This window comes from Massilia sp. LXY-6, assembly GCF_051233485.1.
GTDB lineage: Bacteria > Pseudomonadota > Gammaproteobacteria > Burkholderiales > Burkholderiaceae_D > Telluria.
The window spans coordinates 1-56630 of record NZ_JBKFGF010000028.1; the positions used below are offsets into that span (position 1 = coordinate 1).

The window sequence follows — 56630 nt, forward strand, 5'->3', positions numbered from 1 at the left end:
GGCGAAGTGCGGCGCATCGGCGACCAGCACTTTCGAGACGCCGGCAATCTTCGCGGCCTGCTCGGCGACGGCGCCGCAGCCGCTGCCGGCGACCAGGATGTGGACTTCGCCACCGGATACCGCAGCGCACTGGCTTGCGGCGGTGACGGTGTTCAGGGTCACGCCCTTGAGCGTGGCGTTGTCGTGTTCTGCAATGATCAGGGAAGTCATACAATATCTTTCGTCTTTTGCGCCGGTGCACACTTGTCCGCCGGCGGGTGATTGTCCAGCGCCCAGCCCAGCTGTTCGCGCACCTCGCGTGGCGTCGGCAATGGTGCGCGTACGCGTTGCCGCTGCACGAGCCATTCGCGAACCTGCTCTTTGCTGGGTGCCCTCATGGTTTGCATGGCGAGCCCTTCAGATGACTTTGGCCTCAAGGCGCAGCTTGGCCACCAGGGTCGCCACGTCCGGTACCGTGATGCCGGCCGAACGCTTGGCCGGCTCCGACACTTTCAGGGTCTTCAGGCGCGGGGTCACGTCGACGCCCAGGTCCTCCGGCTTGATGGTCTCGAGCGGCTTCTTCTTGGCCTTCATGATGTTCGGCAGCGTCACGTAGCGCGGTTCGTTCAGGCGCAGGTCGGTGGTGACGATCGCCGGCAGGGTCAAGGAAACGGTTTCCAGGCCGCCGTCCACTTCGCGGGTCACGGTCACTTTGCCGTCTTCCAGCACGACCTTCGAGGCGAAGGTCGCCTGCGGCCAGCCCAGCAGCGACGCCAGCATCTGGCCGGTCTGGTTCGAATCATCGTCGATCGCCTGCTTGCCCAGGATGATCAGCTGCGGCTGCTCTTTATCCGCCAGGGCTTTCAGCACCTTGGCCACGCCCAGCGGCTCGATCTCAGCGCCAGTCTCGACCAGGATGCCGCGATCGGCGCCGATTGCCATGCCGGTACGCAGGGTTTCCTGGGCCTGGGTCACGCCGCAGGTCACCGCCACGACCTCGGTCACCTTGCCGGCTTCCTTCAGGCGCGTCGCTTCTTCGAGCGCGATCTCATCGAAAGGGTTCATCGACATTTTGACGTTGGCGATATCGACACCGCTGCCGTCGGATTTGACGCGGACCTTGACGTTGTAGTCGACCACGCGTTTGACGGGTACCAGGACTTTCATTGCTTTCTCCATTTCAGACGATTCCATTCTTGTGCAGCGCCGCGATCTCGGCCTCGGACAGGCCGCCCAGCGTGGACAGGATGTCCTGCGTGTGCTGGCCGAGCGTGGGCGGGGCGCTGCGGTATTCGATCGGCGTCGCCGAGAACTTGATCGGGTTGGCCACCGAGGGCACGCTGCCGGCCAGTGGATGGGGCAGGTCGACCTTCATCTTGCGATGCCTGACCTGTGGATGCTCGAAGGTTTGCCCGATGTCGTTGATCGGGCCGGCGGGCACGCCGGCGGCTTCGAGCGGCGCGACCCAATCGGCGGTCGTGCGCGCCAGCAGCACCTCCTCCAGCATCGGCACCAGTGTTTCGCGGTTGCGCACCCGGTTGTTGTTCGTCGCAAAGCGCTCGTCCGCGGCCAGTTCCGGACAGCCGGCGATCGCGCAGAATTTCGCGAACTGGCGGTCATTGCCGACCGCCAGCACCATGTGGCCGTCCGCCGTCTTGAACACCTGATAGGGCACGATGTTCGCATGCGCATTGCCCTGGCGCTTGGGCACCTTGCCGGATACCAGGTAATTCATGTTCATGTTCGCCATCGCCGCCACCTGCACGTCCAGCAGCGCCATGTCGATGTACTGGCCCTCGCCGGTCTTGTGGCGGTGCTCCAGCGCCGCGAGGATGGCGACGCTGGAGTACATGCCGGTCATCAGGTCCGAAAAGGCGACGCCGAGCTTTTGCGGACCGCCGCCGGGCAGGTCGTCGCGTTCGCCGGTAATGCTCATCAGCCCGCCCATGCCCTGCACGATGAAGTCGTAGCCGGCGAAGCCCGCCATCGGGCCGTCCTGGCCGAAGCCGGTGACCGAGCAGTAGATCAGGCGCGGATTGAGTGCCTTCAGGTCGTCGTAGGACAGGCCGTAGCGCGCCATGTCGCCGACCTTGTAGTTCTCGATGAAGACATCGCTTTCCAGGGCCAGTTTGCGCACGATCGCCTGGCCCTCCGGCGTCGAGATGTCGAGGGTGACCGACTTCTTGCCGCGGTTGGTGGACAGGAAGTAGGCGGACTCGCGGGTGTCCTGGCCTTCCTGGTCCTTCAGGTAGGGCGGGCCCCAGGCGCGGGTGTCGTCGCCGCTGCCGGGGCGTTCGATCTTGATCACCTCGGCGCCGAGGTCGGCCAGCATCTGGCAGGCCCAGGGGCCGGCGAGGACACGCGTCAGGTCGAGGACGCGGAGGTGTGACAGTGCTCCAGACATCTCAGGCTCCCGGTTCAGATGCGTTCGATGACGACGGCCAGGCCCTGGCCGACGCCGATGCACAGGCTGATGACGGCATAGCGGCCCTTACGGCGTTCCAGCTCGCGGGCGGTGCTCAGCGCCAGGCGGGCGCCGGACGCGCCGAGCGGGTGGCCGACCGCGATCGCGCCGCCGTTCGGATTCACGCGCGGGTCGTCGAAGGCGAGGTCCAGCAGCTTCAGGCAGCCGAGCACCTGCGCCGCGAAGGCCTCGTTGATCTCGATGACGTCCATCTCGGCAAGGGTGAGACCGGCGCGCTCCAGAGCCTTCGGAATCGCATACGCCGGGCCGAGGCCCATCACGCGCGGCTCGACGCCGGCCGCGGCGCCGGCCAGGATGCGCGCGATCGGCCTGGCGCCGGCTTGCTCGCCGGCCGCACGGCTGCCAATGAGGAGGGCGGCGGCGCCGTCGTTCAGGCTGGAGGCGTTGCCGGCGGTGACCACGCCGCCTTCCTGCAGTGCCTTCAGCTTCGCCAGCGATTCGAGCGTGGATGCGGGACGCGGCTGTTCGTCGTCGGCGACGATGCGGGGCGGCGTCTTTTTCCCGGTCGGGACCTCGACCGGCAGGATCTCGCCGGCGAAGAAACCGTCGGCCAGCGCGGCCGCATAGCGTGCCTGCGACAGCGCGGCGAAACGGTCGCTGTCTTCGCGGCTCAGGCCCTGGTCCTCGGCCACGTTGTCGGCGGTTTCCGGCATCGTGTCGCCGCCGTACTCTGCGGTGATGCGCGGGTTCGGGAAGCGCGCGCCGAGGGCGGAGTCGAACACCTTGAACTCGCGTCCGAACGCGGACTCGCTCTTGGCGACCACGAAGGGCGCGCGGCTCATGCTTTCGACGCCGCCGGCGACATACAGTTCGCCTTCGCCGCTGGTGATGGCGCGTGCGGCATCGAGCACGGCGGCCAGGCCGCTCGAGCAGAGGCGGTTGACGGTCTGGCCCGGCACCGTGTGCGGCAGGCCGGACAGCAGCACGGCATGGCGCGCGATGTTGCGGCTGTCCTCGCCGGCCTGGCCGGCGCAGCCGAGGATCACGTCCTCGACCTGCGAGGCGTCGAAAGGCGAGTCGGCGACCAGCTTGCGGATGACGGAGGCGACCAGGTCGTCCGGACGGACCGGGGCGAGGGCGCCGGCGAGGCGGCCGAACGGGGTGCGCAGGCCGGAGTAGATGTAAGCGTCGAGCATGGGTTTCCTCTGATTTTCAGTATTCTTCGATTAGTTTTCCGGGGTGAGCAGCGATACGCCCAACATGGCGCGGCGCTTCAGCCACGGACTCGGGCGATAGCGCGGGTCGCGATAGAAGTCGAACAGGCCGTCCAGGATGCGCAGCACGGTGGCGGCGCCGAGCGCATCGCCCAGCGCCAGCGGTCCCTTCGGGTAGCCGAGGCCGAGCGTCACCGCCTTGTCGATGTCTTCCGGGCTGGCGATGCCCTGCTGGGCGATGTCGGCGCCGATGTTGACGATGGTGGCGAGCACGCGCTGGCACACCAGGCCGGCGCTGTCGCGGATCACGGATACCGGTGTGCCGTCGGCGGCGAACAGCGCATGCGCGGCGTCGCGGAAGGCGGCGCTGGTCACGGGCGTGGTCATCAGGGTGCGGCGGCCTGCGGTGAATAGCGGGTCCAGCGCCACGGTGCGGGCCGGATCCAGGCGCGCGGCGACCGCCAGGCTGGTTGCGTCCTGGCCCAGCGGGAGGACCAGGCACAGCGAGCTTCCGGCGGGGCGCTCGCCGCGGTCGCGCTGGAAGCCCGATGCGGCCAGCGTGTCGAGCAGGCGGTCGACCGCGGGCCAGGCCGCGGCATCGGCCGCGCTCAGCCACACGGCAGCTTCGCCGCGGGGCGGCACCGGGATGCGCGTGGCTTCCTGCTTCCGGCCATCCTGGTAGACATAGAAACCGCGTCCGCTCTTGCGTCCCAGCAGGCCGGCCGCCAGGCGCTGGCGCGCGATCGGCGAGGGCCGGAAGCGCGGCTCCTGGTAATACTGGCCGTAGATCGACTCCATCACCGGCTGCGACACGTCCAGTCCGGTCAGGTCCAGCAACTCGAAGGGGCCCATGCGGAAGCCCGCGGCGTCGCGCAGGATGCGGTCCAGTTCCGGATGCGGGGCGATGTTCTCGCCGAGGATGCGCAGCGACTCGGTCAGGTAGCCGCGTCCGGCGTGGTTGACGATGAAGCCGGGCGTGTCGCTGGCGCGCACCGGGGCATGGCCCATGCGGCGCGCGGTCGCGGTCAGCCGTTCGGGCACGCCGGCATCGGTCAGCGGGCCGGCGATCACCTCGACGATCTTCATCAGCGGCACGGGGCTGAAGAAGTGGAAGCCGGCGACGCGGCCGGGCGCCTTGCAGACGGCGGCAATCGACGTCACCGACAGCGACGAGGTGTTGGTGGCGAGGATGCAGTCGGCGGAGACCACGTCTTCGAGTTGGCGGAACAGTGCCTGCTTGGCGTCCAGGTTCTCGACGATGGCCTCGACCACGGTGGAGCAGGGTGCCAGCTGGTCCAGCGATGCGGCAGCCGACAGGCGGGCACCGGCGTCGAGCGCGTCCTGGGCGCCGATCTTGCCCTTGTCGGCCAGCTTCTGGAGCGTCGCGATGATCGCGGCGCGCGCTTCTTCCGCCGCGCCCGGGCGGCTGTCGTGCAGGATCACGGGCAGGCCGCCCTGAATCGCGATCTGGGCGATGCCGCGGCCCATCAGGCCGCAGCCGACGATGCCGATCAGGTCGGCGGGTTGTTCATTCGTGCTCATGCTTATTGTCCCGTATAGCTGGGTTTGTGTTTCTCGACGATGAGGTCCGCATGCATCGCGAGTTCGCAGCCGCCGCCCCAGGGGTAGCCGTTGACCGCCGCGATCACCGGCTTCGGGCAGCCGGCGATCGCCTGCCACGGGCGCTGGACCTGGCGCAGGTGCATGTCGATGGCGTGGCCTCGGCGATGCCTGCTTCGGGGCGCGAAAGGATGACGTCGTTCATCGTGGTCTGGACGGTGAATCGCGGTTCGCACAGCGGACCAACGGTTCGAAAAATCAAGATGCAGGCCAGAATATTGAAAATCTCTCAGCTTGTAAAGCCTGTAGCGGCGCTCTGTATCAGAAAAATCTATCGCCGATATGCGTGGTTCGCATGGCGGACCAGTGGTTTGAAAATACTTGACATCACGAGAATTGATATGACAGGATGAATTAAGACTCAGCACCAGAAGCCGGCAAACCGGATCAGCGAAACACAGGGAGACAGACATGCATGCGCTAGACGACGGCAGCGACATCGAGCAATTCGATGACAGGGAAGAGGGCAAGGACCGGCAGTTCGTGACGGCCCTGGCGCGCGGCCTGGAACTGTTGCGCTGCTTCGGCGCACAGGAGCGCGAGCTCGGCCTGACCGAGATGGCGCGCCGCACCGGCATTCCGAAGCCGACCGTTTCGCGCCTGGCCGGCACCCTGGCCAAGCTCGGCTACCTCGAGCACATGGAGGCCGAGGGCCGCTACCGGCTCGGCGCCGGCGTGCTGGCGCTCGGCTACAGCATGCTGGCGCGGCTCGACGTGCGCGACGTCGCCCGGCCGCTGATGCGCGAACTGGCCGAGCGTGCGCAGTGCTCGGTGTCGATCGCCGTGCGCGACCGCCTGTCGATGGTGTACGTCGAGTCGATTCGCAGCAGCGCCTCGATCACCGTGCAGCGCGGTGTCGGCACGCGGCTGTCGCTGACCACCAGCGCGCTCGGACGCGGCTATCTGGTCGGCCTGCCGGAGTCCGAGCGCGCGGCGCTGCTGGAGCAGGTGCGCGAGCGCGCCGGCGAAGATTGGCCCCGCCAGCAGGCCGGGGTCGAACAGGCGCTGCGCGACTATGCGGAGTACGGCTTCTGCATGTCGCTCGGCGAGTGGGACAAGGATGTCTACGGCGTCGGCGTGCCGTTCGAGGCTCCGGACGGCACGACGATGGCCTTCAATTGCGGCAAACCCGCATTCAAGTGCAGCCGCGAATACCTGCAGCGCGAACTCGGCCCGGCGCTGGCCGAGCTGGTGCGCAAGGTCGGCGGCTCGATGGGAAGAATTACGAACTGAGTTGGAAGAAGATGATACGCGACCAAGAAACCATGACTGTGCTGCTCGACACCCTGTCCCGCTTCGTGCGGGAGCGGCTGGTGCCGGCGGAAAACGAAGTAGCGGAGACCGACCAGATCCCGGCCGATGTCGTCGACGACATGCGCGAGCTGGGCCTGTTCGGCCTGTGCATCCCCGAGGAGTATGGCGGCCTTGGCCTGACCATGGAAGAGGAGGTGCTGGCCGCCTTCGAGATCGCGAAGACCTCGCCGGCCTTCCGTTCGCTGGTCGGCACCAACAACGGCATCGGCTCGCAAGGCCTGATCGTCGACGGCACCGAAGAGCAAAAGCGCGATTACCTGCCGCGCCTGGCCTCGGGCGAGCTGATCGCCTCGTTCGCCCTCACCGAGCCCGGTTCCGGCTCGGACGCGGCCTCGCTGCGCACGAGCGCGGTGCGCGACGGCGACTTCTACGTCATCAACGGCACCAAGCGCTTCATCACGAATGCGCCGGAAGCCGGCATCTTTACCGTGATGGCACGCACCAACCCCGAGATCAAGGGCGCGGGCGGCATCTCGGCCTTCATCGTCGAAAAGGGCACGCCGGGCGTCTTCATCGGCAAGCTAGATAAGAAGATGGGACAGAAGGGCGCGCATACCGCCGACGTCATCTTCGAGAACTGCCGCGTGCCGGCCGCCAACCTGATCGGCGGCAAGGAAGGCGTCGGCTTCAAGACCGCGATGAAGGTGCTGGACAAGGGGCGCCTGCACATCGCCGCGATCTGCGTGGGCGTGGCCGAGCGCATGCTGGACGATGCGCTGCGCTATGCGGTCGAGCGCCAGCAGTTCGGCAAGCCGATCGCGGACTTCCAGCTGATCCAGGCCATGCTGGCCGACAGCAAGGCCGAGATCTATGCGGCGCGCTGCATGGTGCTCGACGCCGCGCGGCGCCGCGACAACAAGGAAGACATCTCGACCGAAGCGGCGTGCTGCAAGATGTTCGCGTCCGAGATGTGCGGCCGCGTGGCCGACCGCGCGGTGCAGATCCACGGCGGCGCCGGCTACGTGTCGGAATACGCGATCGAGCGCTTCTACCGCGACGTGCGCCTGTTCCGCATTTACGAGGGCACGACCCAGATCCAGCAACTGGTCATCGCGCGCAACATGATCCGCAGCGCGCAAGCATAAGAAATACTCTTGGAGGAGACATGGACGTAGCAGCAAACCGCGCGGTCATCACCGCGGCAAATCAAAACACGTGGAAGGTGGTGTTCGCCTTCGCCTTCCTGGCGCTGATGATCGACGGCGCCGACCTGATGTTCCTGTCGTACAGCCTGGGCAGCCTGACCAAGGAGTTCGGCCTGACCAAGCTGCAGGCCGGCACGCTCGGCACCGTCACGCTGGCCGGCATGGCCTTCGGCGGCATCTTCGGCGGCTGGGCCTCGGACCGTTACGGCCGGGTGCGCACGGTGGTCTGGACCATCATCCTGTTCTCGGTGGGCACCGCGCTGCTCGGCACCACCCAGAACTTCGAACAGTTCGCCCTGTTCCGCCTGATCGCTTCGATCGGCCTGGGCGCCGTGTACGTGGTGTCGAACACCTTGATGGCCGAATACGTCCCGACCGAACGCCGCACCACGGTGCTCGGCAGCCTGCAGGCCGGCTGGTCGGTTGGCTATGTCGTGGCAACCCTGCTGGCCGGCTGGATCCTGCCCACCTATGGCTGGCGCTGGCTGTTCTACATCGCCATCATCCCGGTCATCCTGGCCGTGCTGATGCAGCGCGCGGTGCCGGAACCGGCCGCATGGATCGCCGCGCGCCAGAAGCTGGCCGCGGACAAGGCGGCGGGCGTACGCAACGGGCAAAAGCAGACCGGCGCGATGAAGCTGATCTTCGCCAACCCGGCCCACCGCCGCATGTTCATCTTGTGGGCACTGGCCGCCGGCTTCCTGCAGTTCGGCTACTACGGCGTCAACAACTGGATGCCGACCTATCTCGAAAAAGAACTGCACATGAACTTCAAGGCGATGACCGGCTACATGGTCGGCACCTATGTCGCCATGATCCTCGGGAAGATCGTCGCCGGCTGGCTGGCCGACCGCGTCGGGCGCCGCGCCATCTTCGCCTTCGGTGCGCTCGGCACGGCGGTGTTCCTGCCGCTGATCGTGTTCCACCACACGCCGGACAACATCGTCTACCTGCTGACCATCTTCGGCTTCCTGTACGGGATTCCGTACGGCGTGAACGCTACCTACATGACCGAAAGCTTCGAGACCTCGATCCGCGGCTCGGCGGTGGGCGGCGCCTACAACGTCGGCCGGGCCGGCGCGGCGATCGCTCCAGCCTGCATCGGCTACCTGGCCACCAACGGCTCGATCGGACTCGGCTTCCTGGTGATGGGCGCGGCGTACTTCCTGTGCGGGATCGTGCCGGCGCTGTTCATCAAGGAAAAACTCTACGACCCGCAACAGTAACCAAGCAGCCAAACGCCACCATGACCATTTCGCTTTCCGCCGCCGACTTCCAGCCGACCGAGATGTATTTCCTGCTGCGCGACTCCGTCGTGCCGCGGCCGATCGCCTGGGTGTCGACGATTTCCGCCGAGGGCCTGCCGAACATCGCGCCCTTCAGCTTCTTCAACGTGGTGTCGCCGTCGCCGCCGATACTGGGCTTCAGCTGCGGCCCGCGCGGCGACAACCACGCCGGCCAGTGGATACCGAAGGACACGTATACGAACATCGTGGCCACCCGCGAGTTCGTGGTCAACATCGTACCGGAATACCTGATGGACGAAATGGTCAAGACGGCGGCCGACCTCGCGCCCGGCGACAGCGAATTCCGCTACGCCGGACTGGTGGAGGCGCCCGCCAGTACCGTCAGGGCGCCGCGCGTGGCCGGCGCGCCGGTCGCCTACGAATGCAAGCTCCATGACATCCTCGACATGGGGGCCAACAAATGGATCATGGGCAGCGTGCAGCACGTGCACATCGACGAGGCGGTGTACACCGGCCGCAAGGGCGAGCAGAACCATCGCATCGATTTGCTCGACCGGATCGAGACCCGCCCCGTCGGACGCCTGGGCCGGGCCAACTACGTGCGGCTGCGCGAGGTCGAAGCGCGCCTGCGCAGGGACGGACCGAACAACTGAGCGGGGATGCCGGTCAGACCGGCATCGCCCGGTTGTTGTTCAGGTCGAGGAAGCCGCGGATGATCCGGTAGGCCATCCAGACCCAGGCGCCGGCCCCGACCAGCCAGGCCAGCGGAATCCCGATGATGGTGATGGCCAGGAAGATCGCCACCGCCATCCACACCACGTACCACCAGAACGAGCGGATCATCCAGGTGTGGTGCGAGTAGACCATGGTCCCGGCGGTGTCCGGGCGCCTGATGTAGTTGACGATCAGGACCAGCACGTTCAGCATCCCGAGCGAAAAGAAGAAAGTGGCCGCATGCGCGATATACAGGATGCGGGCGAACTGCTTCGCATCCTCGAGTCCGCGTTCGTAGACGAGTTCCTGGGACATGTGGTCCTCCCTGTGGATGAGTTGTCGGTTTGGTTCAACGATAGACGAACCCGCGCCCGGGCGGCGCGCACCTGCAACTCCACGATGGACCGTGCCGGTCATCAAGGGCCGGACGCGCACGGATCGGCTTGGCGCAAGGCGGCGGCGCGGGACAGCAGCGCGACCTTGCTCTCGTGGGTGCGCACATCCTCGACGATCTTGCCGTGCTCCAGGACGATGACGCGGTCCGCGGACAAGATGGTTTCCGGTCTGTGCGCAACGATGATGCGGGTCATCCGGACCGCGCGGATGCCGTCGTTGACCGCCTTTTCGCGGCCAAGGTCCAGGTGGCTGGTGGCTTCGTCCATCAGCAGGATCGCCGGATCGTGATAGAGGGCACGGGCGATGAGCACGCGCTGCTTCTGCCCGCCCGACAGCACGGTTCCCATGTCGCCGATCAGGGTATGGTATCCCATCGGCATCGCGCAGATGTCATCGTCGATGGCCGCCATGCGCGCGCATTCGCGGATGCGCTGGTGCGATGGATTGTCGGAGAAAAAGCTGATGTTGTCGCCGATCGAGCCGGCGAACAGCTGGTCGTCCTGGAGGACTACCCCCAGCTTCGCGCGGTAGTCGGTCAGGACCGCCTTGGTGAGGGGACGGCCGTTGATCTGGATTTCTCCCTCGCTCGGGTCGAGCAGGCTGGCCAGGATGCGCAGCAGGGTCGTCTTGCCGCACCCGGACTCGCCGACGATGGCGACCGATTCGCCGGCCGCGATCTGGAAATCCACCCCGTCGAGCACCCAGGGGTCGGTGGTCCCATAGCGGAACCGCAGTTGGTGGACGGCAACGGCGACCGGCGCCCGGTCGGAGTCCGGTTCGGCCTGCCCGCCGCGCGCCTCGGGCGGGGCGAGGGCGATATCGGCGAGCCGGTCGGCATGCAGGCGGAGCATGGTCAGGTCGAGGCCCTTGTTGATCAATTCGCTGACCCGCGACAGGAACTGGTCCTTGTAGCTGATAAAGGCGAGCAACATCCCCACCGAGAACGTGTTTTGCAGCACCTTCTGGGCACCCAGCCACACCACCACGATCGCGATCACGCCCACCAGCAAGGCGTTGGCCGAGCGGAACAGGAGGCTGAGTTTCTGGGCCGTGATCTGCCGGTTGACGGTCTGCACCAACAGGTTCAGCCATTGGGAGCGCCGTGCGTCCTGGGCATTGAAGAGCTTGATCGTCTTCATGCCGCGCAGGGTTTCCAGGAAGTGGGTGTCGCGCCGCGCCCCCCAGACGATCGCTTCGAGGGAAGCCTGGCGCAGCGGCGTGTAGGCGGCCCAGCGCAGGACCCCGTATAGTAGCGCGCCGGCCAGCGCCACCGTCGCCAGCCCCGGTGCGTAGATGAACATCATGGTCAGCGTGACCAGGGATATCAGGCCGTCGAGCAGGATCTCGACCGCATCGGTGGTGATCGCGGCGAGGATGGTTTCCTGCGAGCCGAAGCGCGACATCACGTCGCCGAGGTGGCGGGTTTCGAAGTAGCTCGCCGGCAGGTTCACCAGGTGGGAGAACAGGTTGGCGCGGCCGGTGACCTTCAGCGACGTCGAGATGGCGATCAGCATCCAGCCCCGCATGCTGGTCACGGCGACCCGGATCAGCAGCAACAGGGTGAAGCCCAGCACCAGGGTGAGCAGCAGGTCCTCGTCGGCGCTGACCAGGGCTTCATCGACGACCCACTGCATGAACAGGGGACTGGCAATGGCGAACATTTCGATCGCCAGGGCCATCAGGGCCAGCAGGGCAAGCGAACGCTTCAGTCCGACCATCCTGCCGATCAGCGCGCTCAGGCGCAGGCGCGGCGGCCGCTGGCCTTCCTCGAAATTGCTGGTCGGCGTCAACTCGAGGGCAATACCGGTAAAGTGGCGCGCCAGCTCGGCGGGCTGCAGCCGGCGCACGCCGACGGCCGGATCGTGAATCACCGCCACGCCGCGCGGGCCGACCCGCTTGAGCACGACGAAATGGTTGAGGTCCCAGTGCAGCACGCACGGCGTTTCCAGCAGCGGCAATTCGTCCGCCTCCAGCCGCAAGGGGCGCGCGGCGAAGCCGAGCTGGTCGGCGATCGAGGTCATGTCCCTGAGCGTCGAGCCCTTGAGCGAGAGACCGAAGCGGCGCCGCAGCTGCGCCATGTCCGACATATTGCCGTGGTAGCCGGCCAGCATCGCGATGCAGGCGAGCCCGCACTCGGCCGCTTCGGTCTGCAGCAGCATCGGCAACTGCCGGCCGAGGCCGAGCTTGAGTTCATCAAGTAGGCTCATCAGTTCCACTTCCCGGTGAACGAATACAGTGGATCGAGGACCCAGTCGATCAGGCGGCGCCGCTCGATCAGCAGGTCGGCCTCGAGCTGCATGCCGGGCTGCAGCGGCACCGGCTTGCCGTAGGCCGTGACGTGCTGGCTGTCCAGCCGCACCGTGACCCGGTAGACCGGTTCGCCGTTGCGCTCGCCGCCGCCCGCCAGGCCCGACAGCTGCGCCGGCAGTTCGGCAGGGTTCAGGGCCGAGCGTGCAACGCTGGTGACCACGCCGCCATAGTGGCCGAACTTCTGGTAAGGGTAGGCCTGGTAGCGCAGCAGCACGCGTTGGCCGGGGCGCACGAATCCGATGGCGCGGCTCGGCGTGTACAGGTGCGCTTCGAGCATGCCGCCGGACGGTACGATACTCAACAGCGGCACGGAGGGCGTCACCCCGCCGCCGGGCTCCGCCTGGATGGCGGTGACGGTGCCGCTTTTCGGCGCCGGCACGATGATCTCGCGGCGCGCTTCGACTTCGGCAAGCTCCTGGGTGACGGCGGCGCTGTTGCGTTCGATGGCGGCGATCTGCGCCTGGAACTTCAGGGGCAGGTCGCGCAAATCGCCTTCCAGCGCCAGGCGATCGCGCTGCAGTTCGGTCAGGTTGCGCCTGAGGACGCGCAGCTTCGAGGCATTATCGAGCCTGGCTTCGGTGGCGGTCTGCACCTGCTGGTCCGAGATGAAGCCGCGCTTTCTCAGCTCGGCCTGGCGCTCCTCGGATTTGCGCGCCAGGTCCAGCCTGGATTGTTGCAGGCCGATCTCTTCCTTCAACTGTTCCTGTTCCGTGCGTATCGCATCCAGGCGGGCGCTCTGCGCGGCGCTCTGCTGGCGCAGCAGTTGCTGGTTCTGGCGCGCTTCGTCATCCAGGCTGTCGCGCCGCATGGCCAGGCTGCGTGCGATATTCGCCTGCGTATTGCCCAGCGCCATGCTCTGCTGTTCGGTGGACACCACCAGCAAGGGCTGGCCCTGGCGGACTTCCTGCCCCTCCCTGGCGAGGAACCTGGTCACCACGCCGCTTTGTGCCGCGAACACGCGCGCCACGCCCTGGTCGGGCACCAGCCAGCCGCTCACATGCGCCTTGCGCACGTAGCTCGCGCCGAACAGCAGGGCGAGCAGGCCGGCGCCGGCGGCGGCCGCGAACAGCGCGAACCAGCGGTGCGAGGCGCGCGGCTTGACGATCACCGGGCCCAGCCACTGGGTCTGGCGCTCGGCCAGCACTTCCGGCCTGAACAGGGGCACGTCGTCGGCGCCTGCCGGCTCGGTGGCGACCGCTGTCCGCTTGTTGCGCACGATATCCATGGCTAATCCGGGGCGAAGAATTCCCGGACCTCGACGTGCACTTCGATGACCCTCGATACCTTGCGAATCGGGAAGGTCTTGGCGATGCGCGGGTCCAGATAGTCCTTCAGCAGGGGCGGCCGCTTGCCGTTGAAGAAGTAACCCGGGTCCCTGGCGACGACCGCCTTGGCCGTGAGGTCCAGCTCGTCCCGCCGGGTGACGGTTTGCACGACACAGGGGGCATGCGTGATGCCAAGCTCGAGGAGGGCAACGGCGCGGTGGTAGCCGTTATTCAGCAGCAGGCGGCCGTTGTCGTCGTCACGGATCGCGTTCAGGCAGTTGGAGCTGAAGCCGACCATCACGCCCACCGCCCCCGACACGGTACCGGCCGTGTCATGGCCTTGCAGCTGGTCGGCTCGCAGCAGGGCCGATTCGTGCAAACGCAGGTCCGCCGAGTCGGACCGAAAACTGTAGTGACGGAAACCATGTTCGCGCATCTGCACCGCCGGCCAGCGATCCTCGGACGGCTGGCAAAAATCGAACAATGCGCTCGGGCCGGGGGATGGTCCCAAGCCTTCCTTCAGGCCGTCGACGAAGTCACGGTTGACGTGGTTCTGGCAAATGACGAGCCGGTCGAGCCTGACCATCTCGAGATGCGTGGGCAGGCTGTCGAACGTGTACCGGAAGCGCGGAGCGTCCATCAGCTTGCCGGCCTGCGCCCTCATCTGGCCTGGAAGGGGCAGGCATTCCAGGGCGTCCGCAATGCCGGCTTCGCGTTCCTCCAGCTCGTCGTAATAGTCGTTCGCGCCGCTCCATTCCCGCACCAGCCGGGCACGGTCGCACCCGGAACCGTCGACGCCGAAGCCTTTGACGAAGTCGAGGTACCTGGTCAACGGCGGCTGGCCGAGCAGCCACATTTCTCTCTGGATCGTGTTCGTGATCGTTGCTTGATTGCTGACAGGCTCATATTGCTTCATGGTAGGCTCACGCGCAGAAATAAGGGGAAGCGTCGCCGCAGGCCAGTTGCGGGCGCACGGCGACGCGCTCTACTTACACGCCGGTGTTAGCAAGGCGCCCGGCGAGCTAGCTGCCCGACGCCCGTTTGCAGCTCGTCGAACCGGAAGCGGGCGCACATTCCCGGGTACTGTTGCGGCTCGTGCTTCGGGTGGAATGATTGCTCGTGGGTTTGCACGGGGGCGGCTGATAATCGCCGCCACCGCCGTACACGTGCTGCAGCTCGGTGCTGGTGAGTTTACGCATGATCTCTCTCCTTCAATCAATCAATCAACCAACCGTATGGCAACTACGAATTGGCGGTTTTCCCTGAGCGTGATTGCTTTGCAGGGATTTGCCCATCGGGCAAATTCGATAGAAAGGTCCCGTTCCCGTTTTTTATCGGGCTCTGACTTCTCCGTCAGTGGAATCGGTAACCGGTAAGGATTAATGGGAGGCGATGGGCGGCGCTCGTCCACTCAACATCGGGTGACGAGAAATTCTTTCGCGAACGTGCTTTGTTCGCGAAATATTGCGGACCCAGGTTTCGGACCAACGGCTATTTGTCCAGGACATGATGACATTTCTGTTTCTCATATTTTTGAACAGCTTATTGCTACCAGCTTTTACAATTCTCTTTTTAAATGTCCTGTCGATGTTCAGGCATCTGGACTAAATGTTTTGCCGGCGCTAGGTCGGCGGCATTGCGGTAGTTACCAAGTCTTACAAATAGCATGTGGAAGACGTAAAGACAATTGCGTGCACTGTCCCCGTAGTTATTGCGACATTTGAGCAACTCGACCGAATTGCAGGGGTTTACTCGGAAAAGAAAATCGGATAGGGCGACCTGATTCGCGGACCATTATCCCGGCGGGTAATGAGAAACTGGAGAAGATAAACTCGAGGCCAACCGATCCGGCAGAACGGACGATACTTCATCATCCAGGCGATGACGATACAATATGGTGAGGCCACTAAAAGAGGAGTCCACGTATGTACCTCGTTTGCAATAACTGCCAAGCCACGAATCGCATTCCCGAGGAAAGATTGAAGGAGAAGCCGGATTGCGGTCGTTGCCACCATCCCTTATTTTCCGGCAAGCCCGTGGAGCTCGACACCCAGGCATTCGACAAGCATCTCGGCCGCGACGAGCTGCCCTTGCTGGTCGACTTCTGGGCGTCCTGGTGCGGCCCATGCAAGATGATGGCTCCGCACTACGAACAGGCCGCCGGCGAACTGGAACCCTATGTCCGGCTGGCCAAGGTGAACACCGAAACAGAGCAGGCGCTGGCCGCACGCTACGCCATCCGGAGCATCCCGACGATTGCGCTGTTTTATCAAGGACAGGAAGTCGCCCGGCAGGCGGGCGCAATGGGCAGCGCCGATATCGTGCGCTGGGCGCGAGCGAACATGCCGCGTCCGCACGGGACGTCCTGAGACCGTGCGCGGCCGGCCCGTGCGACGCGGCTCCGGGCTTCCGGCATAGAATCAAGGCAAGACAACGACTTAGGAAGCAGGCCTTGATCAGCGAGAGCAGCTCATTTTCCGACGGCGCACCCGCGCACCACGGCGGCGCGCGCCTGATCGGCTGCGCCGGCTGGAGCCTGCACAAGGACGTGGCGGCCGACTTCCCCGAGGAAGGCAGCCACCTGGAACGTTATGCCGCCGTGTTTCCCGCCGTCGAGATCAACTCCTCCTTCTACCGGCCGCACCAGCCCCAGACCTATGCGCGCTGGGCCGCCAGCGTACCGGACGATTTCCGTTTCTCCGTCAAGCTGCCGAAAGCGATTTCGCACGAGGCGCGCCTGCGCGACGCCGACGCGCTGCTCGACCGCTTCGCCGGCGAGGTCAACCACCTGGGCGCAAAGCTGGGCTGCGTGCTGGTGCAATTGCCGCCCAAGGGCGTGTTCGACGAAGAGGCGGCGCGCGACTTCCTGCCGAGGCTGAAACAGCGCCTCGGCTGCATGCTGGCGCTGGAGGGGCGCCATCCGACCTGGTTCTCGGAGGCCGCCACGGCGGTCTTGCGCGAGTACGGCGTGACGCGCGTGATCGCCGACCCGCCGGCCGGCCAGCCCGGCCCGCACGTGCCGACCACGGCCGCCAGCTACCTGCGCCTGCACGGCACGCCCAAGGTCTACTACTCGGCCTACCCGCCGGCCTTCCTGCGCGAAGTCGAGCAGCGCATCGAGGCCTCGACGCTCGGCGGCGCCGACTGCTGGTGCATCTTCGATAACACGGCGGCCTTCGCCGCGGTGCCGAACGCGCTCGAGGTACTGCGGGCGGTCGCCGTCGAGGCGTGAGCCGGCCATGGTCTGCGCCACCTTCCGCTTCTACGCCGAGCTGAACGACTTTTTGCCGCGCGAGCGGCGCGGGCGCGAGATCGCGACGCCGTGCGCGCGCATGGCCACCACCAAGCACATGATCGAGGCGCTCGGCGTGCCGCACACCGAGATCGAGCTGGTGCTGGTGAACGGCGAAGCCGCCGGCCTCGACCTGCTGCTGGAGGACGGCGACCGGGTCGCGGTCTATCCGCGCTTCACCTGCTTCGACGTGAGCGGCCTCGCGCCCGCGCCGGTCCTGCCGCCGGGCCGGATCCGCTTCGTCGCCGATGCCCACCTCGGCGGCCTGGCGCGGCTATTGCGAATGGCCGGATTCGACACCATCTACGACAACAGCCTGCGCGACGACCAGGTCGAGGCGCTGGCGGTGGAGGAGGACCGGATCGTGCTGACGCGCGACCGCGAATTCCTGAAGCGCCGCACCATCGACTATGGCTGCTACGTGCGCGCCCTGAAGGCCCGGGCGCAGCTGCGCGAAGTGTCCGAGCGCCTCGGCCTGGCCGAGCGCGCGCGCCCGTTCACGCGCTGCCTGCACGACAACGCACCGCTGCGCGCAGTCGCCAAGGCCGCCGTGCTCGACCGCCTGCCGCCGCAGATCGCCGCGACCCAGGACGAGTTCACTACCTGCGACATCTGCGGGCGCGTCTACTGGAAAGGATCGCACTGGCAGCGGATGAGTGAAGTTCTCCATGATGTACACTATATCGATCCCTTGCTTGACAGCGTGAGCCCATGTTGCAACAGGTAAGCTTCCCCCTTCGTAGCGAATGCCCGCCAGGCGCCTGCGTCTGCGACCGCGAGCGCCTGCTCGGCGAGCCCGATGCCGACCTGCGCCCCCTGCGCCTGACGCGCATGGAGGAGCAGAAGCTGATCGAGCGCATCGAAAGCATCGCTACTTACGACGAGCTGAAGCGACTGCAGGACAGGATCCGCAGCAACCTCGGCGTCGAGCTGAAGATCGCCCCCGGGCCGAACGAGGTGCGCACCCTGCGCGGCATCGTCATCCTGCTGGAAGACCGTCCTGGCCTGTGCAGGAAGGTGCGACAGTCGATCCCGGCCGCGGTGCGCAAGGCACTCGACCGCCATCCCGAGATCACCTGGGCCATCCTCGACGCGCACGACCTGTTCGGCATCGACGGCCGCGACTGACCGGCCAGCGGCCAAGCAGCCATGAACGACAAGAAGCACGGCGAGGATGTCGCCGTGTATATACTGTCGGGCGTGCCCTTGCCGGGCGCCGCGCTGGTCATGACGCTGCCGGCGCGGCTCATGAACCGCCAGGGTCTGAAACGATATACCAAGGAGAGTAGATGAAAGTCGTGATTGCGCCGGATTCGTTCAAGGAAAGCCTGTCGGCCCTGCAGGTGGCCGAGGCCATCGAGGCCGGCCTGCGCGAGGTATTTCCCGACGCCGACATCGTCAAGCTGCCGGTCGCCGACGGCGGCGAGGGCACGGTGCAGGCGATGATCGACGCCACCGGCGGGCGCCGCGTCGAGCTCGAGGCCACCGGCCCGCTGGGCGAAGCGGCCCAGGCCTTCTACGGACTGGCGACTGCGCCGGATGGCGGCGCGCCGCTGGCCGTGATCGAGATGGCCGCCGCGAGCGGCCTCGAAATGGTGCCCCCTGGGCGCCGTAATCCGCTGACGGCGACCAGCCGCGGCACCGGAGAACTGATCCTGCACGCGCTCGACGCCGGCGTGCGCCGCTTCGTGCTCGGGGTCGGCGGCAGCGCCACCAATGACGGCGGGGCCGGGATGCTGCAGGCGCTCGGCGTGCGCCTGCTGGACGATGCCGGCATGGAGCTCGGCCCGGGCGGCGCCCCGCTGGCGCGGCTGGCCCGCATCGACGTGGCCGGGCTCGACCCGCGCGTGCGCGACAGCGTCTTCGACATCGCCTGCGACGTCAGCAACCCGCTGGTCGGGCCGAACGGCGCCTCCGCCATCTTCGGGCCGCAGAAGGGGGCGACGCCGGACATGGTCGCCCAGCTCGACGCCTGCCTGGCGCACTACGGTCAGCTCATTGCGCGCGATCTCGGCAAGGACATCGCCGCCATGCCGGGCGCAGGGGCCGGCGGCGGCATCGCGGCGGCGATGGTCGTGTTCCTGGGCGGGCGCCTGCGGCCCGGCATCGAGATCATCGCCGAGGCGGTCGGGCTGGAGCGGGCGGTGCGCGACGCCGACCTGGTCATCACGGGGGAAGGGCGGATCGACGGCCAGAGTGTCAGCGGCAAGACGCCGGTGGGCGTGGCGCGGGTCGCCAAGCGCCACGGCAAGCCGGTGATCGGCATCGGCGGCGGCCTGGGGGTCGACGCCGGCGCGGTGCACGCGCATGGCATCGACGCCGTGTTCGCGGCGGTATGCCGGCCCTGCACGGTCGAGGAGGCGCTGGCGCAGGCGCATGACAACCTGCGGGCGGCGGCGCGGAATATCGCGCAGGCGCTGCGGCTGGGGGGCGAGCTGGCGCGACGCTAAGGATGGCCGTCCTCAGGCGGCGATAGATGCCTGGCCGCCGCCGCGCCCAGCAGCGCGCCGAGCAGATGCGCCTGCCAGGCCACGCCCACCCCCGCGGGCAGGTCGGTGAATGCCGCCGTGTGCGCGCAGGCTTCCCACAGCGTCTTTGCGGCCAGCGCCAGCGCGGCGCAGGCCAGCATCAGGTGGCTGGCGGGGTGGCGGCGCCAGGCCAGCACGCCGCCCAGCACGGCCGTCAGCACCGCCAGGCCGGAGGCGCCGCGATACTCATGGAGGCCTGGCGCCAGCACCAGCATGCCCGCTGAGAGCAGGGTGGCGGCGCCCGCCAGCATCAGGCCGAAGCGGCGCGGCCCGACCAGCGGCTCGGCGTACAGCCCCATCGCCAGCAGCACCAGCGCATCGGCGGCCGCGTGCGAGATCGAAAAGTGCACCAAGTGGCAGCTCCACAGGCGCCACAGCTCGCCGTGCAGGATCGCGCCACGTTCCCAGGCGAGTCCGGCGCTGGCGGGTTCCCCCGCACCCGCGAGCAGCAGGCAGAGACCGACGACCGCCACCGTCACCGGCGCGCGCCTAAGCACGGCGGCGCCCCATCCGCGAGCCCACCCCGGCCAGCAGCAGCGCCGCCGCCCAGCCGATCCCGCCGGCGCCGCGTTTGCCGTCGCGGCGCTCGACCTGGATGCCCGGATCGGATTGCGCGCGCTCCCTGAAGTTCGCCAGCTGCGCCTGCAGCGCCGGAATCATCTGGTCGACCGCCTGGACATAGCCGTCCGACTGCGCGCCGCGGACTTCCTTGCCGTAGCCGGCCAGCGTGGCGGAACCCTTCACCTGGCTCATGCCCGGCGCGCGGAACAGCAGCTTGCGGCTGCGGACGTCGAACACGGCGGCGTCGACCATGGTCTGGACGTCGTACTGGTCGCCCTTGACCAGGTAGGCACCCACCACGGTCCAGTACAGCACGGCGAGCCGGTTGGTGTCGTTGAAGCGGACCTGATCGTAGGAGACGAGTGCGATCACGTCGACGTTGAACATGCGCGCGACCTGGTCGAGGTTGTCGAAGCCGCCGCGCGGGCGCAGGTAGGCGGCCGGGATGACCTCGATGCCGCCGATGTAGTCGTATCGGGAGAAGGATGCCTTGACGCGCTCCAGCAACTGTATCTGCGCCGCCTCCTGCGGGCCGGCGCCGCGTCCGCCGCCCGGCACGAAGGCGATCCCGACGCGCACCGGCAGGCGTAGCCGGGTGACGGTCGGTTCCAGCTTCGGCGGCTCTTTCGCGTCCGGATACAGGTAGTCGACGATGCTGCCGGCCTGGCGCGCGCCGGCATACTGGAACATCGAAGCGCAGCCGCCCAGCGCGAGCAGGGCGAGCACGCAGAACAGGGTCTTCAAGCGTTTCATGCATGCCTTTCGGTGGAGGCCATCGCTGGCCGACCGGGGCATGATGACAGTCCTTGCGGACCAGTTACACGTAAGAATGCGGAGCGCAGGAATGCGCGACCGCCGGTATCGCCGCGCGCTACCTACTGTTCCGGGGAGGGCTGAGACGGGCGAGGCCGCCATCGACGATGCGGCGAACGACCGCGCCTGCCAGTTCGACCGTTCGCGGCGCGGCTTGAAGATGAAAGGCAGCTGGCACGACTGCATGCACGTCGAACGCCGTGCCGCGCCTTCGCTTCAGTGCGCCTGTCCCCCGCCCAGGTAAGCGGCCACCACCTTCGGATCGGTCTTCAGGCTCGCCGCCGGCCCGTGCACCGCGATGCTGCCGTTTTCCAGCACATAGCCGTAGTCGGCCACGTTCAGCGCGGCCTGGGCGAACTGTTCGACCAGCAGCATGGTCACGCCTTCCGACTTCAGGCGCGCGATGATGCGGAAGACCTCGTCGACCAGGATCGGCGCCAGGCCCATCGACGGCTCGTCGAGCAGGATCACCTCGGGATTGAGCATGACCGCGCGCGCCATCGCCAGCATCTGCTGCTCGCCGCCGGACAGGGTGCCGGCCAGCTGGATGCGGCGCTCCTTCAGGCGCGGGAACAGTTCCAGCGCGCGTTCGAGGTCGTGCTGGACGTCGCCTTTCGGGCGGGCGCGCGTGAAGCGCGGGAAGGCGCCCAGCAGCAGGTTGTCGGTGACGCTCATGGTGGCGAACACGCGCCGGCCCTCGGGCGAGTGGGCCAGTCCGGCGCGCGCGATGCGGTGCGAGTCGAGGCCGGTGATGTCGCGGCCGTCGAGCTGCACGCTGCCGCTCTTCGGCTTGATCATGCCGGAGATGGCGCGCATGGTGGTGGTCTTGCCGGCGCCATTGCTGCCGATGAGGGTCACCAGCTTGCCCTTCGGGACCTCGAGCGAGATCCCGTGCAGGACTTCGACCTTGCCGTAGGCGGCGTGCAGGTTCTGGATCGTTAGCATGCGTGGCTTTCCTCTCAATGTGCGGCCGCTTGCGGCGCCGTTTCGCTGGATCCGCCCAGGTAGGCGTCGATGACCTTCGGATCGGACTGCACGCTGGCCGGGTTGCCCTCGGCGATCTTCTGGCCGAAGTCGAGCACCGTCACGGTGTCGGAGATCGACATCACCACGTCCATGTGGTGCTCGATCAGCACGATGGTGATGCCGTGGTCGCGGATCTTGCGGATGATCGCCATCAGCTCGCGGATGTCCGGAGCGGTCAGGCCGGCGGCCGGTTCGTCCAGCAGCAGCAGGCGCGGGTCGAGCGCCAGCGCGCGGCCGATCTCCAGCAGGCGCTGCTTGCCGTAGGGGAGGTTGCGCGCCTCTTCCATCGCCAGGTCGGCCAGGCCGATGAACTCGAGGATGGCCGCCGCGCGCTCGCGCGCCGCCGCTTCCTCCCGCTTGTAGCGCGGGGTGGTGAGCATGGCGTCGAACACGGTCGAGCGGAAGCTGTGGTGCAGGCCGACCAGCACGTTCTCGGTCGCGGTCATCTCGCCGAACAGCTGTACGTTCTGGAAGGTGCGGGCGATGCCGCCCAGCGCGATCTGCGAGGGCGTGCGGCCGGCGATGGCCTGGCCGGCGAACACCACGCCGCCGGCGGTCGGCTTGTAGATGCCGGTCAGGACGTTCATCATCGTGCTCTTTCCCGAGCCGTTCGGGCCGATCAGCCCGTGCACCGAGCCGCGCGCCACGCTCAGGTCGACCAGGTTGAGCGCCTTCAGGCCGCCGAACTGCATCAGCACCTGCTCGACGCGCAGCAGCTCGCCGCCGGCCTTGCCGGCCGCCCGCATGCCCGCGAACGGATCGGCCTGGCCGGCGCGCGTGGCCGCCACGTGCAGGCGGCCGCGTCCCATCAGGCTCTTGAAGAAGCCGACGATGCCGTCCTGCAGGTAATACACCACGAACAGGGTCATCAGGCCGAAGATGGTCAGGCGCCAGTCCACCATGTTCTGCAGGCGGTAGGACAGGACCGCCATCGCCAGCGTGCCGACCACCGGCACCGCGACCTTGGCCGGGCTGGTGCGCCCGCGCGCCAGCGCGAAGCCGGCGCCCAGCACGGCCAGCACGGCCGCGCCGATGGCGATCTTGCGGAACAGCTCGATGTCCGACAGGAGGCTGGGCAGCATCACGACGATCGCCGCGCCGATCAGGGAACCGAGGCGGCTCTTGCGCCCGCCCATGATCACCGCCAGCAGGAACAGGATGGTCAGCTCGAAGTTGTAGGTGTTGGGCGAGATGTACTGTTCCGAATAGGCGTACAGGCTGCCGGCCAGGCCCGCGAAGCCGGCGCTGATCACGAAGGCATACACCTTGTAGCGGTACACCGACACGCCCATGCAGTCGGAAGCGATCGGGCTGTCGCGCAGCGCCTCGAAGGCGCGTCCGATGTGGGAACGCAGCAGGCGGTGCACCAGCAGCAGCGACAGGAACATCAGGCCCGCCACCGCGTAGTAGTACTGGACTTCGGTCAGGTCGTTGCCGCCGACCTTCGGCTTGGTGAGCATGATCCCCATCGGGCCTTCGGTCAGGAAGCTCATTTCGTTGATCAGGATTTGCACGATGGTGCCGAAGGCCAGGGTCACCATCGCCAGGTAGGGACCGGTCACGCGCAGTGCCGGCAAGGCCAGGATCGCGCCGAACAGGGCGGAGCCGAGCACGCTGGCCGGCAGCGTCACGTACCAGGGCATGGCCAGCTTCATCACCAGCACCCCGGTGATGTAGGAGCCGATCCCGAACAAGCCGGCGTGGCCCAGCGAGACCTGGCCGGTGTAGCCGACCACGATGTCCAGGCCGTACAGCAGGATGGCGTAGATCAGGATAGTCTCGGCCAGGTGCACGTAGTACGGATTCGTGAACAGCAGCGGATAGGCCGCGACCAGGACGATGCCCAGCGCGATGGCGGTAGCGGTTTTCTTGTTCATGCTTTATACCTTCTTGATCGCGGCCTTGCCGAACAGGCCGGAAGGCTTCACCGCCAGCACCAGCAGCAGGAGCACGAGGCCCGGCACTTCCTTGTAGCCGGTCGACAGGTAGAAGCCGGTGGCGGTTTCGGCGATGCCGAGGATGATGCCGCCGACGATTGCGCCCATGCCCGAGGTCAGGCCGCCGATGATCGCCACCGCGAAGGCCTTCAGCCCGAGCGAGGCGCCCATGTTGGCGCTGGTCAGCGTGAGCGGTGCGATCAGGGCGCCGGCGAAGGCAGCGGTGGCCGACGACAGCGCATACGAAAACGTGATCACCATGCGCGTGTTGATGCCCATGAGGCCGGCCGCATCGCGGTCGTTGGCGGTGGCGACCACCGCCTTGCCGTAGATCGACTTGCGGTTGAAGATCTCGACCGCCAGCATGATCGCGAGCGCGCCGACGATCACCAGCAGCTGCATCGGCTGGACGTTCGCGCCCATCACCGTGACCGGTTCGGACGACAGCGGTGAAGGGAAGGGCAGCACGTCCTTGCCCCAGATGTTCTCGGCCACGTTCTTGAAGATGATGGCCAGTGCGATGGTCGACATGATCCAGCCGAACTCCGACTTGATGCGGATCGCGGGGCGCACCCCGATCCATTCGACGAACATGCCCTGCAGCGCGCCGAACACGACCACGATCGGGATCATTGCCCAGTAGCCGAGATAGGGGCCGCCGTGGATCGTCCCGACCAGCGACAGTCCGACCAGGGCGCCGAGCATCAAGGCCTCGCCCTGGCCGAAGTTCAGGGTGCCGGAGGTGGCGAACGTAAGTTGATAACCGAAGGCGATGACGGCATAGATCATGCCGAGCGCGATGCCGGAAAACACCAGCTGCAGAAGGATTTCCATTATTTACCCGTGCGGCGCGATTAATTGAACGTCGTTCCCGCGCAGGCGGGAACCCAAGTTCTTCATGCGCAGGCGATCCGCAAGCAAACTTAGGTCCCCGCCTGCGCGGGGACGACGGGTGGGTAGCGAGGCGAGTGCGCTCGGTACGCGGTGTTACTTGGCCAACACCACGTGGCCGTTCTGCACTTCGCCGAACTTGGTGTTGTCGAAGTTGATGGCTTCGTGGTCGGTCTTGCTGTACGGCTTGTTGTAGGTGGTGACCACGCCTTCGACCGGGGTCTTCAGGTTCTCGAGCGCGGCGGCGATCTTCGGACCTTCGGTAGAGCCGGCCTGCTGGATCGCGGCGGCCAGCAGGTAGATCGAGTCGTAGCCCTGGGCCGCCGACACCGCCGACGGCATGCGGCCGCCCGGCGGGTTGTAGGCCTTCACGTAGGCGTCGATGAAGTTCTTGCGCTTCGGCGTGTCCGGGTTCTGGATGAAGGTCTGCGGCATGCGCGCGCCGTCGCCGTTCTTGCCGGCGTTGTCGACGAAGTTGGCCATCGCCAGGGTCCAGCTGCCGATGATCGGCACTTTCCAGCCCAGCTTCTGCATGCCGTTGGCGATCTGGGCCAGCTCGGGGCCGATGCCGTAGGTGAGCACAACGTCGGCGCCGGCCTGCTTGGCGCGCAGCAGCTGGGCGGTCATGTCGACGTCGCCGATGTTGTACTTCTCGACCACCACCGGCTTCAGGCTTTTCTTGTCGAGCACCTTCTCGAGGTCTTCGCGGCCGAGCTGGCCGTAGTTGGTGGAGTCGGCCAGGATCGCCGGCTTCTTGAAACCGCGGCGGGCGACTTCTTCGCCGATCATCGCCGACTGGATGGTGTCGTTCGCGGAGTTGCGGAAAATGTAGTTCTCGGGCTGGTTGGCGAACTGCTTGGTGACGATGGAACCGGTGGCGACGTTGTTCATGACCGGGATCTTGGCCTGCTGGTAGAAGCGTTGCGAAGCCAGGGCCACGCCGGTGTTGATGTAGCCGACCGTGGCGACCACGTGCTCCTTGTTGATCAGCTCCTGCGCCACCTGCACGCCGCGCTCGTTCTTGGCTTCGTCGTCGCGCTCGACCAGCTCGATCTTGCGGCCCAGCACGCCGCCCTTGGCGTTGATTTCACTGGCGGCCAGGCGCACCCCGTCGCGCATCGACACGCCCATCGGCGCCGAGCCGCCCGTGAACGGACCGGACACGCCGATCTTGATCGGGTCCGCGGCCATGGCCGTCATCGACAATCCCATTGCTACCCCTGCAACCAATGCCTTCAGTTTGAAATCCATTGCTGTCTCCGTAGTTGACTTCGTTTTTTGCCGCGCGCCGGGGGGCGCCGGTTCCGGGGCGGATCGGCTGGTACCGACCTCATCATCGGGCCATTCTAGGATAGCAATTGGGCAACAGCAAACGATTCATGTGACGCAATGCAGCATGCGTCTTTCATGCAAATACGTAAGAAAAATGTAAGGAAGGGGGTGTATGGCGGGGCGAAAAAAAAGAGGCCGCGCCTTCGCGCGACCTCCTCATTTCAGTGCAATTTTTTTAATTTAGCGATGTCCGCGCCAGTGTCCGCCGCCATGGTAACCACGGTGACCCCAGTTGCTCCAGCTGAAGCCGAGGCCGATCGTGACCGGCGGGTACCAGAACGGATCGTAGACCGGGGCTGGCGCATAGATCGGCGCCGGCACGTACACCGGAGCCGGTACGTACACCGGCTGGGTCACGTAGGTGGTGCTGCTCGGCGCCGGGCTGTAGGTGACGACGTCCGAGCGCGTGACGCGCCCGGCGTCGCCCGAAGCGGCGGCCTGGGCGGCGGTGCCTGGCGCCACCGGCGTGACCGACACCACCTGCCAGCCGTTCGCGTCGGGCGCCTGGGCATAGGCGCGGGTGCCGTAGTTGGCGGGACCCGGATACTGGGTCGCGCAGCCGCTCAGTGCGGCAACTGCAAGAATGATGGCGAGTGTTTTCATGGCGGTTCTCCTCACCTGCCTACTATACCGATCTTGACGGCGCTTGCTCCCAGGATTTACAGGCTGTTACACCTGTTCATTTTCGCCGCCGGCTCGACAGTGCCACCGCGGCCAGGATCATACCGAAGCCGGCCGCGTGGTACAGGTGCGGCGCTTCGCCCAGCAGCGGCCAGGCCGCCAGGGTCGCAAACAGCGGGATCAGGTACACCGACATGCTGGCGCGCGCCGGGCCGGCCACCGCCACCAGGCGGTCGAAGCAGAAGTAGGCGCCCAGGCTCGGGACGATCGCCAGGAAGACCAGCGCCACGTACAGCCTGCCGTCGCCGAAGGACGGGACGTCGCCCTGGAGCGCTTCGATGGCCGCGAACGGTGCCAGCACCAGCGCGCCGCCGCCGATCAGGGCGGCCAGCTTGACCGTGCCGGGCAGTGGCGGCAGCGGCAGGCGCTTGTTGAACACCGTGTACAGCGACCAGCCGATCGCGGCCAGCACCACCCACAAGTCGCCGCGGCCGAATTCCAGCTGGCCGAGTGCACCGATATTGCCCTTCGACAGCACTACCAGCACGCCGGCGATTGCGATCGCGAGCCCCGCGGCTTGGCGGCGGCCCAGCGGCGCTTTCCACACCAGGCGTTCGACCAGGGTCACCAGGGCCGGGCACGCGGCCAGGATGATGGCGACGTTGGCGGCGGCGGTGTGGCGCGCGCCGATGTATTGCGGCGCGACCGCCATGCCCATGCCCAGCGTCGCCAGCAGCAGGATGCGCGGCCAGCTGGCGAGCAGTGTGGCGCGCAGCGCCCACATGCGCGGCCCCACCGAGGGCATGAGGATCATGAAGGCCAGCGCCCAGCGGCCGAAGGCGAGGAACACGGGGGGAATACCGACGCCCTGCGCCCAGCGCGCAACCACCAGGTTGGCGGCGAACAGCGCAGGGGTGACCAGCATGAGCTGCAATTCTGCATTGAAGGCGGCGCCCGGGACTCCGAGTCCGCCGCGGGATACTGCTTCCGACACTAAAAACTCCTGAGGATTGATGCGGCAAAATCATACTGCAGTGCACAAAAAATGTGCTTCTGTTCGGCCCCCCTGACAATCGACATAAAGAAGATTCTCTTATGCTTCGGTTAAAATGGAGAAGAACTATCTTTAACCTAGCTTGTATAGACAAGGAAGTACTCGTATGAAGGACGGCCAGCTCGACGATATCGACCGCCACATCCTGCGCACCCTGAGCCGCGACGGCCGCATCAGCAACCAGAAACTGGCCGACACGGTGAACCTGTCGGCCACGCCGTGCTGGCACCGGGTCAAGGCGCTGGAGGATGCGGGTTTCATCACTGGCTACGCGGCGGTGTTCGACCAGCGCCGGTTGGGCGTGCCGGACACGGTGATCATCGAGGTCACCGTCGACCGCCACGACGACGAGATCTTCAAGGCCTTTGCCGACGCGCTGGCCGAGCTGCCGGAGGTGATCGAAGCCTACCTGCTGTCCGGCGAATACGATTACCTGATCAAGGTGGCGGTGGCCGGCACCGAGGGCTACGAAACCTTCCTGCGCAAGAAGCTGTACAAGCTGCCCGGCGTGCGCCACACCCGCTCGACCTTCGCGCTGCGCTGCCTGAAGCGCTCGCCCTCGGTCAATCCTTGAAGCGCACAGCCGCCCAGCTGCTGGCGATGCCGGACTTGCCCGGCTAGGCTGCCGCGAACACCTCCAGCGGCACCGCCTGCGCCATCGCCTGGTAGCCGGTGTCGTTCGGGTGCAGGTGGTCGCCGCTGTCGTAGGCCGGGTTCAGCCGCGTCGGGCGCGCCGGATCGCGCAGCGCGAGGTCGAAGTCGGCCAGCGCATCGTGGGCGCCGGCGCCGCGGATCCAGTCGTTGAAGCGCGTTCGCACGTTTTCCCGCGCCGCGTTGTAATAGGACAGGCCCTCGAAGGGCAGCAGGGTCGCGCCGATCACGGCCAGGCCGCGCGCGCGGGCCCGCGCGAGCAGCTGCAGGTGGCCGGCGATCAGGGTGTCGGCCGGAATCGGATTCGAGGCGGCGCTGTAGACGATGTCGTTGATCCCGATGAGCGCCAGCAGCCAGCGCGCGCCCGCGGTGGCCAGCACGTCGCGGTCGAAGCGTTCGAGGGCGTCGCGGCCGGCCAGCAGCGAGGTCGCGTAGTCCGTCAGCAGCGAATTGGCGGCGATGCCGCGGTTGGCCACGCCGATATTACCGGCAATGCCCAGCTGCAGCTGCAGGCGCCGCGCAAACTGGTCCGGCCAGCGGCGGTTCGCGTTCGCGGTGCTGGCCTGGCCGTCGGTGAGCGAGTCGCCCAGCGCGACCAGGGCCGCCGTCGCGCCTCCGCTCACGTCGACCTCGGTCAGGAATGGCCACGAAGCGAGGGTGCGCTGGACCGGCAGGCCGGGCGCGGCACTGTAGTCGCCGGCCGGCGACACATAACTGGTCTGCAGGGCGACATTGTGGATCGTGGTGGCCTGCGACGCGCCCGGCAGGTAGAGGCTGACGGCAAGGTCGGCGAAGGCCGGGATGGCCAGGTCGGCCGGGTCCGACAGCGCCGGGGCGCCGGGCGGGACCGCGATCGACGGCTGTCCGCCGAACAGCAGCTGGCGGTCGGTGCCGGCCACCGTGCCGGCGCCGCCCGAACGCAGGGCGATGCGGGCCGTGCCGATGTTCAGCGGCGCGCTGCCCATCTCGTTGGACACGCGGATCCGCACCCGGCTGCCGGCTGCGCTGGCATGCACCACCAGGCGCAGGGTCTGGTTCGACAGGCCCAGCGTGGACGCGGAAGGCGGCGGACCGGCCGGGGCCGTGCCCCAGGTCGCGGCCCAGCGTTCGGCCGCCAGGGTCTGGGCCAGCGGTGCGGTGACGGGGAGCGCGGGCAGGGCGAGCCCGGCGGCGACGGCCGGGCCGGTGCGCAGGAAACTGCGGCGGGGCGGGCGGGACGGGGCGTCGGCGTCGGGGCCTTCGCCGCGGGCAAGCTGGGTCGATGTCATGTTCGGCTCCTGGGAGGAATGAGCGTTGGACCGCCCATCCATTCTATGCTCGGCGCATGAATGGTCCGGTAAGCGGGACGGTGGTTCGTTTGCGGCAGCTCTAGGATCGTGCGGGTAACACGCTTGGTCCGCGGCTGCCGCGGTCGGTATTGCTATTTGGACAGCATCCTGCCTACACTATGCCTTGCGCTATTTCCTGAAACCGCATCCAGACCCCAATGCCAGCACGATCCGATCCATTGTTCAGGCTCGCCACGAGCGCCGATATCCCTGCCATGTCACGGATCCGGCTGTCGGTCACGGAAAACAGCTTGTCCGACCCCGCGCGTATTACCGAAGCGATGTACGAGGACTTCCTGGAGCGTTCAGGGCGCGGATGGGTTGCGGAAAACGATGGCGAGATTGTCGCTTTTTGCTACGCGGATAAAGTAAACACATCCATTTGGGCGCTCTTCGTTCGCCCGGACCACGAAGGACGGGGTCTCGGCACATTACTGCTCAGGCAGGCTGCAGACTGGTTGTTCGCGCTGGGCCATGACTGTATTCGCCTGACGACTTCCGCCAACACAAGAGCGGATCGTTTTTACGCGGCGCAAGGCTGGCTGCGCCGGCCTGTCAGCGCTTCGGAGCTCGCGTACTCGCTGACCAGGCCGGAAACAGTTGGCTAAGGCGGCCTGGCATGGCGCATTCACCACCCCAGAATCCGCGCCAGGCGGTCGAGCGTGACGACGTCGATTTCGCCGGCATCGACGCGGCGGCGCAAATGCGCGCACAGCCCCTCCAGATTGCCCACCGTCGGACCGCGCACGTCATGGTGGTACGAACAGCCGCAGGCGCCCTGCGTGATGGTGGCATCGACATAGTCCCTGATCTGGCCAAGCGAGGGCGTGGCCGCCGCATCGGTCTGCACGCAATCCGGCTGGGCCAGCCATCCGCCGGGCTGGTTGGCGATGTTCTGCAGGCCGCCGCCTGTCGGGCGTCCGGCGCTGAAGCTGTGGCCGTGCAGCGAGGCTCCGCGCACCCACTTCAGGCCGGCGCGTATGCAGGCCGAGCGTACGTAGCTGTCGGTGCTGCCCTGGGGCAGCGCGAAAAAGCGCGCGCCGGTGCGGATGCCGAGCCCTTCGAGGCCGCGGACGCCGGCAAGGATGTCCTCGTGGATCGCACGATCGTCGTTGGCCGAGCCCGCGTACCGGTAGTCGGCCAGGCCTTTCCAATCGGCTTTTGCCGTGACGGTGAGGCGCAGGCTGCCCTGGTCCGTCGCGAAGGTCGCGCTGTCGGCACTGGGCGTACTCTGCACGTAATAGACCGTGGACTGTGTGAAGCCCGGCGGCGCGGCGGAAGTGAACACGATCGGCATGTTGACCAGGAACTGGTGTGGATTCTCGAAGGTGATCGTCGCGCTGCCGGCCACCGCACGGTTCGCGCGGCGCCGGTGGGCCGCGCCCAGTCCCCAGGCGCGCACATACAGTTCGGGCAGGCGGTCGACGGAATTGCTGAGGAAGTAGCCGTACGGTCCCAGCAGCCGCAATCCGGCGTTGTCCCGGCTGGATGGATGGGTATTCGTGTGCGAGCCGATCGACCAGCCGGCGGCATGCAAGGCACCCACGTCGTCCGCCGACATGAAGCTGCTCGGGGCGCTGCCGTAACCGTGCACGCCGGTCGTCCCCAGCCAGGATGGCACGATGAACAGGTTGCCCTTGAAGCCTTTGCGTTCGACCAATTCGCGGCCACTTGGCGCGCCGGGCGCCGGCGGCCGCGCCTGCGACGCGAAGCCGTCGTCGAAGGTCACCAGGAACAGCGGCTTCGAGCCGATGTCGACATACACCGAACCGAACAGCAGCGATTCGCCCGGCTTCCACGGGCCTTCCTCCATCCGGTCCTGCTGCGTGATGCGGACCGCGGCCGGCACATCGGTGCCGAACTGCCAGCCCATCGCCAGCTGCTGGCTTGGCGACATCGTCAGGAATACCCAGTCGTGCGACGGATCGACCGCGCAGTTCCAACGAATCTCGTGGCCGCCTTTTGCGCTGATGATGGCGAACGTGAAGTTGAGGGTGCGCGCCTGCGGGTTGCGGGCCCAGATGCCAACCGAAAATCCTGGCACGCTTCCTTTCGGGACGAGCCCGGACGCGGACGACAGCACCGCCTGCTCGATGGATGAGGCCGGGGACGCTTGTGTCAGCCGGCACGAATGGAAGCGCGCGGCGCCGTTGGCGGCGGACGCCACGGCGAGCGCGGGCGCTGTTCCGGCCGCCGTCCGAGGAGCCGTCCAGTCGGCGATGGGGGTGCCGACCATGCCGTGTGCCGGCGGCCGCGGACCATGTGGAGGTGCGGGCGGCGCACCCGCGCCCCCTTGCGCCGCCATGTCGACGGCGGCATGGGAGGGAGTACCGCAGGCGGACAAGCAATATCCCGCCGCGCCGAGGATGAGGACGTCTCTGCGTGTGACCATGTTGAGCTCTGCAGCGCGCGGCCGCACGTGGTTTGTCGAGTTCGAATTATAGTGAGCCGCTCGACGCGCACAGCGAACATGACAGCCCTGTCATGTACACACAGAAATATACTGACCTTGGTGCGATTAGTGAGGGGGCCCTGGAAACTGGACATACGGACCGCTAGGTGTTTGGTTCGGCGGGACGAAGGCCGGGGCCGGTACGCCCCCAGGTCCCAGGTGGCGGACGTAACGATAGATTGCGCGCACATCTTCCTTGTCCATATCGCGCAATGCGAACCAGGGCATGGGAGGCCGCAGCTTCCTCGTTTGCGCGCTCTTTATCCACTCGCTTTCGCTCATGTTACTCATCGTCAGGCGCAGGTTGGCCGGGTAGGTAGTTCCCCATGGGCCACGAAATCCCAGGCGGTCACCGAGCAGCCACTCTTTTTCCGGGAGCTTGCCCTCGGCTTGCGCATACCCTGCCGTGTGACAGTCATTGCATCCGGCAACCTGTACGAGATAGCGTCCACGCTCGATGGTGCTTCCCTTCGCCTTGGCCCCGGACGCCGGTGTGCGCACGGTATTGTCCGCAGCGGACACCGTGACCGGTATGCAGACAGCCAACAGCATGATGCTATCGATAAGCTTGGCGGTACAGGTTTTATGGATGCGGTTTGACATGATTAGCCCCTCAGCCCGTTTCACCATCCATCATAGTTGGCCATTTAGGCGAGACAAGGGACAGGAATCCTGTTTTCCCAGGACAGTCGACGACATCCCCTGGACGCGTGTACCGGGGCAGCGCCGCTCGCAGCACAGCCGAGCCGGCGCTTATTCCGCCGGCCGGCCTGCCGCGGCGACGATCTGGCTGTGGCGTGCCGCCAGTACCTGCTCGAGCTTTACGTCGCGGCCGTAGATATCCGGGGCAAAGCGCGGACTGCCATTGGTGTCGACCATGGCGGTGGCATAGAAAATCACGACGGGAATCGCCTTGGCCAGGTCGACGTGCCGGGTCGGTCCCGGCTGCAGGGCATCCTGGATGGCGTCGGCGTTCCACTGGCGCTGCCGGCCGAGCACGTACTGGGCCAGCGCGGCCGGATGCTCGACCCGGATGCAGCCGTGCGACAGGTCGCGCCGGCTGCGCTGGAACACCTCGCGCCTCGGGGTCGAGTGCAGGTAGATGTCCATCGGGTTGGGCATCGCGAACTTGATCGGTCCCAGCGAATTGTTCGGCCCCGGGCGCTGGCGCACGCGCGCCCGGCCGGCCTGGAGCTCGGCCACGCTCGCGCCCGGCGGCACCGTTTCCATCTCGTTCTGCGCGAGGTAGGCAGGGTTACGCGCCAGCTTGGGCAGGATTTCCTTGTCGAGAATGCTGCGCGGGACGTTCCAGTAGGGGTTGAACTCGAGGTAGCGCATCTGGCCGACGAACAGCGGGGTCTCGGTCTTGATCGCGGTGCCGACCACGACCCGCATCTCGAGCGGATCCTCATCGCCGTCCTTGTTCAGTGCCCACAAGCGGTAAGCCGGCAGGTCGACCACGATCAGCGGGCCGGGGCCGAAATCCGGCAGCCAGCGCAGGCGCTCGAGCGTCAGTTCGAGCTGGCGCACGCGCTTCGCCAGAGGCACATTGAGCGCGTCGATGGTGCCGCGGCCCAGCACGCCGTCATCAAGCAGGCCATGACGGGCCTGGAAATGCCGGACGCCTTCCGCCATGCGTTCGCTGTAGATGCCCTCGGTCGGGGGCGGCGCATCGGCCGGCAGGTCGCCCAGCAGCACCAGGCGCTTGAACAGCGCCTCGGCGTCCGGGTAGGCGTCGCCGGAGGCGACCTTGCCGGGCGGTTTCGACAGGGCCGGATACGCTTGCCTGGACAGCTCGCGGTAATTTGCCAGCGCAGCCTTGACCGGCGCGTATTGCCGGAATTGCGGCTCGGCGGCCTGCACCGCGGCCTGTAGCTTGCCGGCGGCGAGCCCGGCACGCAGGCGCTCGACCGGATCGTACTGCTTCAGGCGCGCATCGGGCAGGCGGCTGTGGTATTCGGAGCGCACGCGGCCGACGCGCAGGTCGGCCAGGTAGCGCAGCATCGCCGCGGTGAGCGCGACGTCGAAACGGGCGCTATCGCTGATGCCTGCACGCAGCTGCCGCTGCAGCGCCTCGGTGCCGTAGTCGAGCGGGTCCAGGCCCTGCAGCGTGGCCCGGCGCAGCACCCATAAGGCCGCCGCGGCGGTCGACGGGTTCCAGGCGGGCGCATACTTGCGCGGCGCGTAGAACCGGTCGAGCCAGCCGCGTTCGTCATAGGGACCCGAGGGTGACGCGGGCGACTGCGAGGCCTGGACGGCCAGCGTACGGATGGCGGCGGGGACGGGCTGCGCGAGTGTGGAACAAGGGATAAGGGCCGCAGCTGCACAAAACACGAGTGCGGCGCGGATTTTCAGGCTGAGCTTCATTGATACTCTCGAACTTCGGCAACCGTGCGTTACCGGTCCGTATCTTATCCTGTGGGCATGGCGATGCCCAGCGGCGTGAAGATTTCTTACACTCGGCACTGACCAGGCAGAGACGGTTCCGCCGTCCGAGCACTTGCGCGTGTTTGGCATGAGTCCGCGATAACCGAAAGTAGAAGCCGCTGTCTTGATCGCGTTGACAGGCTATGGTATGGATGGGATCGAGCGCAGACCAGTGCCGCCGGCCTCGATCGTCACTTGGTCAAACCAGTCAATGCGCAAACGCTGTGCGGGCTTCTCGGCAAGGTTCAGCCCGCTCAATCCTGGATTCCAGATCCGGACACCGGCCCTGTCGGTTCGGTCGCCGCTCCGGTATCATTCGGGGATGAATGAGATTTCCTTCCTTCCCTTTGTCATCGGCGTCGCTGGCGGCAGCGGCAGCGGCAAGTCAACGGTGACCCAGCAAGTGCTGGCTTCGTTCGGCGCCGACATGGTCTCGGTCGTGATGCAGGACGATTACTATCGCGACCAATCCGATCTCGCCCCTGAAGTCCGCCGCAGGCAGAATTACGACCATCCGCAGGCCTTCGACTGGCCACTGCTGATACAGCAGGTCCAGGCCTTGCGCAATGGCGAAACGATCGAGATGCCGGAGTACGACTTCACGGTCGACAATCGCTCCAACAAGACCATTCCAGTCAAACCGGCCCCGGTCATCGTGATCGAAGGCCTGTTTGCCTTGTATGACGCGGACTTGCGCAACATGATGTCGCTGAAGATCTTTGTCGACACCGCCGCCGATGTTCGTTTCATCCGCCGCATGCAAAGGGATATTGCCGAACGCGGCCGCTCGCTGGAGAGCATCGTCGGCCAGTACCTGGAAACAGTACGCCCGATGCACAAGCAATTCATCGAGCCGACCAAGCGCCACGCCGATGTCATCCTGCCCCACGGCGCGAATGGCCCGGCGGTCGATATCATTACCACCAAGGTCGCGAGCGTCATCGGCGGGTTGAAACGGCCCTGACCGGCGCCGCGCGCTAGGCGGGCATGCTGCTCCCGATCGCCTGTCGCCGGCCTGTTATTGCAGGATCGCCAGCAAACCGTCCAGGCCCGTGACATTCAGCGCCACGTCGGCCTGCGCCCGCACCACCGGCTTCGCGCGGAAGGCCAGCGACAGGCCGGCGATGCCCATCATTTTCAGGTCGTTGGCACCGTCGCCCATCACGATGGCCTGGCACGGGTCGATGCCGAGCTCGGCACACACGCGCTGCACGGTGCGCATCTTTTCCTCGGCGTCGACGATGCCGCCGACCACGCGCCCGGTCAGCACGCCACCTTCGGCCTCGAGCACGTTGGCGTGCACATAATCCAGCTTCAACCGGGTCTGCAGGCGCTCAGTGAAGAAGGTGAAGCCGCCCGACACCAGCAGGGTCTTCAGGCCGGCGGCCTGGACTCCCTCCAGCATCGCCTCGCCGCCCGGCGAGATGCGCAGGCGCTCCTCGTAGACGCGCTGGAGGGCCTCGACCGGCAGGCCCTCCAGCAGGGACACGCGGCGTTTCAGGCTTTCCGAAAAATCCAGTTCGCCGCGCATCGCGGCTTCGGTGATGGCGGACACCTGCGGCTTCAGGCCCTGCATGTCGGCGATCTCGTCGATGCACTCGATGGTGATCAGGGTCGAGTCCATGTCCATCGCGACCAGCTTGAAGTCGGCCAGGGTGAGCCTGGCGTCGATGAAGCTGGCGTCGATGCCGGCCGCGTGCGCGGCAGCTTCGATCTCGGCCTTCAGCGAAGGCGTGAGGTCGATGCCGTCGCAGCGCAGCGCGTGCGCGTGGATGGCGGTGGTGCTGCGCGGGTTCGCCAGTGCGGCGACCTGCGCGAGCACGGCCTGGTCGGCCCCGGGGGCCTGGAGGATCAGTTTCTTGGACATGGCGAATCTACGCTAATAGTTGTTTGATGGTTTGCTTGACCTGGTTCACGCGCGCCGGCAGGTCCGGCATCGCGGCCGTGATGCGCAGCTTGTCCTGGCCGGCCAGCTTGACGTGGCGGTTCTTCTGGATCAGCGTGATGATCTTGATCGGATCGATCGGCGGCTTTTCCATGAACTGCAGGCTGGCGGCTTCGGCGTGGGCGTCGATCTTGACGATGCCGACCTGCTTCGCGGCGATACGCAGGCGGTGGGTCTCGATCAGGGCCTTTACCGCATCCGGCAGCTTGCCGAAGCGGTCGATCAGCTCTTCCTGCATGTCGTCGATGCGCTCCTGGGTCTCGCAGTTCGCCAGGCGCTTGTAGATCGACAGGCGTTCGTGGACGTCGCCGCAGAAGTCGGCCGGCAGCAGGGCCGGCACGTGCAGGTTGATCTCGGTGGTCGAGGACAGCGGCGCGGCCAGGTCCGGCTCGCGGCCGGCCTTCAGCGCCTTCACGGCCTCGTTCAGCATGTCGGAATAGAGCTGGAACCCGATCTCCAGCATCTCGCCGGACTGGTTCTCGCCCAGCACTTCGCCGGCGCCGCGGATCTCGAGGTCGTGCATCGCCAGGTAGAAGCCGCTGCCCAGTTCCTCCATCGCCTGGATCGCGTCCAGGCGGCGCTGCGCCTGCTTGGTCAGGTTCAGGGCGTCGTTCACCAGCAGGTAGGCATAAGCCTGGTGGTGCGAACGGCCGACGCGGCCGCGCAGCTGGTGCAGCTGGGCCAGGCCGAACTTGTCGGCGCGGTGCATGATGATGGTGTTCGCGGTCGGCACGTCGATGCCGGTCTCGATGATGGTCGTGCACAGCAGGATGTTGAAACGCTGGGCAACGAAGTCGCGCATCACCTTTTCCAGGTCGCGCTCGTGCATCTGGCCGTGCGCCACGCCGATGCGCGCCTCGGGCAGCAGTTCGCGCAGCATTGCCAGGCGGTTCTCGATAGTCTCGACTTCGTTGTGCAGGAAGTAGACCTGGCCGCCGCGCTTCAGTTCGCGCAGGCAGGCTTCGCGGACGACCGAGCCGTCCTCGCTGCGGACAAACGTCTTGATGGCCAGGCGCTTCTGCGGCGCGGTGGCGATCACGGAGAAGTCGCGCAGGCCTTCGAGCGCCATGCCCAGCGTGCGCGGGATCGGCGTCGCGGTGAGGGTGAGCACGTCGACCTCGGCGCGCAGGGCCTTCAGCGCTTCCTTCTGGCGCACGCCGAAGCGGTGCTCCTCGTCGATGATGACCAGCCCCAGGCGCGTGAATTTCACGTCCGGCGACAGCAGCTTATGGGTGCCGATCACGATGTCGACGGTGCCGTCGGCCATGCCCTTGATCGCGTTGTTGATCTCCTTGCCGGTGCGGAAGCGCGACAGCTCGGCGATGCGTACCGGCCAGTCGGCGAAGCGGTTGGCGAAGGTCTGCGCGTGCTGCTCGGCCAGCAGGGTGGTCGGGGCCAGGATCGCCACCTGCTTGCCGCCCATGACGGCGATGAAGGCGGCGCGCAGCGCGACCTCGGTCTTGCCGAAGCCGACGTCGCCGCACACCAGGCGGTCCATCGGGCGGCCCGAGGTCATGTCCTTGATGACGTTGGCGATCGCTTCGGCCTGGTCGGGCGTCTCGTCGAAGCCGAAGCTCTGGGCGAAGTTCTCGTAGTCGATGCTCGAATATTCGAAGGAATGTCCCTGGCGCGCGGCGCGGCGGGCATACAGGTTCAGCAGCTCGGCGGCGGTGTCGCGCACCTGCTCGGCGGCCTTGCGCTTGGCCTTGTCCCACTGGCCGGAACCCAGGGTGTGCAGCGGCGCGTCCTCGGGCGAGGCGCCGGAGTAGCGCGAAATCACGTGCAGCTGCGACACCGGCACATACAGCTTGGTCTCCTTGGCGTATTCCAGGTGCAGGAACTCGGTGTCGCCTTCGCCCAGGTCCATGCTGATCAGGCCCATGTAGCGGCCGATGCCGTGGTTGATGTGCACCACCGGGTCGCCGATCTTCAGCTCGGACAGGTCGCGCACCATCGACTCGACCTGCGAACTGGCTTCCTGCTTCTTCTTGCCGGCGCGGCGGCCGGTGCCGGCGTACAGCTCGGTCTCGGTGATGAAGACCAGGCGGCCGACCGCTTCCTCGGACAGCTCGAAGCCGGCCTGCAGCGGGGCCACGCCCAGCACCACTTCCGCATCCGTCGCGCGCAGGCCCTCGAAGCCCTCGACCGGGGCCAGCTCCAGCTTGTACTCGTTGAAGTACTGCTGCAGGGTCTCGCGGCGGCCGTTCGACTCGGCGCAGATCATCACGCGCGTGTCGACGCGCATGAGGTAGGAGCGCAGGTTCGCAAGCGGATCGTCGAGGCGGCGGTTGACCGCGATGTCGGGGATCGGCGCCGACAGTTCGGATGCAGCCGGCGAAGCGTCGCGCGCGATGGCCCAGCGTCCGTGCGGCTTGGCGCACACGAAGAAATCCTCGGCCCCGAGGAAGATCTCCTTCGGTTCCAGGATCGGGCGTTCGCGGTCGGCCTTCAGGAATTTGTAGCGCGATTCGGTGTCGGCCCAGAAGCGCTGGATCGCGGCTTCGATGTCGCCGACCAGGGCCAGCGGCGATTCCTCGGGCAGGTAGTCGAACAGGGTCGCGGTCTGGTCGAAGAACAGCGGCAGGTAGTATTCGATGCCGGCCGAGGCGATGCCGCTGCCGATGTCCTTGTAGACGGGCGAGCGGGTCGGGTCGCCTTCGAAGCGTTCCCGCCAGCGGCCGCGGAAGGCGGTCCGGGCCTGCTCGTCCATCGGGAATTCGCGGCCCGGCAGCAGGCGCACTTCCTTCACCGGGTACAGCGAGCGCTGGGTGTCGGCGTCGAAGGTGCGGATGGTCTCGATCTCATCGCCGAACAGGTCGAGGCGGTAGGGCAGCGCGGAGCCCATCGGAAACAGGTCGATCAGGCCCCCGCGCACCGAGTATTCGCCGGGCGACATCACCTGGGTCACGTGGGTATAGCCGGCCAGGGTCAGCTGGGCCTTCAGCTTCGCTTCGTCCAGGCTCTCGCCCTGGCGGAAGAAGAAGGTGTAGGCGGCCAGGAAGGATGGCGGGGCCAGGCGCACCAGGGCCGTGGTGGCGGGCACCACCAGCACGTCGCACTGGCCGTTGCGGATTTCGTGCAGGGTCGCCAGGCGTTCCGACACCAGGTCCTGGTGCGGCGAGAACGCATCGTAGGGCAGGGTTTCCCAATCGGGTAACAAGTGGCACGCCAGCTTGCCGTCCGCAAACCACGGAATCTCGTCGAGCAGGCGCTGGCCATCGCTGGCGTTGGCCACGATCACGGTCAGCATCTGTTTATTTGCCTTCAGCGCCAGCGCGGCGAGCGCCAGCGCATAGGCGTCCGAGGAACCGTGCAGGGTCGGCAGGGCAAAACGTTGTCCGGGTTTGGGGAGGTGTTTTTTCAGGTCGAAAGGCATGGTGGAATTATATGTCAGCTGATGCGATCAGCCGGGGCGAGGCGTTCGAACACCCGCGCCGAAGCCGCGTCGAGGCCGGCCACGGCCGGATCCTCCGCATCCAGCATGCCGGCGTCGAGCAGCAGGCGCAGGAGGACGAGGCGTTCGGCGCGGCCCAGCGCTGCCGCCAGCGGCTGGCCGGCGGACGGCCCCTGGCCCCGCGCGCCCAGGATCGCCGCGGCGATCGGCGGCGGCAGCTCCCATTGCAGGGCGATGCGCGCGGCCAGCGTGCGGCTGCGCGCGAACAGGGCGGCGACCAAGGCGGGGTCCTGGGGCAGGGCGTCGGCTTCCAGCATGCCGTCGAACAGGCGCAGCGCCACGATCAGGCCGAGGTCGTCCATCAGGCCGGCCAGGTAGGCTTCGAAGGGATCGGCGCGCAGAGCGGGCGCGAGCAGGCTGGCGGCGAGCGCGCATTGTTCGGTGTGGCGCCAGATGCGCGGCGCCGCCTGCCTGCTGTGGCGCCCGCCCTGTGCGCCGATCAGGGGACGGAAGGCGGCGCGTGCGAGCAGCATGCGCAGGCCGTTCCGGCCCAGCACCAGCAGGGCGGCGTCGATGGTGCGCACCTGGCTGGAGGAGCGGTAGAAGGGACTGTTGGCTTCGCGGATCAGCTCCGCGACCAGGGCCGGGTCGCGCGCCACCTGGCGCGCCAGGTCGACGCTCGACGCGCTTTCGTCGCGCAGGCTGCGCAGCAGTTGTGGAATGACTTCGGGAACACGGGGGATCAGGCCGGCGGCATCGAGGGGAGCGTCGACCAGGCGATCGAGTTCGCCCAGCACCAACTGGGCATGCGGCAGGGCATGCGCGGTCGGCGCGGCGGCGGCGGCACCGGCCGTCAGCCAGCGCCAGAAGTCGTGGTCGCGGTCCGGTTCGGGTTTCGATGGGTCCGGCCCGGCGGGGTGCGCCGCGGGTGCGCCCGCGGCAGGCGCATGCTCCTCCGGCGCGGCACCCTCGCCGCCGCCGAACAGCCGCGCAATCCAGTTTTTCATCGCAGAGCGCCCATGAATCGTCCAGGCGCCATTCTACCCGAGGGCCAGTCGTGAGCCGGACCGGCGGCGCTGCCGCGTGCGCGGCGCATTGGCCGCGTAGGCGACTTATTTGCCGCTTATTGACCGTTGGTGCCGCTGGTGCCGCCGGTGCTGGAACCGTTGCGGGGAGTGCCCGTGGTATCGTCGATGACGCCGCCGCTTGTACCGGTCGAGCCGGCCGTGCCGCTGGTGCCGCTGGACGCGCCGCCGCCCGGCTGCCCGGTGCCGGTGGCGTTCGAGTTGCCCTGGGCCGCCGGGGTGCCGGTGGCCGTTGCCGTGCCGGTGGACGAGCCGCCGCTTGCGCTGTCGCCAGAATAGGAGCCGGTGGAACTGCAGGCCGCCAGGCCGAATGCCAGCGTGGCGCCGATGAGTGCGGTGTAAATGGTCTTCATGGTGTGTTCCTTATCGTGGAGAACAAAAAGCGGCAAGCTGGCGCGATGCCGGCTTGCCGCACATCAGTTAGAGGCTCGGAGCGGGGCGGCTCAATGCGTGCCGGTACCTGAGGTGCCCGTGCCCGAGGTACCCGTGCCCGAGGTGCCGGAACCCGAGGTGCCGGAACCAGAGGTGCCCGAGCCCGAGATGCCGGAACCCGAAGTGCCCGAACCCGAAGTGCCCGAACCCGAAGTGCCCCAGTCGCCGCGGCCCGAAGTGCCGGTGGTGCCCGAGGTGCCCGAGCTCGAGGTACCCGAGGCGCCGTTGCCCGAGGTGCCCATGGTGCCGGAGTCCGAGGTGCCGGTGGAGCTGCTGCCGCTCGAGCTGCCCATCGAACCACTCGAGGTCGCGCCCGAGGACGAGCTGCCGCTCATGTCGCTGGTGCTGCCGTTCGACTTGCAAGCTGCCAGGCTCAGGGCCATCAGGGCACCGATCAAAAGTCCTTGGTATCTTTTCATGATCTCTCCTTTGGTGGTGAATGCCGACATCATGGGGTTGGGGTGGGGCGTCCAAAATAGGATGAGTTCGTCCGCCTGCGTAGGACAAGGATGACGATCTTCGGTCAATCTTCCGTTAAAAGAAGTGTATTTGTGGCGAAGTGTTCGTTAAAAGAAAAAGCCCCGCACCGGGCGAGGCGTTCGCGGCCGTCGGCCGCGGCTGGTCGAGATCGATGCACAAAAGGCCGGGCTTTCGGCGAACCCGGCGATGGCGTGGCTTAGTACGGCGGAGTGCCGTGACGGCCGCCCGTGCCGCCAGCGCCGCTGGAGCCGCCGGAACCGGCGGTGCCGCCCGAGCCCGCGCCGCCGCCGGCGCCGGTCGTGCCGCTTGAGCCGCTGGAGCCGCTTGAGCCGCTTGAGCCAGTCGAGCCGCTGGAGCCGCTGGAGCCACTGGCGCTGCTGTTGGCCGACGAGCCCGGCGAAGTGCTGCCGCTATCGCCGCTGTGCCGGCCGCAGGCCGTCAGGGATGTCGCCAGGAAAGCGCCGATCAATACAATCTGATGAGTTTTCATGCTCTTGTCCTTCCTTGTATGGTGGATAAGGCCATCATGAAGTCAGGGTCGTGCGTCCAGAATAGGCGTCGCCCGTCAGGATTGGTAGGACGAGGATGACGGAAGCTGGCAAGTTTTCCATGCATAAACCGCGTTTGCCGAGATGTAGTCGCGCAAAAAAAGGCCCCGCATGTGGCGGGGCCTGTGTCGGTTCCAAGCAGGCTGGCGTCAGAACAGGCTGTTCTGGAGCTGGTTGGCCTGCTGGCGCTGCTGCTGCTGCTGCGGGGGCGGCGCAGGTGGCGCGTTCGGGTCGGCCGGGGCGTTCGGGTCCGGCGCCGCCGGCGGCTGCTGGTCGAGGTCGATGCCGCTGAAGGTCGGGGTTTCGGCAAACTCGGCGTAGACCCAGTCGTCGTTCTCGCGCACGATGCCTTCCGGCTGCGCACGCTCTTCCTGCGGGCGCTTGGCCAGGGCCACGCGCATGTAGTCGATCCAGATCGGCAGCGCCAGGGTCGAGCCGAACTCGCGGCCGCCCAGCGATTTCGGATCGTCGTAGCCCATCCAGGCCACCGCCACCACGCTGCCGCCGTAGCCCGAGAACCAGCCGTCGACCGCGTCGCTGGTGGTGCCGGTCTTGCCGGCGATGTCGGTGCGGCCGAGTGCCTTGGTGGCCGCGGCGCCGGTGCCGTAGCGGGTCACGTCGCGCAGCATGGTGTCGGTGATGAAGGCGTTGCGCGCGTCGAGCACGCGCCGGTCTTCCTGGCGCGCGGCGGGTGGCCTGGCCTCGGCCAGCACCTTGCCGTCGGCATCCTCGACCTTGGCGATCAGGTAGGGCTGGACCTGGTAGCCGCCGTTCGCGAACACCCCATAGGCGGCGGCCATCTGCAGCGGCGTGACGGCGCCGGTGCCGAGGGCCATCGTGTAGTTGGCCGGCTGGCGCGCGACGTCGAAGCCGAACTTGCCGAGGAATTCGTGGGCATAGGGCACCGTGATGGCGCGCAGCAGGCGCACCGAGACCACGTTCTTCGATTCCGCCAGCGCGCGGCGCATGGTGATCGGGCCGTCCCACTTGCCGTCGTCGTTCTGCGGCGACCAGGTCTTGCCGGCGTCCTCGCCCGCCATGTCGAGCGGGGCGTCGAGGATGCGGGTGGCCGGCGAGTAGCCCTTCTCGATCGAGGCCGAGTAGATGAAGGGCTTGATGCCGGAGCCGGGCTGGCGCCAGGCCTGGGTCACGTGGTTGAACTTCTGCAGGTTGTAGTCGAAGCCGCCCACCAGCGCGTGGTAGGCGCCGGTGTCGGCATCGAGCGCGACGAAGGCGGCGGCGACCTGCGGCACCTGGGTGATCGACCAGCCGCCCTTGGGCTCTTTTGCCACGCGCACGATCGCGCCCGGCGCGATGCGGCGCTCTTCCTTGGCGGACGGCGACAGCGCGCCCGCCGCGAATTTCAGGCCGGCGCCGCTGATGGTCACGTCGTCGCCGTCGATGGTCTCGACCCGCACCGCCTTCGGCGAGGCGGACAGCACCACGGCCGGCAGCAGGCCGTCGCTGACCGGGCGCTTGCCGAGGGCCTCGGCGATCGCGTCCTCGCGCTCGACCGGATCGTCCGGCAGCTCGATGCGGCCTTCCGGACCGCGGTAGCCGTGGCGCTGGTCGTAGGCCAGCACGTTGCGGCGCACCGAGTTGTAGGCCGCGTCCTGCTCGGCCTTCAGGATCGTGGTGGTGACCTTGATGCCGCGGGTATAGGCTTCTTCCTTGAACTGGTTGTAGACCGCCTGGCGCGCCGCCTCGGCCACGTACTCGGCGTGGGTGTCGAATTCCTGGCCGCGGGTATTCACGCGCAGCGGCTCGGTGAGCGCCTGCTGGTATTGGGACTCACTGATGTAGTTCAGCTCGCGCATGCGCTTCAGGACCGCGTGCTGGCGTTCGCGCGCGCGCTTCGGATTCGCCACCGGGTTGTGGCGCGAGGGGTTTTGCGGCAGGCCGGCCAGCATCGCCATCTCGGCCACGCTGAGCTTGTCGAGCGGCTTGTTGAAATAGGTGCGCGCGGCGCTCGAGAAGCCGTAGGCGCGCTGGCCCAGGTAGATCTGGTTCATGTACAGCTCGAGGATCTCGTCCTTGGACAGGGCCGCCTCGATCTTGTAGGCCAGCGCGATCTCGTTGATCTTGCGGCCGAGGTGCTTCTCGCGCGACAGGAAGAAATTCCTTGCGACCTGCATCGTGATGGTCGAGCCGCCGCCGGCGCCGAAGCCGTGGCGCAGGTTCGAGTAGACCGCGCCGACGCCGCGCTGGAAGTCGATCGCGCCGTGCTCGTAGAAGCGCGCATCCTCGATCGCCAGCAGGGATTTCTTCATCAGGTCGGGGATTTTCTGGATCGGGACGAAGTCGCGGTGCTCCTCGCCGAACTCGCCGATCAGGACATGGTCGGCCGTGTAGATCCGCAGCGGGATCTTGGGCCGGTAGTCGGTGACGGCGTCGAGCGCTGGCACGTTGGGCATGATGCGGAACACGACGTAGCCGACCACGCCGGCAACGCACAAAAGGATGAGGGCCAGGGCCAGGAAAATGAAACCGCGCAGGCGGTTGGGGCGGCGCGGGGCCGTCTTGCTGGTAGTTGCCAAAACTAAACTCTCTGATGACGGTCAGATGACCGGCAGGTCGCCGTGCCGACAGGGCGTAAACACGGTCTACCCTAAAATTATAATCCGCTTTTCTTCCATTACGGCATGTGCCATAGTTCGAGCTGAATGCCAATGTAAGGGGGCGCTAAGTAGTCCCTGCAGTCCAGCAACACGATACCCGCGCGCCCGCGCGCCTATCCGCACCCAGGAACCCCATGCCGTACGACCCGCATCCACCCGCCGTCAAGCCCTATATTCCAGCGTCGAGCCAACTGCCCGAGCTGACCCTGCGTGCCCTGATCATGGGCACGGTGCTGGGCATGGTGTTCGGCGCTTCCTCGCTCTACCTGGTGCTGAAGGTCGGCCTGACGGTCAGCGCCTCGATCCCGGTGGCGGTGATCGCGATCACCCTGTTCGGCATGGCCAAGAAGGCGGGCGGGCGCGAATCGACCATCCTCGAGAACTCGATCACCCAGACCGCCGGTTCGGCCGGCGAGTCGCTCGCCTTCGGCCTGGGCGTGACCATGCCCGCCATCATGATCCTCGGTTTCGACCTCGAGATCTCGCGCGTCATGCTGGTGGGGATCCTGGGCGGCCTGCTCGGCATCCTGATGATGATCCCGATGCGCCGCACCATGATCGTCGACCAGCACCGCGAGCTGAAATACCCGGAAGGCACGGCCTGCGCCGAAGTGCTGAAGGCCGCCGCCACGCCCTCGTCGCGCGAAGCGGCCGGCGAGGTGCGCCTGGACGGTTCGGACGAAGCGAAGGCCGCGCGCCAGCGCGCCTTCATCATCTTCGGCGGCTTCGGCATCGGGCTGCTGTACAAGGTCCTGAACATCTCGCTGAAGCTGTGGAAGGACACCGTCAACTTCGTGTTCGGCGCGCCGCTGAAGGCCGGTTCGGCCGGCGCCGAGATCTCGCCGGAACTGCTGGGCGTCGGCTACATCATCGGACCGCGCATCGCGATGACGATGGCGGCCGGCGGCGTACTGTCCTATCTGCTGCTGATCCCGATGATCAAGTTTTTCGGCGACCTGCTCACCGTGCCGCTGGCGCCCGGAACCACATTGATCCGCGACATGGGCCCGGACGACATCCGCAGCGCCTATGTGCTCTACATCGGCGCCGGCGCGGTCGCGGCGGGCGGCCTGATCAGTCTGGCGCGCTCGCTGCCGACCATCTGGAACGGCCTGAAGGGCGGCCTGACCGGCTTGCGTTCGGGGCCGGCCGGCGCCGCTTCGACAGCCGATCCTAGCCTGCGCACCGACCAGGACATCCCGCTGAAATGGGTGCTGATCGGCTGCCTGGGCATCATCGCCGTGATCACCTTCGCCACGCCGCTGCACATGAACCTGCTGGGCGCGCTGCTGATCCTGGTGTTCGGCTTCCTGTTCTCGACGGTGTCGTCGCGCCTGACCGGCGAAGTCGGCTCGTCCTCGAACCCGATCTCGGGCATGGCGGTGGCGACCCTGCTGTTCACCTGCCTGATCTTCCTGGCGATGGGCTGGACCGGCGGGCGCTACTACGTGACCGCGCTGTCGGTCGGCGCCATCGTCTGCATCGCCGCCAGCAATGCCGGCACCACCTCGCAGGACCTGAAGACCGGCTTCCTGGTCGGCTCGACCCCGCGCCTGCAGCAGTACGCGATCCTGGCCGGCGCCTTCGCTTCGGCGCTGATCCTCGGCCCGATCCTGCTGAAGCTGAACGATGCCGGCACCGTCTACGTGCCGGCGGCCCAGGTGGCGCCGCACGTGAGCACCGACGCCTCGAGGCTGACCCAGACCGCCCAGTTGCAGGGCCCGCAGGCGGCAAGCGACCACGCCACCTATAAAGTCTGGCAGAAAACCGACACTACGGGCGGCCCGGCCGGCAAATACCTGGTGCGCGACGACGGCAGCCTGGCCTACCTGGTCGACCCGGGCATCAACGGCCAGTTCCACACCCGCCCGGACGGCTCCGAAGTCAAGAAATACGACGCGCCGAAGGCCGTGCTGATGTCCTACATCATCAAGGGCATCCTCGACCAGCAGCTGCCCTGGACCCTGGTGCTGTTCGGCGTGATGATCGCGGTGGTGCTGGAGATGGCGGGCGTCCAGGCGCTGGCCTTCTCGGTCGGCGTCTACCTGCCGCTGGTGTCGACGCTGCCGATCGCGGTCGGCGGCCTGATCCGCTGGATGGTCGACCGCCGCAACAACAAGCTGCCGCAGTACGCCAGCCTGAACGAGGAAGAACTGCAGGCGGCGGGCGACCGCAGCTCGGGCACGCTGCTGGCGTCGGGCTATATCGCCGGCGGCGCGCTGGCCGGCATCATCATCGCCATCACGGCGGGTGTGCTGACCGGTTTCGACAATGCCATGAACAAATGGGCGGAAGCGGCGAACCCCTTCTTCGCGGGGGCGAGTGCGGATGCGCTGTCGATCCTGCCGTATGCGGCCTTGATCGTGCTGTTGTACTGGGTGGGTCGGGAGAAGGCGAGCAAGCCGTAAATCGTCGTGCCGGGCATTGCCCGACCCGACTCCCCGCGCAGGCGGGGACGACGTTCCAGGTTATACAAACGCCAGGTCGTGCTGCCTGATCGTGTGATCCAGCCACTCGTCGGTATGCCCGAAGCGATACCCCAGCGCCTTCGCGCGCGAGGTATCCAGCACCATCTTCCCCGGCACGTCGAATGGCGACAAGCGGCCCGGCTCCGGCGGCGGCACCGCGCGCCGCATCCTGACCGGCGTGTCGAGCACTTCGCCGACCCGCTGGTACAGCTGGTACGCCGACAACGCACCGTCGCAGGCCGCGTTCACCGGCCCGGTGAAATCCTGCAGCGCGGTCCACGACAGGAATTCGGCCGCGCCGTAGCCCGTCATGAAGGACACTTGCGCATCTTCGCCGGCGTAGGACAGCGTGGCGCCGGCGCGCGCCAGCTCGACGTAATGGGCCAGGCGCCCGGTAAAGTCTTCCGGGCCGCCCAGCACGTGGGCCAGGCGCGGCGTCACCAGGGGCAGCGAGCCGTCGCGCACCAGGTAGGCCTCGGCCTGCACCTTGCCCGCCACATAGCATTCGACCGCACGGCGCGGATCGTGCCATGGATAGTGGGTGTCGATCGGCTGGGCCTCGACGGCCAGCGCGGCTTCCGCCAGCGGCCCGGCGGCATCGAAGCCGAGTACGCGGTAGGCGTCGATGGTCGAGGTCATCACATAGCGCCCGACCTGGCCGGCGAAGGTCCGCACGGCGATCGCCGCGTCGAGCGGGCTGTAGCACATCTGGTCGACCACGACGTCGAAGGGACCGGCCTTGGCAAGGGCGCGCATCGCAAGCTCGTTGCGGCGGTCGGCGCGGATGCGCCGGATGCGCTCGCCGAACGGATCGGGCGCGTAGCCCCGGGTGGCGATGGTGACGCGGTGGCCGGCGTGCAGGAGCCGCTGTACGAGCAGCCTGCCGATGAAACGGGTGCCGCCGATCACCAGGATGTTCTTGGACATGGTTTTCCTTACGCTGCGCGCGAGAAGAGCTAGCGGGTTCGTGATGAATCCGCTATATTTTGTATGCAGTGCAGCAATTGTTCAAACAAGAAAAAAACATTGCAATGAATAAGAAAAACTTATGCATGGTGGGTGCGTGAAGCCTTTGCGCAGCCTGTCCGGACTCATCGATTTCGAATGTGCCGCCCGCTGGGGCAGCTTCAAGCTCGCGGCCCAGGAGCTGCACAAGACGCCGGCCGCGGTCAGCCTGCAGGTCAAGCAGCTGGAGGAGGCGCTCGGCTTCCCCTTGTTCGTGCGCCATCCGCGCCACATCGCGCTGACCGCGAAAGGCCAGGAGCTGGCGATCGCGGTCGGGCGTTCGCTCGGCGACCTGCGCGCGAAAGTCGCGGCCCTGCAGCGTGGCGACGAGGAAGCCATCCTGCGCATCTCGACCACGCACTCGTTCGCGATCAAGTGGCTGGTGCCGAGGATGCCGCGGTTTACCAAGCTGCATCCGGAACTCGACATCCGCATCGATTCGAACGACATCCCGGTCGACCTGCTGGACGACGGCGTCGACGTGGCGATCCGCTTCGGCCCGGTCAAGGATGGCGATCCGGCCATGCTGTTCCGCGAGCGCCTGGTGCCGGTCTACAGCCCCGAGCTCTTATCCGATGGCCGGCAGGAGTTGCTGCTGGCCGACTTGACGCGCTTTCCCTTGCTGTGCGAGCGCACGCCTGAAGCCTGGCTGCAGCTGCTCAACGAAAACCGCGCACTGAAGGGAAAGTATGATTTTTCCCGCACCTTCAGCCATTGGGGCGTGCTGGCCCAGGCCGCGGTGGCCGGGCAGGGGATCGCGCTGGTGCCTTACGGGATCGCGTTCCAGGACATCGTCTCCGGCGCGCTGCGCGTGCTGAACTGCCGCAGCGCGCCCTACGGGAACGGTTACCGCTTCCTGGTCAATCCGCACAAGGAGACGATGGCCAAGGTGCAGCAGTTCCGCGCGTGGATCGTGGACGAGATGGAGGCAATGCGGCGGACGCTGGATGGGGGACCTCCAGCTTAAAGAACGCCTCCAAGAGCCCCTAACGCGCTAACTGCGAAGCAGCTTGAGGATGGTCTCGATCCTGTAGGGTTTTTCGGCAAACAGGTAAGGCCGTTCGCGATTCTTGAGCAGTTCAGGGACGACGTATCCTGACATCAGGACGATTTTGACCGCTGGGTACATTTCCCTCACGGCTTCTGCAAGCTGAAGCCCGGTCATGCCGGGCATCATGACATCCGTCAGGATCGCGCCGATGTCCTTGTCGCGTTGAAGCAGCTCGAGCGCTTCATGGGCGGAGTGGACAACCAGCACCTCCAGGCCGTGCGCACCCAGCAAGGCCGCCGCCAGTTCCGCGCCGTCGGCTTCATCGTCCACCAGAAGAACTTTTCGCAATAGCGCATCGACACCGTTCGACTTATTGTCGGACAGGACCGATCGATCCTTCGGTGATTCGCCGGCAGTGTCTGATGTACTGTGCATGATGAGTCTCTCTAGTGAGCCTATTCCGTATTTTACTGTTTCTTTTGAAGTTCAATAGCGCGATTGTTGCGACGGGAGATAACAGCTTATGTTGTGCCAAGATAATCCAAAAGTCGAATACGGGCAATCATCCTTTTGACATAAATTAATACCGCATTACAAGTGTATTTATGCATAAATCATGCAGCAGAAAAAAATCGCCAGGAATATCTCTCAAAATTGGCGGATAGTACGCAAGCGACTTCTCATGTGTTAGCGGTGGATCTATAATTAACCCATAATTTCTTGAAGATTATCCAAGCCACACAAAAGCAGTCGGGAGATGCGGGTATGAAGTATGCATTGGTTTTGGAAAAAGATTCGTCATCCTGCAAGAATACCCTGGACGTGCTCTCATCGATGGGTTACCTGATAACACCGGTATTCAATCCCAAGAAAGCATTACACGCAGTCCACATGATCCAGTTCGACCTGATCGTCACTTACACGGCAGTCAATCCCGGCGACAGGCGTTCCCTTACCGGCGAGCTGAAACGTTGCTCACCAGATTCAGTCGTCGTGTTATTGGCCGACCCGGAATCCCAGCGGCATTTTGGTGGGAATGATGAGGGGGCCAACGCTATTCTATACAGGCCCCTGACGGCCGAAGCGCTGGGAAACGTCGTCGACTTCGATCTCGATGCTTATGGAATGCAAGCTCCGCCCTCGAGGATGGAGTCCGAAAGGCGACGGAGAACAATCGATTAAGTGATCCAATGCTCGGCGTCGGCAGCAATCCTTATCCGGCCCTATGTTCAGCCGGTACCGCATCGATCACATCCTCCAATTCCACCGGGCCGGCAACAGGTTTTCATACGGCCGGGGCTGGTGTGTCAGTACAAAAGATGATACTTTCCCATGGTTAATCTTTTTACTTTCACACCATTCATATACATATGTCGAGTCATCCTGCGGCCCCATTCCCCTCCGCGTGCAAGGCCATTTCCGCCGCCATTGCCCTGCTGCTCCTGAGCGTCCAAGCCGAAGCGCAAACCGGGCCGGCAAGCGGCCAGGCACAGCCGGCCACCAGCGCCGAGCCGGCCGCCAGGGCGGACGCCAAGGCTGCGGCCAGGCCGGCAGGGGAGGCGCCGCAGCCGTCGGGCCAGATCGCGACAGTGAACGTGGTCAGCGAGCGCCAGACCAACCGCGTCGACCGCCAGGTATATGACATCAAGAACGACGCCAGCACGGCCGGCGCCTCGATCGGCGACGTGCTCAACAACGTGCCTTCGGTGAACGTCGATCCCAACGGCACCGTGCGCCTGCGCGGCAGCGAGCGCGTGACGGTGCTGGTGGACGGCAAGCCGACCGCCCAGCTGCAGGGCGAGAACCGCGCCGCCGCCATCAATGCGCTGCCGGCCGAGAACTATGAATCGGTCCAGGTGATCAATAACCCGGGCGCAGAGTTCGGCAACGAGGCGGGCGGGGGCCCGATCCTGAACCTGATCTCGCGCCGCTATACCAAGCCGGGCGGCAACGGCAGCGTGGCCGGCAACCTCGGTCCGGGCGGGCGCCGCAACGCCTTTGCCAACGGCAGCTACAGCGCCGGCTACGCCTCGGTGAACGGCACCCTGAACGTACGGCGCGACGGCAACCAGACCGACACCGAAGAGGTGCGTGAGCGCATCGATCCGGCGACGGGCGCGGTCAGCCGCCTGCGCCAGACCGCCAGGCGCGAGGGCATCAACAGCTTCGTGCAGGGCGGGGTGGGCGGGCGCTACAACTATAACGAGCGCGACACCGTCACCGCCTCGGTCTCGGTCAACAAGCGCGGCAACGACAGCAGCGCCAGCGAGCATTTCACGGACTTCCGCACCACAGAGTCGCCGGTCGTCGATTACACCACGCGCCGCAAGACCGATGGCGACGCGCTGAATCACGAGATCGTGACCGGCTTCGAGCGCCGCTTCAATACCGATGGCGAGACGTTGAAGGTCGACCTGCGCCACTCGTCCAACAACAATACGGCCGACACGAACACGCTGTACCAGAGCCTGGCGATGCCCGCCACCGGCGCCCCGGTGCTGCGCGACTATGCCCAGGACGTCGAGACGCGGGTGCGCATGACCGACCTGAGCGTGGATTACTCGGGCAAGGCCGGAGCGGGCTTCCTGAACACGGGCGGGCGCTGGCAGCGCCTGCGGCAGTCGGCCGACAACCGCTACCTGTTCCTGGCCGGCGGCGGCCTGGACACGCGGCGCAGCAATCTGTTCGAACTGGACCAGGACGTGCTGGCGGCCTACGGCAGCTACGAGATGCCGCTGAACAAACTGTGGTCCTTCAAGGGTGGCCTGCGGGTCGAGCACACCGACCAGGACCTGGACCAGGTCACGTCCGATATCCAGGCGAGCAATAAGTACACCAGCTATCTGCCGAGTTTGTTCCTGACCTACAAGCTGGACCAGTTTTCGAACCTGCGCCTGTCCTATGCCGACCGTATCTCGCGGCCCACCTCGGGCGACCTGAACCCCTTCGTCAATTACGCCAACGACTACTACGTCAGCTCGGGCAATCCGCACCTGCATGCGGTCAAGCTGCATTCGTTGGAGCTGGGCTACGAAACGAAGATCATGGGACTAGCGCCGTTCAGCGTGCGCGGCTACCTGCGCAAGGAAGGTGACGTGATTACCGATCGCCGCGTCTTCCTCAACGAGAACACCCTGCTGACCACGCGCGAGAACCTGGGCGACCGCCGCTCGGGCGGCATCGAGTTTTCGGTGATGGGCATGGTCCCGCCGAACCTGCGCATCAAGGGTATTGCGTTGCCGAACATCCGCTTCATGTTCAACGGGAACTGGGGCTTCATCGAACAGGACCGCACCGATGCGCTGGGCCTGGCGGGCGGGAAGCGCTCGTCGCCCTCGCTGCAGTTGCAGGGCGGCGGACAATGGCAGATCGGCCCCGACGACGTGCTGACGCTGATGAGCTTCCGCCAGGGGAAGCTGCTGTCCGGCGAGGGCTATCGCGAGCCCTTCGGCATGATGAACCTGGCCTACGAGCACAAGTTCGACAAGCGCCTGTCGCTGAACATCCGCGCCAACGACGTGCTGCGCTCGACCGACCAGAAGTTCCGCGTCGAGACCGAGCTGCTGCGCGACCGCACCGACACCACCGTGCACCAGCGCCGCCTGTACGTGGGCCTGCGCTACACCTTCGGCGGCACCACCGGCAACGATGCGGTGCGCAATGCGCTGCAGGCGGCCGGCGTCAACCCGGACAGTCCGGCGGCGCGCGAAGCGATGCGCATGGCGCAGGGGATGCAGCAGGGGCAGGGCAGTACGGCTGAAGCGCCGAAAGCCGCGCCGGCACAGCCGCAGCCGCAGCCGACTACGCAAAAGTAAGCCCCCGGATGAAGGGCGGTCCGGCGGCGGCGGCCGCCGGACCTAGCCGCCGGCGCGTTTCGGGTGATGGCCGTGCTTTGTCAGTGTTTCCATGACCAGGTCGCAGTGCTCGCCCTGGATTTCGATCACGCCGTCCTTCACGGTGCCGCCGGAACCGCATGCGGTGCGCAACTGCTTGCCCAGCAAGGCCAGCGCAGCCGCATCGAGTGCCAGGCCTTTCACGACCGTCACGCTCTTGCCGCCCCGGCCCTTGGTCTGGCGCGACACGCGCACCACGCCGTCGCCGGCGATGACGGCCTTGGCCTTGCACGCGCACGCCGAAACGGGTTGGCGGCATGCGGGACACATGCGTCCGCCCTCGGTGGAATAGACTAGACCGCTGTTTGAACTGCTTCGCATGCCGTATCCGGGAATTTTCAAAGTGTGAATCGCAAGAGTTTAGCAGCTCCGTGTCAGCACCAGTCCTTGTCCGGCCGCATATTCAGCCGGTGCGCCGCATCGATCACATCCTGCAGTTCCACCGGGTCGCTGTACGGGTCCTCGTCCAGCCGCGTGACCCGGTTCAGCTCCTTCTGCCAGCGCCGCAGTTCGTCGATGTATTCCTGGTCCGGCACCCGCTTCAGGTCGCCGTTGTCCTCGACCAGGTCGCAGATGCCGTTGTGCAGCCACGCGCCGGTATGCCAGTCCGGCATGTCGACCGCGGGGAACAGGCAGATGCCTTGCAGGTCCATGCCGCGATGGACCGCCGCCAGCGATTCGCACATCACATCCTTGAGCCAGCTGGCGCGCCCGTTGCCCATGCCGCTGGTTTCGCCGATGATCATCGGGCGGCGATAGCGTTCCCACACGGTCTGCAGCATGTCGCACAGCGGCGCGATGCGGTCGTCGCCGGGCGCCAGCGCGGCGTGCGGTCCATGTTCGCGGTATTCCATCTGGCCGAAGGAATAATTGTTCGCGCCGACGATATCCAGGATCTCGGGTGAGCCGCCGAGTTCGGGATGTTCGCGCCCGCCGATGATGTCCCAGGCCAGGAAGGTGTCGACTTCGGTTTCGTGGCGCGCGGCCTCGATCTGGTCGGGGCGGTCGCGCGGCGCCACGACCCGCACCAGCGGATCGATGTGGACCATGCGCGCGCCGGGCTCGACTTCGCGGATCGCCTTCACGCCGGCGATCGCGGCACGGCACAGCGCCAGCCGCAGCCTCATCCGGTCTTCGCGGCTGCAGCGGTAGGGCGCGGCCCATCCCCATTCGCCGGCGCAGAAGGAAAAGAAGGTGATCTCGTTGATCGGCGTGAAGAAATGCGGGCCGCGGACCTTCGGCACGACATACTCGGCGGCGGCGCGGCAATAGGCCGCGAAGCGGTCGGTAAACGCGTCGGAATAGGGGTCGAGGTCGTCCGGGTAGCCGTAGTGGCAGAGGTCCCAGATCGGGGTGATCTTCGACGTGTTGATGGCCTCGATGAAAGGATCGATCATCGAGAAATCGTACCGGCCGCCGCGGTCGACCAGGGGCCAGGGGATGCCTTCGCGGGACACGGCGATCCCCAATTCGCTCAGGATACGGTAATCCTCGGCGGCGTGGCGGTCATGCGCGGTTTCCGCAACCAGGTTGCGCCGCATGCCGGGGCGATCGCCCCAGAGGAAATTCGAGCATTCAAAACCGGATAGAAAAAACGTGGGAAAGATCCCCGGACGTCGTGCCATGCGATTCTCCCTTCTCGGATCGAGACCCTAGCATGCCATGAGTTCGCCATCCGGCGTGTCCGGGACGGCGTGGCCGGCCGCTGCGCGCTTTTCCGGTAGAATACTTTCCCCCGATCCGAATGTGTCCGATGCACCAAGTTGCCCTTTCTTCCGCCGTGGTCTGGCCTGTTGCAGCCTTGTCGACCGCGGGCATCCTCGTCAAGCCGTTCAAGGTGGCGGAAGCCTGGTGGGCGGTGGCGGGCGCGCTGATCTTGCTCCTGACGGGACAGCTGACATTCGCCGAGGTCGGGCACGCGGTCGGACGAGGCACGGACGTGTACCTGTTCCTGATCGGGATGATGCTGGTCGCCGAATTGGCGCGTACCACCGGCCTGTTCGACTGGGTGGCGGCGCAGACGGTGCGCAGCGCGAAAGGCTCGGCGACACGGCTGTTCTGCATCGTGTACATGGTCGGCATCCTGGTCACGACCTTCATGTCGAACGACGCCACGGTCGTCGTGCTGACGCCGGCAGTGCTGGCCGCCGCGAGGGCGGCGAAGCTCGAACGGCCGCTTCCCCACTTGCTGGCCTGCGCGCTGATCGCGAATGCGGCGAGCTTCGTCCTGCCGGTGTCGAATCCCGCCAACCTGGTCGTCTTCGCGGGGCGGATGCCGACGCTCCCGGCCTGGTTCGCGCTGTTCCTGTGGCCGTCCGCGATTGCCATCGTGGTCACGTTCGCCGCCCTGTACTGGACCCAGCGCGCTGACCTGCGCGCGGGGATGGACGACGAGGTGTCGGTGCCCGGATTGTCCGCGCACGCGAAGCTCGTCGCGTTCGGCATCGCGCTGATGGGCGTGGTGGTACTGGGCGCTTCCTTCCTCGGGGGCGACCTCGGGTGGCCGACCTGCGCGGTCGGGCTCGCGGCGTTCACCCTCGTCGCCTGGCGCGCGCGCGCACTGGCGCTGAGCGCGGCGCGCGCGATGTCGTGGGGCGTGCTGCCGCTGGTCGCCGGCCTGTTCGTGCTGGTGGACGCGCTGGACAGGATCGGCGTCGCCGGCGAGCTGGCGCGGCTGCTGGAGGAGCTGCAGGCCGGCGCACCGCAGTGGAGCGTCTGGGCGGCCGGCATCGCGACCGCCATCGTGGCGAACATCGCCAACAACCTTCCCGCCGGACTGGTGGCCGGCGCCACCATGGCCAGCAGCCACTCCTCATCCAGCGTGGTCGCCGCCACCCTCATCGGCATCAACCTCGGGCCCAATCTGTCGGTGACCGGGTCCCTGGCGACGGTCCTGTGGCTGACTGTCCTGAGGCGCGAAGGAATCGCCGTCGGCTTCGTCCAGTTCCTGAAGGTCGGCCTGGTCGTCATGCCGGTGGCGCTGCTGCTCTGCCTGTATGCGGTCTCGGCGGGTTCAGGCTTCTGACGTTAGCGGATGCGGGCGGCGCGCCAGTGCTCCAGCTCGGAGGCGGGAAGGGGCCGGCTGAAATAATATCCCTGCCCCTGGTGGCAGCCGCGCTCACGCAGGTAGCGCAGCGCGGATTCGCTCTCGATGCCTTCCGCCACCAGTTGGATGCCGAGGCTGCCGGCCAGGGCGATGACGGCGTCGATCACGGCGCGGCTCGCATGA

At 66.5% G+C, this 56630-nt stretch carries 51 protein-coding genes and 1 pseudogene (1 of these 52 running past the window's edge); 18 read left to right on the top strand and 34 right to left on the bottom strand.

The annotated features are described in order from the left end of the window. The 6 genes and pseudogenes from ACI48D_RS13965 to ACI48D_RS13990 form a co-directional block, all read right to left on the bottom strand. Positions 1–210: pseudogene (locus tag ACI48D_RS13965) on the bottom strand (electron transfer flavoprotein subunit alpha/FixB family protein); the annotation flags it as partial. Positions 211–396: 186 nt separating this feature from the next. Next, positions 397–1146, bottom strand: coding sequence for an electron transfer flavoprotein subunit beta/FixA family protein (locus ACI48D_RS13970; protein WP_435571839.1), 750 nt, complete (start codon positions 1144–1146; stop codon positions 397–399). Between the two features lie 13 nt (positions 1147–1159). Then, positions 1160–2383: a CaiB/BaiF CoA transferase family protein gene (locus ACI48D_RS13975; protein WP_435571840.1), complete on the bottom strand. Its 1224-nt coding sequence runs from the start codon at positions 2381–2383 to the stop codon at positions 1160–1162. Positions 2384–2397: 14 nt separating this feature from the next. Then, a complete protein-coding gene (locus ACI48D_RS13980; protein ID WP_435571841.1) occupies positions 2398–3600 on the bottom strand; it encodes a 3-oxoadipyl-CoA thiolase in 1203 nt (400 codons plus the stop codon). Positions 3601–3630: 30 nt separating this feature from the next. After that, positions 3631–5160, bottom strand: coding sequence for a 3-hydroxyacyl-CoA dehydrogenase (locus tag ACI48D_RS13985; protein ID WP_435571842.1), 1530 nt, complete (start codon positions 5158–5160; stop codon positions 3631–3633). A gap of 2 nt (positions 5161–5162) precedes the next feature. Then, positions 5163–5324: an enoyl-CoA hydratase-related protein gene (locus ACI48D_RS13990; protein ID WP_435571843.1), complete on the bottom strand. Its 162-nt coding sequence runs from the start codon at positions 5322–5324 to the stop codon at positions 5163–5165. A 325-nt stretch (positions 5325–5649) separates the two neighbouring features. Here ACI48D_RS13990 and ACI48D_RS13995 point away from each other — a divergent pair, with 325 nt between their 5' ends. From ACI48D_RS13995 to ACI48D_RS14010, 4 genes are read left to right on the top strand one after another with little or no spacing between them, the layout of a single operon-like run. Continuing rightward, a complete protein-coding gene (locus tag ACI48D_RS13995) occupies positions 5650–6471 on the top strand; it encodes an IclR family transcriptional regulator (protein ID WP_435571844.1) in 822 nt (273 codons plus the stop codon). A gap of 11 nt (positions 6472–6482) precedes the next feature. Then, positions 6483–7637 carry an acyl-CoA dehydrogenase family protein gene (locus ACI48D_RS14000; protein ID WP_435571845.1) on the top strand — a complete coding sequence of 385 codons (1155 nt, stop codon included), beginning with the start codon at positions 6483–6485 and terminating at the stop codon, positions 7635–7637. Between the two features lie 20 nt (positions 7638–7657). Further along, positions 7658–8923 carry an MFS transporter gene (locus ACI48D_RS14005; protein WP_435571846.1) on the top strand — a complete coding sequence of 422 codons (1266 nt, stop codon included), beginning with the start codon at positions 7658–7660 and terminating at the stop codon, positions 8921–8923. A gap of 20 nt (positions 8924–8943) precedes the next feature. Then, entirely contained in the window at positions 8944–9597 is a 654-nt protein-coding gene (locus ACI48D_RS14010) for a flavin reductase family protein (protein WP_435571847.1), read from the top strand. A 13-nt stretch (positions 9598–9610) separates the two neighbouring features. Here the strand turns inward: ACI48D_RS14010 and ACI48D_RS14015 are convergent, their stop codons facing one another. From ACI48D_RS14015 to ACI48D_RS14030, 4 genes are all read right to left on the bottom strand, one after another. Further along, positions 9611–9973, bottom strand: a complete 363-nt coding sequence (locus tag ACI48D_RS14015; protein WP_435571848.1) for a DUF4870 family protein — start codon at positions 9971–9973, stop codon at positions 9611–9613. 101 nt (positions 9974–10074) lie between these two features. Continuing rightward, positions 10075–12261: a peptidase domain-containing ABC transporter gene (locus ACI48D_RS14020; RefSeq protein ID WP_435571849.1), complete on the bottom strand. Its 2187-nt coding sequence runs from the start codon at positions 12259–12261 to the stop codon at positions 10075–10077. Beyond that, positions 12261–13589 carry an HlyD family secretion protein gene (locus ACI48D_RS14025; protein ID WP_435571850.1) on the bottom strand — a complete coding sequence of 443 codons (1329 nt, stop codon included), beginning with the start codon at positions 13587–13589 and terminating at the stop codon, positions 12261–12263. Before ACI48D_RS14025 ends, ACI48D_RS14020 begins: the two co-directional genes overlap by 1 nt. Before the next feature lie 2 nt (positions 13590–13591). Further along, positions 13592–14545: a hypothetical protein gene (locus tag ACI48D_RS14030; protein WP_435571851.1), complete on the bottom strand. Its 954-nt coding sequence runs from the start codon at positions 14543–14545 to the stop codon at positions 13592–13594. Between the two features lie 1009 nt (positions 14546–15554). Between ACI48D_RS14030 and trxC the strand changes: the two genes are divergently transcribed. The 6 genes from trxC (at position 15555) to ACI48D_RS14060 (ending at position 19371) form a co-directional block, all read left to right on the top strand. Further along, complete coding sequence (gene trxC, locus ACI48D_RS14035; RefSeq protein ID WP_435571852.1) at positions 15555–15998, top strand: thioredoxin TrxC; 444 nt, start codon at positions 15555–15557, stop codon at positions 15996–15998. Between the two features lie 83 nt (positions 15999–16081). Next, entirely contained in the window at positions 16082–16861 is a 780-nt protein-coding gene (locus tag ACI48D_RS14040; RefSeq protein ID WP_435571853.1) for a DUF72 domain-containing protein, read from the top strand. A gap of 7 nt (positions 16862–16868) precedes the next feature. Continuing rightward, positions 16869–17648: a Mut7-C RNAse domain-containing protein gene (locus ACI48D_RS14045; RefSeq protein ID WP_435571854.1), complete on the top strand. Its 780-nt coding sequence runs from the start codon at positions 16869–16871 to the stop codon at positions 17646–17648. Next, positions 17633–18049 (top strand): hypothetical protein, encoded by a 417-nt coding sequence (locus ACI48D_RS14050; RefSeq protein WP_435571855.1) that lies wholly within the window; start codon positions 17633–17635, stop codon positions 18047–18049. Before ACI48D_RS14045 ends, ACI48D_RS14050 begins: the two co-directional genes overlap by 16 nt. Positions 18050–18070: 21 nt before the next feature. Further along, positions 18071–18214: a hypothetical protein gene (locus ACI48D_RS14055; RefSeq protein WP_435571856.1), complete on the top strand. Its 144-nt coding sequence runs from the start codon at positions 18071–18073 to the stop codon at positions 18212–18214. Next, entirely contained in the window at positions 18211–19371 is a 1161-nt protein-coding gene (locus ACI48D_RS14060; protein ID WP_435571857.1) for a glycerate kinase, read from the top strand. The genes ACI48D_RS14055 and ACI48D_RS14060 overlap by 4 nt, the downstream gene beginning before the upstream one ends. Here ACI48D_RS14060 and rrtA read toward each other — a convergent pair. From rrtA to ACI48D_RS14100, 8 genes are all read right to left on the bottom strand, one after another. Continuing rightward, on the bottom strand, positions 19368–19946 hold the full coding sequence (gene rrtA / locus ACI48D_RS14065) for a rhombosortase (protein ID WP_435571858.1): 579 nt from the start codon (positions 19944–19946) through the stop codon (positions 19368–19370). The two genes, ACI48D_RS14060 and rrtA, sit on opposite strands and share 4 nt — an antisense overlap. After that, positions 19939–20763: a rhombotarget lipoprotein gene (gene rhlP, locus ACI48D_RS14070; RefSeq protein ID WP_435571859.1), complete on the bottom strand. Its 825-nt coding sequence runs from the start codon at positions 20761–20763 to the stop codon at positions 19939–19941. The genes rrtA and rhlP overlap by 8 nt, the downstream gene beginning before the upstream one ends. 276 nt (positions 20764–21039) lie before the next feature. Next, complete coding sequence (locus ACI48D_RS14075; RefSeq protein ID WP_435571860.1) at positions 21040–21768, bottom strand: ABC transporter ATP-binding protein; 729 nt, start codon at positions 21766–21768, stop codon at positions 21040–21042. 14 nt (positions 21769–21782) lie between these two features. Next, positions 21783–23726 (bottom strand): branched-chain amino acid ABC transporter ATP-binding protein/permease, encoded by a 1944-nt coding sequence (locus ACI48D_RS14080; protein ID WP_435571861.1) that lies wholly within the window; start codon positions 23724–23726, stop codon positions 21783–21785. A gap of 3 nt (positions 23727–23729) precedes the next feature. Further along, complete coding sequence (locus tag ACI48D_RS14085; RefSeq protein ID WP_435571862.1) at positions 23730–24620, bottom strand: branched-chain amino acid ABC transporter permease; 891 nt, start codon at positions 24618–24620, stop codon at positions 23730–23732. 153 nt (positions 24621–24773) lie between these two features. Beyond that, on the bottom strand, positions 24774–25928 hold the full coding sequence (locus tag ACI48D_RS14090; RefSeq protein ID WP_435571863.1) for an ABC transporter substrate-binding protein: 1155 nt from the start codon (positions 25926–25928) through the stop codon (positions 24774–24776). Positions 25929–26189: 261 nt separating this feature from the next. Continuing rightward, positions 26190–26612, bottom strand: coding sequence for a hypothetical protein (locus tag ACI48D_RS14095; RefSeq protein WP_435571864.1), 423 nt, complete (start codon positions 26610–26612; stop codon positions 26190–26192). Between the two features lie 76 nt (positions 26613–26688). After that, on the bottom strand, positions 26689–27624 hold the full coding sequence (locus tag ACI48D_RS14100; protein ID WP_435571865.1) for a DMT family transporter: 936 nt from the start codon (positions 27622–27624) through the stop codon (positions 26689–26691). Positions 27625–27790: 166 nt separating this feature from the next. Between ACI48D_RS14100 and ACI48D_RS14105 the strand changes: the two genes are divergently transcribed. Beyond that, positions 27791–28258 carry an Lrp/AsnC family transcriptional regulator gene (locus ACI48D_RS14105; RefSeq protein WP_435571866.1) on the top strand — a complete coding sequence of 156 codons (468 nt, stop codon included), beginning with the start codon at positions 27791–27793 and terminating at the stop codon, positions 28256–28258. Between the two features lie 43 nt (positions 28259–28301). Here ACI48D_RS14105 and ACI48D_RS14110 read toward each other — a convergent pair whose 3' ends face one another. Further along, the gene (locus ACI48D_RS14110) at positions 28302–29603 is read right to left on the bottom strand and encodes an SGNH/GDSL hydrolase family protein (RefSeq protein ID WP_435571867.1); all 1302 of its coding nucleotides are present in this window, start codon (positions 29601–29603) and stop codon (positions 28302–28304) included. A 218-nt stretch (positions 29604–29821) separates the two neighbouring features. Between ACI48D_RS14110 and ACI48D_RS14115 the strand changes: the two genes are divergently transcribed. Continuing rightward, a complete protein-coding gene (locus ACI48D_RS14115; RefSeq protein WP_435571868.1) occupies positions 29822–30271 on the top strand; it encodes an N-acetyltransferase family protein in 450 nt (149 codons plus the stop codon). A 20-nt stretch (positions 30272–30291) separates the two neighbouring features. On the opposite strand, the gene ACI48D_RS14120 is transcribed toward ACI48D_RS14115, so the two are convergent. From ACI48D_RS14120 to ACI48D_RS14130, 3 genes are all read right to left on the bottom strand, one after another. Further along, a complete protein-coding gene (locus ACI48D_RS14120) occupies positions 30292–32055 on the bottom strand; it encodes a polysaccharide deacetylase family protein (RefSeq protein WP_435571869.1) in 1764 nt (587 codons plus the stop codon). Positions 32056–32181: 126 nt separating this feature from the next. Further along, a complete protein-coding gene (locus ACI48D_RS14125; protein WP_435571870.1) occupies positions 32182–32718 on the bottom strand; it encodes a c-type cytochrome in 537 nt (178 codons plus the stop codon). 150 nt (positions 32719–32868) lie between these two features. Then, positions 32869–34482, bottom strand: coding sequence for a L,D-transpeptidase family protein (locus ACI48D_RS14130; RefSeq protein WP_435571871.1), 1614 nt, complete (start codon positions 34480–34482; stop codon positions 32869–32871). A 382-nt stretch (positions 34483–34864) separates the two neighbouring features. Here ACI48D_RS14130 and udk point away from each other — a divergent pair, with 382 nt between their 5' ends. Next, positions 34865–35506 (top strand): uridine kinase, encoded by a 642-nt coding sequence (gene udk, locus ACI48D_RS14135; RefSeq protein WP_435571872.1) that lies wholly within the window; start codon positions 34865–34867, stop codon positions 35504–35506. Positions 35507–35560: 54 nt separating this feature from the next. On the opposite strand, the gene serB is transcribed toward udk, so the two are convergent. The 7 genes from serB to ACI48D_RS14170 form a co-directional block, all read right to left on the bottom strand. Beyond that, positions 35561–36409, bottom strand: a complete 849-nt coding sequence (serB, locus tag ACI48D_RS14140; protein ID WP_435571873.1) for a phosphoserine phosphatase SerB — start codon at positions 36407–36409, stop codon at positions 35561–35563. Positions 36410–36416: 7 nt separating this feature from the next. Continuing rightward, complete coding sequence (gene mfd, locus ACI48D_RS14145; RefSeq protein WP_435571874.1) at positions 36417–39863, bottom strand: transcription-repair coupling factor; 3447 nt, start codon at positions 39861–39863, stop codon at positions 36417–36419. Positions 39864–39877: 14 nt separating this feature from the next. Then, a complete protein-coding gene (locus ACI48D_RS14150; RefSeq protein ID WP_435571875.1) occupies positions 39878–40888 on the bottom strand; it encodes an HDOD domain-containing protein in 1011 nt (336 codons plus the stop codon). A gap of 116 nt (positions 40889–41004) precedes the next feature. Continuing rightward, on the bottom strand, positions 41005–41319 hold the full coding sequence (locus ACI48D_RS14155; RefSeq protein WP_435571876.1) for a hypothetical protein: 315 nt from the start codon (positions 41317–41319) through the stop codon (positions 41005–41007). A gap of 90 nt (positions 41320–41409) precedes the next feature. Continuing rightward, a complete protein-coding gene (locus ACI48D_RS14160) occupies positions 41410–41817 on the bottom strand; it encodes a hypothetical protein (protein ID WP_435571877.1) in 408 nt (135 codons plus the stop codon). A 257-nt stretch (positions 41818–42074) separates the two neighbouring features. Further along, positions 42075–42368: a hypothetical protein gene (locus tag ACI48D_RS14165; protein WP_435571878.1), complete on the bottom strand. Its 294-nt coding sequence runs from the start codon at positions 42366–42368 to the stop codon at positions 42075–42077. Positions 42369–42575: 207 nt separating this feature from the next. After that, positions 42576–44963: a penicillin-binding protein 1A gene (locus ACI48D_RS14170; RefSeq protein WP_435571879.1), complete on the bottom strand. Its 2388-nt coding sequence runs from the start codon at positions 44961–44963 to the stop codon at positions 42576–42578. A gap of 215 nt (positions 44964–45178) precedes the next feature. Between ACI48D_RS14170 and ACI48D_RS14175 the strand changes: the two genes are divergently transcribed. Continuing rightward, positions 45179–47452: an OPT family oligopeptide transporter gene (locus tag ACI48D_RS14175; RefSeq protein ID WP_435571880.1), complete on the top strand. Its 2274-nt coding sequence runs from the start codon at positions 45179–45181 to the stop codon at positions 47450–47452. Between the two features lie 60 nt (positions 47453–47512). Here ACI48D_RS14175 and ACI48D_RS14180 read toward each other — a convergent pair whose 3' ends face one another. Beyond that, positions 47513–48439: an NAD-dependent epimerase/dehydratase family protein gene (locus tag ACI48D_RS14180; protein ID WP_435571881.1), complete on the bottom strand. Its 927-nt coding sequence runs from the start codon at positions 48437–48439 to the stop codon at positions 47513–47515. 136 nt (positions 48440–48575) lie between these two features. Between ACI48D_RS14180 and ACI48D_RS14185 the strand changes: the two genes are divergently transcribed. Continuing rightward, complete coding sequence (locus tag ACI48D_RS14185; RefSeq protein ID WP_435571882.1) at positions 48576–49484, top strand: LysR substrate-binding domain-containing protein; 909 nt, start codon at positions 48576–48578, stop codon at positions 49482–49484. Positions 49485–49511: 27 nt separating this feature from the next. Here the strand turns inward: ACI48D_RS14185 and ACI48D_RS14190 are convergent, their stop codons facing one another. Further along, positions 49512–49943 carry a response regulator gene (locus ACI48D_RS14190; protein ID WP_435571883.1) on the bottom strand — a complete coding sequence of 144 codons (432 nt, stop codon included), beginning with the start codon at positions 49941–49943 and terminating at the stop codon, positions 49512–49514. Positions 49944–50228: 285 nt separating this feature from the next. Here ACI48D_RS14190 and ACI48D_RS14195 point away from each other — a divergent pair, with 285 nt between their 5' ends. Both ACI48D_RS14195 and ACI48D_RS14200 read left to right on the top strand, forming a co-directional pair. Then, the gene (locus ACI48D_RS14195) at positions 50229–50690 is read left to right on the top strand and encodes a hypothetical protein (RefSeq protein WP_435571884.1); all 462 of its coding nucleotides are present in this window, start codon (positions 50229–50231) and stop codon (positions 50688–50690) included. A 188-nt stretch (positions 50691–50878) separates the two neighbouring features. Then, positions 50879–53323, top strand: coding sequence for a TonB-dependent receptor domain-containing protein (locus ACI48D_RS14200; protein ID WP_435571885.1), 2445 nt, complete (start codon positions 50879–50881; stop codon positions 53321–53323). 42 nt (positions 53324–53365) lie between these two features. Here the strand turns inward: ACI48D_RS14200 and ACI48D_RS14205 are convergent, their stop codons facing one another. Both ACI48D_RS14205 and ACI48D_RS14210 read right to left on the bottom strand, forming a co-directional pair. Continuing rightward, positions 53366–53722 carry a translation initiation factor Sui1 gene (locus tag ACI48D_RS14205; RefSeq protein WP_435571886.1) on the bottom strand — a complete coding sequence of 119 codons (357 nt, stop codon included), beginning with the start codon at positions 53720–53722 and terminating at the stop codon, positions 53366–53368. 53 nt (positions 53723–53775) lie between these two features. Continuing rightward, positions 53776–55026: a b-glycosidase gene (locus ACI48D_RS14210; protein ID WP_435571887.1), complete on the bottom strand. Its 1251-nt coding sequence runs from the start codon at positions 55024–55026 to the stop codon at positions 53776–53778. 128 nt (positions 55027–55154) lie between these two features. On the opposite strand from ACI48D_RS14210, the gene ACI48D_RS14215 reads away from it, so the two are divergent. Further along, the gene (locus ACI48D_RS14215) at positions 55155–56426 is read left to right on the top strand and encodes an SLC13 family permease (RefSeq protein WP_435571888.1); all 1272 of its coding nucleotides are present in this window, start codon (positions 55155–55157) and stop codon (positions 56424–56426) included. Between the two features lie 2 nt (positions 56427–56428). Here the strand turns inward: ACI48D_RS14215 and ACI48D_RS14220 are convergent, their stop codons facing one another. Then, positions 56429–56630, bottom strand: the end of a protein-coding gene (locus ACI48D_RS14220; protein ID WP_435571889.1) for a bifunctional diguanylate cyclase/phosphodiesterase. Its footprint extends 2441 nt past the window's final position; 202 of the gene's 2643 nt are visible here — the last part of the coding sequence; its start codon lies off the right edge, out of view — the gene reads right to left on this strand; the stop codon is at positions 56429–56431.

Excerpts from the sequence above, each read along its gene's own strand:
- ACI48D_RS13970 (WP_435571839.1), bottom strand. The coding sequence starts at position 1,146 with ATGAAAGTCCTGGTACCCGTCAAACGCGTGGTCGACTACAACGTCAAG.
- ACI48D_RS13975 (WP_435571840.1), bottom strand. The coding sequence starts at position 2,383 with ATGTCTGGAGCACTGTCACACCTCCGCGTCCTCGACCTGACGCGTGTC.
- ACI48D_RS13980 (WP_435571841.1), bottom strand. The coding sequence starts at position 3,600 with ATGCTCGACGCTTACATCTACTCCGGCCTGCGCACCCCGTTCGGCCGC.
- ACI48D_RS13985 (WP_435571842.1), bottom strand. The coding sequence starts at position 5,160 with ATGAGCACGAATGAACAACCCGCCGACCTGATCGGCATCGTCGGCTGC.
- ACI48D_RS13990 (WP_435571843.1), bottom strand. The coding sequence starts at position 5,324 with ATGCACCTGCGCCAGGTCCAGCGCCCGTGGCAGGCGATCGCCGGCTGC.
- ACI48D_RS13995 (WP_435571844.1), top strand. The coding sequence starts at position 5,650 with ATGCATGCGCTAGACGACGGCAGCGACATCGAGCAATTCGATGACAGG.
- ACI48D_RS14000 (WP_435571845.1), top strand. The coding sequence starts at position 6,483 with ATGATACGCGACCAAGAAACCATGACTGTGCTGCTCGACACCCTGTCC.
- ACI48D_RS14005 (WP_435571846.1), top strand. The coding sequence starts at position 7,658 with ATGGACGTAGCAGCAAACCGCGCGGTCATCACCGCGGCAAATCAAAAC.
- ACI48D_RS14010 (WP_435571847.1), top strand. The coding sequence starts at position 8,944 with ATGACCATTTCGCTTTCCGCCGCCGACTTCCAGCCGACCGAGATGTAT.
- ACI48D_RS14015 (WP_435571848.1), bottom strand. The coding sequence starts at position 9,973 with ATGTCCCAGGAACTCGTCTACGAACGCGGACTCGAGGATGCGAAGCAG.
- ACI48D_RS14020 (WP_435571849.1), bottom strand. The coding sequence starts at position 12,261 with ATGAGCCTACTTGATGAACTCAAGCTCGGCCTCGGCCGGCAGTTGCCG.
- ACI48D_RS14025 (WP_435571850.1), bottom strand. The coding sequence starts at position 13,589 with ATGGATATCGTGCGCAACAAGCGGACAGCGGTCGCCACCGAGCCGGCA.
- ACI48D_RS14030 (WP_435571851.1), bottom strand. The coding sequence starts at position 14,545 with ATGAAGCAATATGAGCCTGTCAGCAATCAAGCAACGATCACGAACACG.
- trxC (WP_435571852.1), top strand. The coding sequence starts at position 15,555 with ATGTACCTCGTTTGCAATAACTGCCAAGCCACGAATCGCATTCCCGAG.
- ACI48D_RS14045 (WP_435571854.1), top strand. The coding sequence starts at position 16,869 with ATGGTCTGCGCCACCTTCCGCTTCTACGCCGAGCTGAACGACTTTTTG.
- ACI48D_RS14050 (WP_435571855.1), top strand. The coding sequence starts at position 17,633 with ATGTTGCAACAGGTAAGCTTCCCCCTTCGTAGCGAATGCCCGCCAGGC.
- ACI48D_RS14055 (WP_435571856.1), top strand. The coding sequence starts at position 18,071 with ATGAACGACAAGAAGCACGGCGAGGATGTCGCCGTGTATATACTGTCG.
- ACI48D_RS14060 (WP_435571857.1), top strand. The coding sequence starts at position 18,211 with ATGAAAGTCGTGATTGCGCCGGATTCGTTCAAGGAAAGCCTGTCGGCC.
- rhlP (WP_435571859.1), bottom strand. The coding sequence starts at position 20,763 with ATGAAACGCTTGAAGACCCTGTTCTGCGTGCTCGCCCTGCTCGCGCTG.
- ACI48D_RS14075 (WP_435571860.1), bottom strand. The coding sequence starts at position 21,768 with ATGCTAACGATCCAGAACCTGCACGCCGCCTACGGCAAGGTCGAAGTC.
- ACI48D_RS14080 (WP_435571861.1), bottom strand. The coding sequence starts at position 23,726 with ATGAACAAGAAAACCGCTACCGCCATCGCGCTGGGCATCGTCCTGGTC.
- ACI48D_RS14085 (WP_435571862.1), bottom strand. The coding sequence starts at position 24,620 with ATGGAAATCCTTCTGCAGCTGGTGTTTTCCGGCATCGCGCTCGGCATG.
- ACI48D_RS14090 (WP_435571863.1), bottom strand. The coding sequence starts at position 25,928 with ATGGATTTCAAACTGAAGGCATTGGTTGCAGGGGTAGCAATGGGATTG.
- ACI48D_RS14095 (WP_435571864.1), bottom strand. The coding sequence starts at position 26,612 with ATGAAAACACTCGCCATCATTCTTGCAGTTGCCGCACTGAGCGGCTGC.
- ACI48D_RS14105 (WP_435571866.1), top strand. The coding sequence starts at position 27,791 with ATGAAGGACGGCCAGCTCGACGATATCGACCGCCACATCCTGCGCACC.
- ACI48D_RS14110 (WP_435571867.1), bottom strand. The coding sequence starts at position 29,603 with ATGACATCGACCCAGCTTGCCCGCGGCGAAGGCCCCGACGCCGACGCC.
- ACI48D_RS14115 (WP_435571868.1), top strand. The coding sequence starts at position 29,822 with ATGCCAGCACGATCCGATCCATTGTTCAGGCTCGCCACGAGCGCCGAT.
- ACI48D_RS14120 (WP_435571869.1), bottom strand. The coding sequence starts at position 32,055 with ATGGTCACACGCAGAGACGTCCTCATCCTCGGCGCGGCGGGATATTGC.
- ACI48D_RS14125 (WP_435571870.1), bottom strand. The coding sequence starts at position 32,718 with ATGTCAAACCGCATCCATAAAACCTGTACCGCCAAGCTTATCGATAGC.
- ACI48D_RS14130 (WP_435571871.1), bottom strand. The coding sequence starts at position 34,482 with ATGAAGCTCAGCCTGAAAATCCGCGCCGCACTCGTGTTTTGTGCAGCT.
- udk (WP_435571872.1), top strand. The coding sequence starts at position 34,865 with ATGAATGAGATTTCCTTCCTTCCCTTTGTCATCGGCGTCGCTGGCGGC.
- serB (WP_435571873.1), bottom strand. The coding sequence starts at position 36,409 with ATGTCCAAGAAACTGATCCTCCAGGCCCCCGGGGCCGACCAGGCCGTG.
- mfd (WP_435571874.1), bottom strand. The coding sequence starts at position 39,863 with ATGCCTTTCGACCTGAAAAAACACCTCCCCAAACCCGGACAACGTTTT.
- ACI48D_RS14150 (WP_435571875.1), bottom strand. The coding sequence starts at position 40,888 with ATGAAAAACTGGATTGCGCGGCTGTTCGGCGGCGGCGAGGGTGCCGCG.
- ACI48D_RS14155 (WP_435571876.1), bottom strand. The coding sequence starts at position 41,319 with ATGAAGACCATTTACACCGCACTCATCGGCGCCACGCTGGCATTCGGC.
- ACI48D_RS14160 (WP_435571877.1), bottom strand. The coding sequence starts at position 41,817 with ATGAAAAGATACCAAGGACTTTTGATCGGTGCCCTGATGGCCCTGAGC.
- ACI48D_RS14165 (WP_435571878.1), bottom strand. The coding sequence starts at position 42,368 with ATGAAAACTCATCAGATTGTATTGATCGGCGCTTTCCTGGCGACATCC.
- ACI48D_RS14175 (WP_435571880.1), top strand. The coding sequence starts at position 45,179 with ATGCCGTACGACCCGCATCCACCCGCCGTCAAGCCCTATATTCCAGCG.
- ACI48D_RS14180 (WP_435571881.1), bottom strand. The coding sequence starts at position 48,439 with ATGTCCAAGAACATCCTGGTGATCGGCGGCACCCGTTTCATCGGCAGG.
- ACI48D_RS14190 (WP_435571883.1), bottom strand. The coding sequence starts at position 49,943 with ATGCACAGTACATCAGACACTGCCGGCGAATCACCGAAGGATCGATCG.
- ACI48D_RS14200 (WP_435571885.1), top strand. The coding sequence starts at position 50,879 with ATGTCGAGTCATCCTGCGGCCCCATTCCCCTCCGCGTGCAAGGCCATT.
- ACI48D_RS14205 (WP_435571886.1), bottom strand. The coding sequence starts at position 53,722 with ATGCGAAGCAGTTCAAACAGCGGTCTAGTCTATTCCACCGAGGGCGGA.
- ACI48D_RS14210 (WP_435571887.1), bottom strand. The coding sequence starts at position 55,026 with ATGGCACGACGTCCGGGGATCTTTCCCACGTTTTTTCTATCCGGTTTT.
- ACI48D_RS14215 (WP_435571888.1), top strand. The coding sequence starts at position 55,155 with ATGCACCAAGTTGCCCTTTCTTCCGCCGTGGTCTGGCCTGTTGCAGCC.